This is a genomic window from Streptomyces sp. NPDC052721, from assembly GCF_040678315.1.
Classification (GTDB): Bacteria; Actinomycetota; Actinomycetes; order Streptomycetales; family Streptomycetaceae; genus Streptomyces.
Window position 1 is genome coordinate 1 of sequence record NZ_JBFATL010000003.1, and the last position, 57,671, is coordinate 57,671.

Annotated in this window: 43 protein-coding genes, 1 tRNA gene, 1 other RNA gene and 1 pseudogene (1 of these 46 running past the window's edge); 30 read left to right on the forward strand and 16 right to left on the reverse strand. The window is 72.7% G+C overall.

Features of this window, described 5'->3' with window-relative positions:
- Positions 1 to 90: 90 nt before the first annotated feature.
- The 7 genes from AB0L21_RS03785 to AB0L21_RS03815 form a co-directional block, all read right to left on the reverse strand.
- Positions 91 to 2,292 (reverse strand): CDP-glycerol glycerophosphotransferase family protein, encoded by a 2,202-nt coding sequence (locus tag AB0L21_RS03785; protein ID WP_365782042.1) that lies wholly within the window; start codon positions 2,290 to 2,292, stop codon positions 91 to 93.
- A 6-nt stretch (positions 2,293 to 2,298) separates the two neighbouring features.
- Positions 2,299 to 4,500 (reverse strand): CDP-glycerol glycerophosphotransferase family protein, encoded by a 2,202-nt coding sequence (locus AB0L21_RS03790; protein WP_365782044.1) that lies wholly within the window; start codon positions 4,498 to 4,500, stop codon positions 2,299 to 2,301.
- 125 nt (positions 4,501 to 4,625) lie between these two features.
- Positions 4,626 to 6,833: a bifunctional glycosyltransferase family 2 protein/CDP-glycerol:glycerophosphate glycerophosphotransferase gene (locus AB0L21_RS03795; protein WP_365782046.1), complete on the reverse strand. Its 2,208-nt coding sequence runs from the start codon at positions 6,831 to 6,833 to the stop codon at positions 4,626 to 4,628.
- A 153-nt stretch (positions 6,834 to 6,986) separates the two neighbouring features.
- Entirely contained in the window at positions 6,987 to 7,895 is a 909-nt protein-coding gene (locus tag AB0L21_RS03800; RefSeq protein ID WP_365703570.1) for a carbohydrate ABC transporter permease, read from the reverse strand.
- The gene (locus AB0L21_RS03805; protein ID WP_365703590.1) at positions 7,892 to 9,172 is read right to left on the reverse strand and encodes a sugar ABC transporter permease; all 1,281 of its coding nucleotides are present in this window, start codon (positions 9,170 to 9,172) and stop codon (positions 7,892 to 7,894) included. Before AB0L21_RS03805 ends, AB0L21_RS03800 begins: the two co-directional genes overlap by 4 nt.
- A 70-nt stretch (positions 9,173 to 9,242) precedes the next feature.
- On the reverse strand, positions 9,243 to 10,622 hold the full coding sequence (locus AB0L21_RS03810) for an ABC transporter substrate-binding protein (protein WP_365703568.1): 1,380 nt from the start codon (positions 10,620 to 10,622) through the stop codon (positions 9,243 to 9,245).
- A gap of 233 nt (positions 10,623 to 10,855) precedes the next feature.
- The gene (locus AB0L21_RS03815) at positions 10,856 to 14,518 is read right to left on the reverse strand and encodes an FtsK/SpoIIIE domain-containing protein (RefSeq protein WP_365782049.1); all 3,663 of its coding nucleotides are present in this window, start codon (positions 14,516 to 14,518) and stop codon (positions 10,856 to 10,858) included.
- A 398-nt stretch (positions 14,519 to 14,916) separates the two neighbouring features.
- Here AB0L21_RS03815 and AB0L21_RS03820 point away from each other — a divergent pair, with 398 nt between their 5' ends.
- The 4 genes from AB0L21_RS03820 (at position 14,917) to AB0L21_RS03835 (ending at position 20,436) form a co-directional block, all read left to right on the forward strand.
- Positions 14,917 to 16,665, forward strand: a complete 1,749-nt coding sequence (locus AB0L21_RS03820) for a serine/threonine-protein kinase (RefSeq protein WP_365782051.1) — start codon at positions 14,917 to 14,919, stop codon at positions 16,663 to 16,665.
- Between the two features lie 111 nt (positions 16,666 to 16,776).
- Positions 16,777 to 18,003 carry a serine/threonine-protein kinase gene (locus AB0L21_RS03825; protein ID WP_365703564.1) on the forward strand — a complete coding sequence of 409 codons (1,227 nt, stop codon included), beginning with the start codon at positions 16,777 to 16,779 and terminating at the stop codon, positions 18,001 to 18,003.
- 83 nt (positions 18,004 to 18,086) lie between these two features.
- Positions 18,087 to 19,193: a peptide chain release factor 2 gene (gene prfB, locus AB0L21_RS03830; RefSeq protein ID WP_365703561.1), complete on the forward strand. Its 1,107-nt coding sequence runs from the start codon at positions 18,087 to 18,089 to the stop codon at positions 19,191 to 19,193.
- Positions 19,194 to 19,488: 295 nt separating this feature from the next.
- Positions 19,489 to 20,436 carry a hypothetical protein gene (locus AB0L21_RS03835; protein WP_365782053.1) on the forward strand — a complete coding sequence of 316 codons (948 nt, stop codon included), beginning with the start codon at positions 19,489 to 19,491 and terminating at the stop codon, positions 20,434 to 20,436.
- 75 nt (positions 20,437 to 20,511) lie between these two features.
- Here the strand turns inward: AB0L21_RS03835 and AB0L21_RS03840 are convergent, their stop codons facing one another.
- Positions 20,512 to 20,712, reverse strand: a complete 201-nt coding sequence (locus AB0L21_RS03840; protein ID WP_365703557.1) for a hypothetical protein — start codon at positions 20,710 to 20,712, stop codon at positions 20,512 to 20,514.
- 262 nt (positions 20,713 to 20,974) lie between these two features.
- Here AB0L21_RS03840 and ftsE point away from each other — a divergent pair, with 262 nt between their 5' ends.
- The 5 genes from ftsE (at position 20,975) to ssrA (ending at position 24,975) form a co-directional block, all read left to right on the forward strand.
- Entirely contained in the window at positions 20,975 to 21,664 is a 690-nt protein-coding gene (ftsE, locus tag AB0L21_RS03845) for a cell division ATP-binding protein FtsE (protein WP_055707746.1), read from the forward strand.
- A gap of 42 nt (positions 21,665 to 21,706) precedes the next feature.
- Positions 21,707 to 22,624 (forward strand): permease-like cell division protein FtsX, encoded by a 918-nt coding sequence (gene ftsX, locus AB0L21_RS03850; protein WP_365703555.1) that lies wholly within the window; start codon positions 21,707 to 21,709, stop codon positions 22,622 to 22,624.
- A 68-nt stretch (positions 22,625 to 22,692) separates the two neighbouring features.
- Positions 22,693 to 23,880 (forward strand): S41 family peptidase, encoded by a 1,188-nt coding sequence (locus AB0L21_RS03855; protein WP_365703553.1) that lies wholly within the window; start codon positions 22,693 to 22,695, stop codon positions 23,878 to 23,880.
- 68 nt (positions 23,881 to 23,948) lie between these two features.
- A complete protein-coding gene (gene smpB, locus AB0L21_RS03860; RefSeq protein ID WP_356340468.1) occupies positions 23,949 to 24,491 on the forward strand; it encodes an SsrA-binding protein SmpB in 543 nt (180 codons plus the stop codon).
- 114 nt (positions 24,492 to 24,605) lie between these two features.
- Positions 24,606 to 24,975, forward strand: a transfer-messenger RNA (tmRNA) gene (ssrA, locus tag AB0L21_RS03865).
- 64 nt (positions 24,976 to 25,039) lie between these two features.
- On the opposite strand, the gene AB0L21_RS03870 is transcribed toward ssrA, so the two are convergent.
- Entirely contained in the window at positions 25,040 to 26,338 is a 1,299-nt protein-coding gene (locus tag AB0L21_RS03870) for an MFS transporter (protein ID WP_365782054.1), read from the reverse strand.
- An 84-nt stretch (positions 26,339 to 26,422) separates the two neighbouring features.
- Between AB0L21_RS03870 and AB0L21_RS03875 the strand changes: the two genes are divergently transcribed.
- The 3 genes from AB0L21_RS03875 (at position 26,423) to AB0L21_RS03885 (ending at position 31,191) form a co-directional block, all read left to right on the forward strand.
- Positions 26,423 to 27,400, forward strand: a complete 978-nt coding sequence (locus AB0L21_RS03875) for a LysR family transcriptional regulator (protein WP_365703549.1) — start codon at positions 26,423 to 26,425, stop codon at positions 27,398 to 27,400.
- Between the two features lie 733 nt (positions 27,401 to 28,133).
- Positions 28,134 to 29,018, forward strand: a complete 885-nt coding sequence (locus AB0L21_RS03880; protein ID WP_365782055.1) for a hypothetical protein — start codon at positions 28,134 to 28,136, stop codon at positions 29,016 to 29,018.
- Between the two features lie 22 nt (positions 29,019 to 29,040).
- On the forward strand, positions 29,041 to 31,191 hold the full coding sequence (locus AB0L21_RS03885) for a bifunctional polysaccharide deacetylase/glycosyltransferase family 2 protein (RefSeq protein WP_365782057.1): 2,151 nt from the start codon (positions 29,041 to 29,043) through the stop codon (positions 31,189 to 31,191).
- Positions 31,192 to 31,195: 4 nt separating this feature from the next.
- On the opposite strand, the gene AB0L21_RS03890 is transcribed toward AB0L21_RS03885, so the two are convergent.
- The 3 genes from AB0L21_RS03890 to AB0L21_RS03900 are packed head-to-tail and all read right to left on the reverse strand — an operon-like array spanning position 31,196 to position 32,631.
- Positions 31,196 to 31,531 carry a hypothetical protein gene (locus AB0L21_RS03890; RefSeq protein WP_365703543.1) on the reverse strand — a complete coding sequence of 112 codons (336 nt, stop codon included), beginning with the start codon at positions 31,529 to 31,531 and terminating at the stop codon, positions 31,196 to 31,198.
- Positions 31,532 to 31,563: 32 nt separating this feature from the next.
- Entirely contained in the window at positions 31,564 to 31,767 is a 204-nt protein-coding gene (locus AB0L21_RS03895; RefSeq protein WP_365782059.1) for a DUF397 domain-containing protein, read from the reverse strand.
- Positions 31,768 to 31,776: 9 nt separating this feature from the next.
- Positions 31,777 to 32,631, reverse strand: a complete 855-nt coding sequence (locus AB0L21_RS03900) for a helix-turn-helix transcriptional regulator (protein ID WP_365703539.1) — start codon at positions 32,629 to 32,631, stop codon at positions 31,777 to 31,779.
- Between the two features lie 224 nt (positions 32,632 to 32,855).
- On the opposite strand from AB0L21_RS03900, the gene AB0L21_RS03905 reads away from it, so the two are divergent.
- Complete coding sequence (locus AB0L21_RS03905) at positions 32,856 to 33,320, forward strand: ATP-binding protein (protein ID WP_365703537.1); 465 nt, start codon at positions 32,856 to 32,858, stop codon at positions 33,318 to 33,320.
- 17 nt (positions 33,321 to 33,337) lie between these two features.
- Here AB0L21_RS03905 and AB0L21_RS03910 read toward each other — a convergent pair whose 3' ends face one another.
- Positions 33,338 to 34,489, reverse strand: coding sequence for a uroporphyrinogen-III synthase (locus AB0L21_RS03910; RefSeq protein WP_365703535.1), 1,152 nt, complete (start codon positions 34,487 to 34,489; stop codon positions 33,338 to 33,340).
- A gap of 87 nt (positions 34,490 to 34,576) precedes the next feature.
- Positions 34,577 to 35,950: a nitrate/nitrite transporter gene (locus AB0L21_RS03915; protein WP_365703533.1), complete on the reverse strand. Its 1,374-nt coding sequence runs from the start codon at positions 35,948 to 35,950 to the stop codon at positions 34,577 to 34,579.
- A 347-nt stretch (positions 35,951 to 36,297) separates the two neighbouring features.
- On the opposite strand from AB0L21_RS03915, the gene AB0L21_RS03920 reads away from it, so the two are divergent.
- The 6 genes from AB0L21_RS03920 to AB0L21_RS03945 all read left to right on the forward strand — a co-directional run bounded on the left by AB0L21_RS03920 (position 36,298) and on the right by AB0L21_RS03945 (position 43,353).
- Positions 36,298 to 36,885 (forward strand): ABATE domain-containing protein, encoded by a 588-nt coding sequence (locus AB0L21_RS03920; protein ID WP_365782061.1) that lies wholly within the window; start codon positions 36,298 to 36,300, stop codon positions 36,883 to 36,885.
- A gap of 239 nt (positions 36,886 to 37,124) precedes the next feature.
- A complete protein-coding gene (locus AB0L21_RS03925) occupies positions 37,125 to 37,709 on the forward strand; it encodes a sigma-70 family RNA polymerase sigma factor (RefSeq protein WP_009188888.1) in 585 nt (194 codons plus the stop codon).
- A 62-nt stretch (positions 37,710 to 37,771) separates the two neighbouring features.
- The gene (locus AB0L21_RS03930; protein ID WP_365703529.1) at positions 37,772 to 38,539 is read left to right on the forward strand and encodes a zf-HC2 domain-containing protein; all 768 of its coding nucleotides are present in this window, start codon (positions 37,772 to 37,774) and stop codon (positions 38,537 to 38,539) included.
- A 69-nt stretch (positions 38,540 to 38,608) separates the two neighbouring features.
- On the forward strand, positions 38,609 to 40,954 hold the full coding sequence (locus AB0L21_RS03935) for a UvrD-helicase domain-containing protein (protein WP_365782062.1): 2,346 nt from the start codon (positions 38,609 to 38,611) through the stop codon (positions 40,952 to 40,954).
- A gap of 378 nt (positions 40,955 to 41,332) precedes the next feature.
- Positions 41,333 to 42,748 (forward strand): NAD-dependent malic enzyme, encoded by a 1,416-nt coding sequence (locus AB0L21_RS03940; protein ID WP_365703525.1) that lies wholly within the window; start codon positions 41,333 to 41,335, stop codon positions 42,746 to 42,748.
- A 323-nt stretch (positions 42,749 to 43,071) separates the two neighbouring features.
- Positions 43,072 to 43,353 carry an HU family DNA-binding protein gene (locus AB0L21_RS03945; RefSeq protein WP_014673024.1) on the forward strand — a complete coding sequence of 94 codons (282 nt, stop codon included), beginning with the start codon at positions 43,072 to 43,074 and terminating at the stop codon, positions 43,351 to 43,353.
- 101 nt (positions 43,354 to 43,454) lie between these two features.
- Here AB0L21_RS03945 and murA read toward each other — a convergent pair whose 3' ends face one another.
- Positions 43,455 to 44,795, reverse strand: a complete 1,341-nt coding sequence (murA, locus tag AB0L21_RS03950) for a UDP-N-acetylglucosamine 1-carboxyvinyltransferase (RefSeq protein ID WP_014673023.1) — start codon at positions 44,793 to 44,795, stop codon at positions 43,455 to 43,457.
- A gap of 277 nt (positions 44,796 to 45,072) precedes the next feature.
- Between murA and AB0L21_RS03955 the strand changes: the two genes are divergently transcribed.
- The 9 genes and pseudogenes from AB0L21_RS03955 (at position 45,073) to AB0L21_RS03995 (ending at position 55,061) form a co-directional block, all read left to right on the forward strand.
- Positions 45,073 to 45,645: a YqgE/AlgH family protein gene (locus AB0L21_RS03955; RefSeq protein ID WP_030651615.1), complete on the forward strand. Its 573-nt coding sequence runs from the start codon at positions 45,073 to 45,075 to the stop codon at positions 45,643 to 45,645.
- Between the two features lie 29 nt (positions 45,646 to 45,674).
- Positions 45,675 to 45,956: a DUF3039 domain-containing protein gene (locus AB0L21_RS03960; RefSeq protein ID WP_030651613.1), complete on the forward strand. Its 282-nt coding sequence runs from the start codon at positions 45,675 to 45,677 to the stop codon at positions 45,954 to 45,956.
- 206 nt (positions 45,957 to 46,162) lie between these two features.
- Positions 46,163 to 47,800 carry a beta-N-acetylhexosaminidase gene (locus AB0L21_RS03965; protein WP_365782064.1) on the forward strand — a complete coding sequence of 546 codons (1,638 nt, stop codon included), beginning with the start codon at positions 46,163 to 46,165 and terminating at the stop codon, positions 47,798 to 47,800.
- 250 nt (positions 47,801 to 48,050) lie between these two features.
- Positions 48,051 to 48,944 (forward strand): xanthine dehydrogenase family protein subunit M, encoded by an 894-nt coding sequence (locus AB0L21_RS03970; RefSeq protein WP_031024733.1) that lies wholly within the window; start codon positions 48,051 to 48,053, stop codon positions 48,942 to 48,944.
- The gene (locus AB0L21_RS03975) at positions 48,941 to 50,932 is read left to right on the forward strand and encodes a 2Fe-2S iron-sulfur cluster-binding protein (RefSeq protein ID WP_365782066.1); all 1,992 of its coding nucleotides are present in this window, start codon (positions 48,941 to 48,943) and stop codon (positions 50,930 to 50,932) included. Before AB0L21_RS03970 ends, AB0L21_RS03975 begins: the two co-directional genes overlap by 4 nt.
- Positions 50,929 to 53,238: a molybdopterin cofactor-binding domain-containing protein gene (locus AB0L21_RS03980; protein ID WP_365703514.1), complete on the forward strand. Its 2,310-nt coding sequence runs from the start codon at positions 50,929 to 50,931 to the stop codon at positions 53,236 to 53,238. The genes AB0L21_RS03975 and AB0L21_RS03980 overlap by 4 nt, the downstream gene beginning before the upstream one ends.
- Positions 53,235 to 53,363 carry a hypothetical protein gene (locus AB0L21_RS03985; protein ID WP_365703512.1) on the forward strand — a complete coding sequence of 43 codons (129 nt, stop codon included), beginning with the start codon at positions 53,235 to 53,237 and terminating at the stop codon, positions 53,361 to 53,363. The genes AB0L21_RS03980 and AB0L21_RS03985 overlap by 4 nt, the downstream gene beginning before the upstream one ends.
- Positions 53,363 to 53,789: pseudogene (locus tag AB0L21_RS03990) on the forward strand (phosphotransferase). Before AB0L21_RS03985 ends, AB0L21_RS03990 begins: the two are co-directional and overlap by 1 nt.
- Positions 53,790 to 53,903: 114 nt before the next feature.
- Positions 53,904 to 55,061 carry an SUKH-4 family immunity protein gene (locus tag AB0L21_RS03995; protein ID WP_365782068.1) on the forward strand — a complete coding sequence of 386 codons (1,158 nt, stop codon included), beginning with the start codon at positions 53,904 to 53,906 and terminating at the stop codon, positions 55,059 to 55,061.
- Positions 55,062 to 55,136: 75 nt separating this feature from the next.
- Here the strand turns inward: AB0L21_RS03995 and AB0L21_RS04000 are convergent.
- Positions 55,137 to 55,211 (reverse strand) — tRNA-Cys (locus AB0L21_RS04000).
- Between the two features lie 177 nt (positions 55,212 to 55,388).
- Between AB0L21_RS04000 and AB0L21_RS04005 the strand changes: the two genes are divergently transcribed.
- The gene (locus AB0L21_RS04005) at positions 55,389 to 56,834 is read left to right on the forward strand and encodes an MFS transporter (RefSeq protein WP_365782071.1); all 1,446 of its coding nucleotides are present in this window, start codon (positions 55,389 to 55,391) and stop codon (positions 56,832 to 56,834) included.
- 139 nt (positions 56,835 to 56,973) lie between these two features.
- A protein-coding gene (locus AB0L21_RS04010; protein WP_365782073.1) for a DEAD/DEAH box helicase crosses the window boundary here: on the forward strand, positions 56,974 to 57,671 show its 5' portion. It continues 1,102 nt past the right edge of the window; the window shows 698 of its 1,800 coding nt (coding positions 1-698); its start codon is at positions 56,974 to 56,976; its stop codon lies beyond the right edge, outside the window.

Genomic DNA, 57,671 nt, shown 5'->3' on the forward strand with positions numbered 1-57,671 from the left:
ACGAGGGCCGGGGCCCGGCACGCCGAGAGCACGCACCTGACGCCGCGCGGCCCGCCCTCCGGGCGGACGACGGGAGTTTGACGACAGGACCTAGGCCGACGTCAGCGCGTCCGGGGCCGTCGCCTGGCCCGGGATCCGGGGCTTCGGCGCGGGCATCCGCTCCCCCAGCAGCAGGGTCCTTACGACCCGTTCGGCGGCCCGCCCGTCCTCGTACGCGCAGAACCGGGCCCGGAAGTCGGCGCGCAGCCGCGCCGACTCCTCGTCCCGCCACCCGCCCGAGGCGAACAGCCAGGCCAGCTCCCGGTAGGAGTGCGCGACATGGCCGGGCGGCTCCGCGGTGATGTCCAGATACGTGCCCCGGCTCGCCGTGAACGCGGCCCAGTCGTCGGCGTGCACCACGATCGGCCGGTCCAGGTTGGCGTAGTCGAACATCACGGACGAGTAGTCGGTGACCAGCGCGTCCGCCGCGAGCAGCACGTCCGACAGCAGCGGTTCGTCGGTCGCGTCGACCACGACCCCGCGCCGGGCCAGCTCCGTGAGGCCCATGCCGCGCGCGGGGCCGTTCGCCAGCGACGGGTGCAACCGGACCACGAGGGTGTGCCCCTCGCCGAGATCGGCCGCGAACCGGGCCAGGTCGATCCGCTCCGCGTATCCGCTGCGGCGGTAGTCCCGCCGGGTCGGCGCGTACAGCACGACCGTGTGGTCCGCCGGGATGCCGTGCCGCTCCCGGAAGTCGCTGTGACCGCCGTTCACCAGCACGTCGTTGCGCGGGCTGCCGGTGCGCACCGAGGTGAAGTGGCAGGGGTACGCCCGCTCCCAGACCAGCTCCGAGTGGCGGTTGGCGACCAGGCTGTAGTCCCAGCGGTCGGCCCGGCGCAGCATCTGCGGCACGTCGAAGCCGAGCCGGGCACCCGGCTTGTCCAGCAGGTCGGCGCCCAGGTACTTCAGCGGGGTGCCCTGATGGGTGTGGATGTGCACGCTGCCGGGGCGCTTGGCCAGGGTGCCGGGCCAGTTGACGTCGTTGACGAAGAACTTCGCGCGCGCGGTCACCTCCAGATACCGCCGGGACCCGACGATCACGTGCTCGACGCCGGACGGCAGCCGCGCGGCCGTCTCCGCGTCCCGCACCACCCAGACGCCGCGCAGCTGCGGGGCGATCTCCCGGGCGGCGGCGTGGACGGCCGCCGGGTCGCCGAGCAGGCCCCGGTGCGACGACGCCGAGTAGACCACGAGGTTCTCGTCGAGCGGCCGGCGGGCGTGCAGGGCCGACCAGCCGGTGCGGGCCCGCGCGGCGGCGGCCCGGCGCGCCCGGTCCGCCCGCCGGGCCGCCTCCCGCCCGGCCCGCGCCGCCTGCCGCTTGACCCGGTACCCGGTCCAGGAACCGGTCAGCACGGAGACCTCGCCGGCCGGCAGGGCGCCCTCGGGCCGGTGCCGGCGGAACATCTCCGCCGTACGCCGGAAGAACTCGGCCTTGTCGGCGGGCGGCAGCCGGTCCGGCTTGGCCAGGATGTCCAGGCAGTGCTCACCCATCTTGCGGTGCAGATACGGCCGCCAGGCCGCCAGCTCCGGCCGCTCGGCGACGAAGGCGAAGACCCGCTCGTACTGGTCGTGGATGTCGAAGTGCTTGCGGCTGGTGGTGGACAGGATGTTGCCCTGCCGGCGCTGCCGGTAGTTCAGGCAGATCCGGTCCAGGGCCGCGATCCGGCGGGCGCTGAGCATGACCGGGAAGGTCCAGGGGGTGTCCTCGTAGTAGCCCGGCGGGAACGCGAAGCCGTTCTCCGTGACGAACTCGCGCCGGTAGACCTTGTTCCAGACCACCATCAGCAGGTCCAGGATCTGCGGATACTCCGCCACGGCGAACGTGCCGGGGGCCTTTGCCAGGACGTGGGCGAGGACGTTGCGCCGGGTCCCGCCCCACCAGTAGGTGCGCGCGTAGTCGAAGACGAGCACGTCCGGGTCCTCGGCCTCCAGGAGGCGGTCGGCGACGGCCCGCAGCGCGCCCGGGGTGAGGGTGTCGTCGCTGTCCAGGAAGAAGAGGTAGTCGCCGGTGGCGTGCGGCATGCCCGCGTTGCGGGCCCGGCCCAGGCCCACGTTCTCCGGCAGGTGCAGCACCTTCACGCGCGGGTCGCGCTCGGCGTACTCGTCCAGGATCGCACCGCAGCCGTCCGGGGAGCAGTCGTCCACGGCGATCAGCTCGAAGTCGCCGAAGGACTGCCCGAGCACCGAGTCCAGGCACTCGCGCAGAAATCCCTGCACCTTGAAACAGGGCACGATCACACTGAAGCGGGGCACGGCGGGTCAGCTCCTCACGAGGGTCGCGGCGGCGGGGGCGGGGATGCGCTCCGCGAGCGGGATCACGGCCGGGACCGCCTCCGGCGGCTCGCCGAGCAGCACCCGCCTCACGACCCGCTCGGCGGCCCGCCCGTCGTCGAACTGGCAGAACCGCTCCCGGAACGCGGCCCGCAGCGCCCTGGCCTCCTGGCCCGCGTACGAGCCGTCGCGGAAGACGGCGGCCAGCTCCTCGGGGGTCCGGGCGACCAGCCCGGGAGGCTCGGCCATCAGGTCGAAGTAGACGCCCCGGGTCTCCCGGTAGACGTCCCAGTCGTCGGCGTACACGACGATCGGCCGGTCCAGGTTGGCGTAGTCGAACATGATGGACGAGTAGTCGGTGACCAGCGCGTCCGCGGCCAGGCACACGTCCTCGGACGAGCGGTGCGCGGTGACGTCGATGATCCGGCCGGAGCCCCGGACGCCGCCCCGGTCGTAGAAGTAGTGGGCGCGCAGCAGCACGACGACGTCCTCGCCGGCCGCCGCGCAGAACGCCTCCAGGTCCAGGCCGGGCTCGAAGCCGGTGTGGTGGTCGCGGTGGGTCGGCGCGTACAGCACGGCCGTCCTGCCCTCCGGGATGCCCAACTCCCGCCGGATCCGGGCCACTTCCCCGGCGGTCGCCGTGTAGTAGACGTCGTTGCGCGGATAGCCGTACTCCAGGTGCTCGTAGGAGCCGGGGAAGGCGCGCTCCCACATTTGGGTGGAGTGGCGGTTGGACGACAGGTTGAAGTCCCAGCGGTCCACCCGGCCCAGCAGCTTGGTGAAGCTGCCGGACTGCGCGGCCACCACCGGGTACGTCGACTGGTCCACGCCCATCGTCTTCAGCGGGGTGCCGTGCTGGGTCTGCAGGTGCACACTGCCCGGCCGTTTGACGACGCCCTCGGCGAAGTTGGCGTTGTTGACGAGGTACGTGGCGCGGGCCAGCACCTCCCAGTAGCGGCGGGAGCCGATCACCGCGTACTCGACGTCCTGCGGCACGGCGTGTTCCTGGCCGGCCTCCACCAGGAACACCGAGCGGATGTGCGGGGCGAGTTCGCGGGCCTTGGCGTGGATCGCGGCCGGGTTGCAGGCGTAGCCGCGACCCCAGTAGGCGCAGTACACGGCGAGGTTCGGGTCGAGCGGGCGGCGCAGGTCGCGGGCGTAGCGCAGCCGGGTGCGCAGCATGTGCGGGCGGGGCAGCCGGCCGGTGGCGCCGCCGGCCGCCCGGTTGGCGCCGCGCAGGGCGCGGAACGCGGTGTACGCGCCCGCCGCCAGCAGCCGGTGCTGCACGCCCAGGCTGCCGCCCGGCACCCGGTGGCCGGCCGGCCGGTGCCGCCGGTAGAGGCGGGCCGCCCGGCGGAAGAACGCCCGGCGCCCGGAGAGCAGCCGCTCCGGGCGGGACGCCGTCTTCAGCACCACGGCGAACAACTGGTCGAACAGCGGCCCGGTCCGCTCGGCCGGCAGGGCACGCTCGGCCGCCCGCGTCAGCACCCGCTCCACCTGGTCCAGCAGCGTGTGCTGGTGCGGCCCGGGCAGATTGAGCCGGCTGCCCTGGCGGCGCAGCCGGTGCCGTACGACGGTCCGGCGCAGCACCGCGATCCGCTCGGCGGCGACGGTCACCAGCCCGCCCCAGCCGAGGTCGGTGAAGTGGCCTTCGGGGAAGGCGAGTTCCCGCTCGGTGACGAAGGCGCGGCGGTAGACGGCGCTCCACGCGGGCAGCTGGACGCCGGTCAGCGCGGGCCGGTCGGCGGGGGCGAAGGCGCCCTTCGGGGCTCCCGCGAGCAGCGGTGCGGCCGGGTTGGCCGGCTCGCCCTCCCACCAGGGGACGCGCTCGTGCTCGGTGTACAGCACGTCCACGCCGGCCGTCTCGGACAGCCGGGCGTCCAGCGCCGCGAGCGCGCCCGGCAGCAGCAGGTCGTCACCGTCCAGGAACAGCAGGTACGTGCCGGTCGCCGCCCGGATCCCGGCGTTGCGCGCCCCGCTCAGCCCGGCGGACGGCGGCGAGTGGACGGGGGTCACCCGGGAGTCCCGCTCGGCGTAGTCGGCGGCGACCTCGGCGGCCGGGGCGTCGGGGGCGTCGCAGACCGGGATCAGCTGCAGGTCGTCGAAGGACTGGCCGAGGACCGAGTCCAGCGCCTGGGACAACCGGCCGGTGACCCCGTGGGACGGGACGATGATGCTGAAGCGGGACATTCTGTTCTTTCTGTCGTCTTGCGGACGCGGCCGGGCCGTCCCGCCGGACGCCAGGTGGACGGCCGGCTCGGGGCGGGCCGCGTCGAGCCGAGGGGCATGGGAACTCCCGGAAGGACCAACGCTGTTCAGCGGCTGTCGGTGACGGGGAGGGGGCCGGAAGGTTGCGGCACGGTGGTCAGCGGGGAGCGTGCGCAGGACGACGGGGCCGGGGTGCGGTCCGCCAGCGGCACCGCCGCCGGCGGCTCCGTCTCGCCCAGCACCACCCGCCGTACCACCCGCTCGGCGGCGTGCCCGTCGTCCCACGGGCAGAACCGCTCCCGGAACGCCGCCCGCAGCTGCGCCGAGCGCGAGCCGCGCCAGTGCCCGGAGGCGAAGATGTCGATCAGCTCGTCCTCGCTGCGCGCCACCGCGCCCGGCGGGAACTCCCGCAGGTCGAAGTAGGCGCCGCGGCACGCCTCGTACGCCGCCCAGTCCTCGGTGTGCACCACGATCGGCCGGTCCAGGCCCGCGTAGTCGAACATGACCGGCGCGTAGTCGGTGAGCAGCGCGTCCGAGGCGAGGCACAGCTCCGCCAGGTCCGGATGGCCGCGGACGCCGATGATCCGGGTGCCCTCGACGGCGACGGGGGTGCGGGCGAGGATCACGAAGCGCGGGCCGAGGCGGCGCAGGATCCGTGCCAGGTCGAGCAGCGGGCGCTGGGTGCGCCGGTGGTCGCGGTGCGCGGGCGCGTACAGGATGGCGACCGCGCCCTCCGGGACGCCGAGCTCCCGCCGGATCCGGGACACGTCCGCCGCGGTCGCCCGCTGAAGGACGTCGTTGCGGGGCAGCCCGTACTCCAGCGTGGTGTAGCCGCCCGGCAGGACCCGCTCCCAGGTCAGGGTGGCGTGCCGGTTGCCGGACAGGACGTAGTCCCACTGGTCGACGTCCCGCAGCAGCTCCGCGAAGTCCAGGTCACGGGCCGCCGCCGGGCGCTCCAGCAGGTCCAGGCCCGCGTGTCCGAGCGGGGTGCCCTCCAGGGCCCGCACGACGACCTGCCCGGGCCGCTTGCGCAGCCGCCGTTCGAAGCGGGCGTCGCTGACCAGGTAGCGGGAGCGGGCCAGTGCCGTCCAGTAGGCGGCCGTGCCGGGCGTCAGAGGGCGCGGGCCCGGCGGCACCGCGCGCCCGGGCGGGGCGACCCACGCGGTGCGCAGCCGCGGGGCGTGCGCCCGGAACGCCTCCTCCAGCGCGCCCGGGTCGCCGCAGCCCTCCCGGGCGGCGAACACCGCCCGGTCGGACCGCAGTGGCAGCCGCAGCTGGATGCCGTAGTGCAGCCGGAGTGCGCCGGTGCGCAGGGCGCGGGCGAGCTTCAGCGCGGACCTCAGTACGCGCCGGCGGACGGCCGCGGCCAGCCGGAGCGCCCGGAACGTGCGGTGCAGCCCGAAGCGGATCAGGCCGTACCGCAGTCGCGGGCGTCCTCCGGGCACGCGGTGGCGGCGGTAGTGGGCGCGGGCCCGGCGCAGGAACTCACCGTGGCTGCCGCGCGGCAGCCGTCCCCGCCGGGTGAACACCACGGCGTGGTGGTCGACCATCCGCCGGAACAACTCCGGGCGCCAGCGGGCGAGTTCGGGCCGTTCCTCGACGTACGCGAACACCCGGTCGTACTGCTCGAACAGGTCGAAGTGCTGACGGCTGGTGGTGCCGAGGATGCTGCCCCGCCGGCGCTGCCGGTAGTGCACGCACACCCGGTCCAGGGTGGCGAGCGACTCGGCCGTCAGCAGCACCGGGAAGGTCCAGGGGGTGTCCTCGTAGTAGCCCGGCGGGAACGTGAAGCCGTGCCGGGCGACGAACTCCCGCCGGTACGCCTTGTTCCAGGCCACCATCAGCACCCGCAGCAGCCCCGGCCGGTCCTCCAGCCGGAACGGCGCCGGGCCCCGCTCGGTGAGCTGGGCGGCGAGCTGGTTGCGCACCTCGCTGCCGTCCCAGTAGGTGCGCGCGTAGTCGAAGACCAGGACCTCCGGGTCGCCGGTCTCCTTCAGCCGGTCGGCGACCGCCCGCAACGCGTCCGGGGTGAGCGTGTCGTCGCCGTCCAGGAAGATCAGGTAGTCACCGGCCGCCTCGGCGAGCCCCGCGTTCCGGGCCCGGCCCAGCCCCTGGTTCCCGGCCAGGTGGACGGGCTTCACGCGCGCGTCCCGGGCCGCGTACTCGTCGATGATCGCGCCGCAGGCGTCGGGTGAGCAGTCGTCCACGGCGATCAGCTCCAGATCGGGGTACGACTGCGAGAGCACCGAGTCCAGGCACTCGGAGAGATACGCCTGGACCTTGTACGCGGGAACAATGACACTGAACCTGGGCAAGGGGCATCCATGGGTCGGTCGGCGCGGGCGTTCTGCCCGGGAACGGCCGATGGAGTGAATGGGTTACGGCCCCTACGGCATTCGGGCTACCTCAGATGAGCGCGAAGAGGCGGGCCGCCGACGGCCCGCCCCCTGCGAGATGTCCTTCTGCGGCTACTTGACCGCGCCCGCCATCACCCCGGACACGAACTGCCGCTGGAACGCGAAGAACACGGCCAGCGGGATCACCATGGAGATGAACGCGCCGGGCGCCAGCACGTCGATGTTGTTGCCGAACTGCCGTACCTGCGTCTGCAACGCCACCGTGATCGGCTGGGTGCCCGACTTGGTGAACACCAGCGCCACCAGCATGTCGTTCCACACCCACAGGAACTGGAAGATGCCGAGGCTCGCGATGGCCGGCCCGCCGAGCGGCAGCACCACCCGTGCGAACAGCCGGAGTTCACCGGCGCCGTCCAGCCGGGCCGCCTCCAGCAGCTCGCGCGGGATCTCCGCGAAGAAGTTCCGCAGCAGGAACACCGCGAACGGCAGACCGAAGCCGGTGTGGAACAGGATCACCCCGAGGATCGTCCCGAACAGCCCGATCTTGCCGAACAGTTCGGCGATCGGGATCAGCGCCACCTGCACGGGCACCACCAGCAGGCTCACCACGCCCAGGAACCACCAGTCCCGGCCCGGGAACTCCATCCACGCGAACGCGTACCCGGCGAGCGCCCCGACCACCACGACCAGGACGGTCGCCGGGACCGTGATCAGCACCGTGTTCACCAGGGAGTCGGTGATGTCCGAGTTCTCCAGCAGCTTCTGGTAGCTGTCCACGGTGAGCTGGGACGGCTCGGTGAACACCGTCCACCAGCCGCTCGCGCTCATGTCCTGCGGGGTGCGCAGCGAGGAGATGAGCAGACCGATGGTCGGCACCAGCCAGAACAGGCCCACGACGATCAGGACCACGCGGACCAGCCCGCCGCTCAGCCGCTCCGCGATCCGGGACGCCACCGACTGCCTGGCCTTCACCGTGCCGACCGGGTCGGCCTTCCCGATGCTTCCGGCGGTCGCCGTCATCGCCGCACCTCCCGCCTGAGCCGACGAATGTTGAACAGCATCACCGGGATCACCAGCAGCAGCAGGAACACCGAGATCGCGCTCGCGATGCCCGGCTGGCCCTCCGCGAAGCCCTTGCGGTACAGCTCCAGCGCCAGCACGTTCGCGTCGTCCTGGGAGGAGCCCGGCGCGATGATGAACACCAGGTCGAACACCTTCAGCACGTTGATCATCAGCGTGACGACGACGACCGCCAGCACCGGCGCCAGCAACGGCACGGTGACCTTGCGGAACACCTGCCACTCGGTGGCGCCGTCCACCCGCGCCGCCTCCAGCAGTTCCCGGGGCACACCCGCGAGTCCGGCCGCGATCAGCACCATCGCGAAGCCCGCCCACATCCACACGTACGACGCGATGATCGACGGCGTCACGAGTGCCGGGCCGAGCCAGTCGACCCCGTTGTACGGCTCCTTGAAGTTGCTCGCCGGCAGCCGCAGCCGCGCCCCGTCGGCCGCCGCGGGGAGGGCGAAGGTGCCGTCTCCGGACGCCTTCGCCGAGGCGACCACCTTGCCGTCCTTCACCGCCTCGATCCGCATCCCGGCATAGCCCACCTCGGACGGATCGGGCGCGCCGAGCTTCCCGACGCCCTTGCCGCGGGTGAAGTCCTGCCAGGTGGTGCCGGTGACCTTCCCCGGCTCGGGCTTCGCGGCGGCGGCCTTCTTCGCGCCGTCCGGCAACTGGTCCGGGGCGACGCCGACGAGCGGCAGGGCGACCGGCTGCCCGGCGTGCACGACGGCCTTCGTGACGAAGCCCCCGCCCTGTGCCACGAGCGGCGACTCGCGGCCCGGGTGCGCCTTCGGGAACGCCGACGACTGCGCGAACGTGTCGTGCACGCCCACCCACACCGCGTTCGCGACGCCCTTGTCCGGGTCCTGGTCGTACACCAGCCGGAAGATGATCCCGGCGGCCAGCATCGAGATCGCCATCGGCATGAAGACGACCAGCTTGAACGCCGTTCCCCAGCGCACCCGTTCGGTCAGCACCGCGAAGACCAGGCCGAGCGCGGTGGAGACCGTCGGCGCGAACACCACCCACAGGACGTTGTTCTTCAGTGCGGTGCGGATGCCGTCGTCGGTGAAGAGGGTCGTGTAGTTGTCGAAGCCGGCGAAGCCGTCGCCGGAGGCGTTGGAGAAACTGCGGACGAGCGAGTACCCGATCGGGTAGACCACGAGCGCGCCCAGCAGCACCAGCGCGGGCAGCAGGAACAGCGCTGCCACGGTCCTGCGGGTGCCGGTCACGCTCTTGCGACTGCGGGGCGCGGCGGGGCCCGGTGGGGCCCCGGCCGCCGCTGCCGACGCCATGGCCGGATCAGCCCCCGTTCCCGTACGCCGCCGCCGCGTCCTTCTCCAGCTTCGCCTGGGCGCCCGCGACGTCCTGCGGGTTCTTCAGGAAGTCCTGGAGGTCCTTCCACTCGCCCTTGCCGGGCGTCCCGCCGAAGGCCTGCGGGGCCTGGTCGGACATGTCGAAGCGGAAGTCGTCGCCGGACGCGATCAGCGCCTTGGCGATCTTCTGCTGCACCGCGTTCGGGTACGCCGAGATCGGCACGTTCTTGTTCGGCGAGAGATACCCGCCGAGCTTCGCCTGGATGGTGGCCGCGTCCGGGGAGGCGAGGAAGGTGGCGAGGGCCTGCGCCGCCTTGGAGTCCTTCAGGATCACCGCCGCGTCACCGCCGGAGACCACCGGCGCCGACTGCCCGACCGCCGGGAACGGGAACACCTTCGCGTCCGTGCCCACCTTCGCCTTGGTCTCCCCGATGTTCACCTGCACGAAGTCGCCCTCGTACACCATCGCGGACTTCGGCTGGTCGCCGCCGGTGAAGGTCTGGGTGACCGACTGCGGGAACTCCGTCTGCAGCGCGCCCTTCTGGCCGCCGGCCAGGTAGTCCTTCTTGCCCCAGATCTGGGCGAGGGTGGTCAGCGCCTGCTTCACCGACGGATCGGTCCACTTGATCTTGTGCTGGGCGAGCTGGTCGTACTTCTCCGGCCCCGCCTGCGACAGATACACGTTCTCGAACCAGTCGGTCAGCGGCCAGCCGTCCGCGCCGGCCACCGAGAACGGGGTGACACCCGAGTCGTACACCGCCTGCGAGGCGGTCAGCAGGTCCTTCCAGGTCTTCGGCTCCTGGGCGCCCGCGTTCTCGAAGACCTTGGCGTTGTACCAGATCAGCGACTTGTTGGCGGCCTTGTAGTACACGCCGTACTGCTTGCCGCCGACCGTGCCGATGTCCTGCCAGCCCTGTGAGTAGTTCTTCGCCAGCTCCTGCCGGGCCTCGGCCCCGAGCGGCTTGGCCCAGCCCTTGTCGACGGCCTGCTTGATCGCGCCGGGCTGCGGCAGCAGCGCCACGTCCGGCGGCTGGCCACCCGCGATCTTCGAACCGAGGAAGTTGATGATCGGGTCCTGTGCCGGCACGAAGGTGACCTTGGCGCCGGTCCGCTTCTCGAACTCGGCGAGGACCTTCTTGAAGTTGGCCTGCTCGCCGCCGGTCCAGACGGCGGCCACCTCCAGATGGGCGCCGTTCAGCTTCGGCAGGGTGACGGTGGAGCCGGCGGCCCCGCTGCTCTTGTCCCCGTTGTCCTTCTTGTCGTCGTCACTGCCGGAGCAGGCGGAGAGCGCGAGCGCTCCCGTGAGCAGTGCGGCGAGTGCGGTGACGGCCCTGTGTGCCCGGAACGTGCTGCTCTTGCTGCGCATCACTTCCCCGTTCGTCGTTCTCCGTTGAACGCTGTTGAACGTCAGAACTCTCTCCCGTGCGGTCCGGTGTACGCCGGGCCGCGACGGGTGGGCAAGAGCGCCTGCGGTGTCCACCGGCTCATCGTGACCGGCTCGTGACCAGGGGTGCATGCCCGCGGATTTCCGATGGCGCGGGAGCGGGGCGGGTTCGCCGGGGAGAGGACGGGTTCACCTGGAGGGGGGACGGGGTTCTCTCAGAGAAGGGAGGGCACCTCCGCCGCCGCGACCTCACGGGCCGCCCGCTCCACCGCGCTCGCCAGCAGCGCCAGGTCGGTCGGGCCGTTGCCCAGCTCCCGCACGGGCCGACGGGCCGGCGGGTCGCCCATGCGCTCCCAGTCCAGCGGGACGACCGTGGGCCGCTGGGTGGCGGTACGCGGGATACGGCCCGTCACCCGGCCGCCCTGGAAACCGGTGGTCCGCCCGTCCGCGTCCGCCAGCGTGCCCCGGCCCGGCGCCGGCTGGTCCGGCCCCGGCTGCGGGGCGTCCAGCGTGACCCGCAGCGCGGCCCGGCGCGCCGGCTCGGACTCCGCCGTACGGCCGCCGGTCCCGGCCGCCGCCACCAGGTGGACGCCGAGCCGCTCGCCCTCCCGGGCCACCGCCTCCAGCGCCCGTATCACCGAGCCGGCGGCGGGCCGGCCCGGCGAGCCGAGCGCCGGGGAGACCAGCGCGTCCAGGTCGTCCACGACCACCACCAGCCGGGGCAACGGCGCCACGGCCGCGGCCCGCTGCCGGGCGGCGGCGCCCGGCCGCAGACGGAGCGTGGAGCTGGGGGGCGTCTCGATGTCACCGGAGGCGGAAGCGGGTGCGGCGGTGGAGCCGGGGGTGGGTGTGCGCTGGGCGACCAATCGGCCGGACACCTCCTGCCCGGCGTGCCACTGGGCGAAGTCGGTCCGGCCCAGCAGCTCCGCCCGGCGCTTCAGCTCCGCGGCCAGCGACTGCGCGAACTCGCGCATGCGGACGGGGTCGTTGGCGATGAGGTGCGTGGTCACATGCGGTATGTCCGTGCACACGCGCAGGCCCTCACCGCGGCCGGCGCCCGTGCCGACCCCGTCCCGGCCGTCGAGCAGGACCATGGCCAGCCGGTCCGGCCGCTCGGCGGCGGCCAGCGAGGCGACCACGGCCCGCAGCAGCTCGGTACGGCCGCTGCCGGCCGGTCCCTCGATCAGCAGATGCGGTCCGTCGGCCACCAGGTCCACGGTGACCGGTCCGCGTGGCCCGGCACCCAGCACCGCGCGCGCCCGCCCGCCCAGGGACCGCGTGTCGTCGGCCGCGTCGGCCCAGCGGGCCATCAGTGAGGCCGGGGTGGCCCGGGCCAGCCCCAGCTCGTCCAGCAGACGGGCCGACTGGGGCAGCGGCGTGGCCACGCGCGCGTGGTGCTCGCCGGCGGGGCCGTCCGGGCGCAGTGGCGCGAGTGCCCGCGCGAACCGCTCCGCCCAGGCGGCGGAGACGGCGTCGACGGTGGCGGGCGCACCGGGACCGACGGGACCGCCCGGCGCGACCCGCATCAGCCGCAGCGTGGCGGCGACGTCTCCGCTGAGCAGCGCCACGGCACCGCAGTGCCGGAACGTCGGCGTCACCGCGCAGGCGGCCTCGTACGTCTCCGTCACGGGGGAGGCGGGCGACGCGGTCGGGGTCTCGGCGAGACACACCACGTGGACCCCGGCCCGCGGCCCGGCCAGGGCCAGCCGCGCGAGCGCGTCCCGCAGCGCGGACCCGCCCGGATCCCCGTCCACGACGACGACGGTGAACGGCCCGGCGAAGCCACCAGCGGCACCGGACTCGGGGCCTTCCTCGGCCCAGGAGGGGCGGCGGGTGGCGGGTCCGGCGTGAGCGGGGGGAGTGGGAGGGGTGGGCGTGCCGGGGGTGCCGGGGTGCGCGGCATGGCCCGGGCTGCTGGGGGCGGCGTCGGGGTGCACCGGGTGCCCCGGGCCGCCGTAGGTCCCATAGGTCCCGTGGGTCCCGCGGGAGGCGTCCGGTCCGTGGTGGGCGCCGGAGGCCGCGGTCGGCGCAGCCGGCCCCTGGGCGCCCGTCGCACCCGCCGCGGGAGCCGCGCCGCGCGCGAGCGAGGGGTGGGCCGTCGTGCGGCCCGTCGCCGCGTGGTCCTCCACCCGGCGCAGCAGTTCCTCCGTGCGGGCCGCCGCCTGTTCACGGTCGTAGGCCAGCAGCAGCCGGCAGTCCTGGCCGTGGCCCGGCCGGACGTGCGGGAGCCAGCCCAGCCAGGCCCACTCGGCCGTACGGTCCGCCACCGGCCGTGAGCGGTCCGCGCTGATCAGCACGATCTCCAGCAGGTCGGGGGAGTGCAGCGCGGCGAGCTGGGCCAGCACCGCGCGGGCCAGCCCGGACAGCCGGGGGCGCGGACCGGCCAGGCCCAGCGTGCCCGCCTCCCGCAGCGCGGCCGTCACCGGCACCGCCGGCAGCAGGCCCGAGCCGTCCGGCGCGCTCCGGTCGGCCGTGCCGAGCCGTACGGTCAGCGCCTCGGGGTGTCCCGGCCCGCGCTCCCACAGCCGGGGCCCGGGGCCCAGCGCGGTGAGCAGCAGTGCGGCCGGGTCCGGCCAGGTCTCCGGCTGCCGTGGGACACCGGGTGCCGGGGTGCCGTCGGCGGGGGCGGCCGTACCGTCGTACGACTCCGCACCGGCCGGCTGCTCCCCGCGTCCGCCGGTCAGCCGACGCGCCCAGGCCCCGAGCCCGCGCCGCCGGACACCCTGCGGGATGTCGGTGCCCCTGAGGGGGGTCCCCTTGCGCCCGCGCGCCCGCGCGTCCTCGTCACCGGCCCCGGCGACACCGGATCGGCCCGCATGAGTGTCCCCACCGGTCGCCGCGCCAGGCGCACCGGCGGGGCCTTCGCTCCGGCTCTCCACGCTCGGTGCGCCGGCCTGCCCCGGCACGACGGGCGACTGCCCACGCCGGTGCTCCTGAGCTTGCGCGTCCCAGCCGACGGAGCCGTGGGGGTCGTAGGCATGCTGGGCACCGCCGGAGGACCCCCACGCACCGGAACGCCCAGTGACGGAGGGCGCCACGCCGCGCGGATGCCGCGCACCACCGGCAGCCTCTCGTGCCCCAGCGCCACCGGCACCGGTCTCACCCGCCCTGCCGGGTCCGCTCACACCGGCGGAAGGCGTCCGTGCGGGCGGCACAGCGGATCCGGCCCCCAGCGGACCCGTACCCGACGGCCCCCGCTCCCCGCCCACGGCGACCCGCACGCACCCCTCCCCGTCGGCCACCGTCCGCACCCGCATCCCGGGTCCCCCGGACGGAGTCACCCGCAGGGCGGACTCGCCGATGCGCAGCAAGCCCCCGGCGGGGACCCGTACGGGCCGCTCCGTCACCCGTACGCCGTCCAGCGACGTGCCGTTCGTGGAGCCGAGGTCGGCGACCGAGACCCGGCCGTCCGTGCCGACGGTGACCTCGCAGTGCAGACGGGAGACGTCGGGGTCGTCCAGCGGGACGTCGGCGTCGGCGGAGCGGCCGACCGTGATCCGGCCGCCGTGCAGCAGATGGACCCCGCCCGCGTCGGGGCCGGCGACCACGTGCAGCTGGGTCGGCGCGTCGTCCAGTTCGGGATGCGGCTCGGGTGCCGCCGGGGCGCCCAGGGACAGCACGGCGCCGTCGACCAGCGGCGGCTCGCCGAGCGTGCTGCGGCGCGGGTCGAGCCGCTCGGTGCCCGCGTACAGCACCACGGAGGCGCCGCCGGTCTCCCGCCCCGTGCCGCCCTCTCCGGTGACCGCCCCGGCCAGCGCCGACGCGACCGCGGCCAGCTCAGTGCCCGCAGGAGCCGTGACCAGCACGTCGCGGCTCGCGGCGCGGCCTCGCTGCGGGGACGGGCCGAGCGGGTCTACGACGGTCAGCCGGATCTGCATCGGCGTCAGCGGTCCCTTCTGCGCGGATCTGCGCGGGCGCGGACTTCCCCCCACCCCCGCACGAGCACGTCGGCCAGCAGCCACTGAAGGCATCCCAGGGTGCTGCTGCAGGCATCCTCGCACCTGCCACCGACAACGCGCCCGTGACCCGGGCAGAAGTGATCTTGATTGGTCGGCTCTGCCCCCAAAAATGCCTGACCAGTACGTCACCGGCGATCAGTTGAGATCGGTCACGTCCGGCCCCGGCAACCAGCGGACCGGGACGCGCGTCTTTCCGTCGAGCCCGCGCGCACGTGCCCGGAACGCGTACGTGGTGCCGTGGAGCACGGCACTACAGTGGGTCGGAACACCGGAACGCAGGCAAGTGAAGCAACAGCAACCAGCAGGGAGCGCGAGACGTGCGGCCAGTCGGCAGCAAGTACCTGCTTGAGGAACCGCTCGGACGCGGCGCCACAGGCACCGTCTGGCGTGCCCGCCAGCGCGAGACCGCGGGCGCCGAGGCGGCCGTGCCCGGACAGCCGGGAGAGACGGTCGCGATCAAGGTCCTGAAGGAGGAGCTGGCGAGCGACCCGGACATCGTGATGCGCTTCCTGCGCGAGCGTTCCGTGCTGCTCCGGCTCACCCACCCGAACATCGTCCGGGTCCGCGACCTGGTCGTCGAGGGCGACCTGCTGGCGCTGGTCATGGACCTCGTCGACGGCCCCGACCTGCACCGCTACCTGCGCGAGAACGGCCCCTTCACCCCGGTCGCCGCGGCCCTGGTGACCGCCCAGATCGCCGACGCCCTCGCCGCGAGCCACGCCGACGGCGTCGTCCACCGCGACCTGAAGCCCGCCAACGTGCTGCTCATGCAGCACGGCGGCCAGATGCACCCGATGCTGACCGACTTCGGCATCGCCCGCCTCGCCGACTCCCCGGGCCTGACCCGCACCCACGAGTTCGTCGGCACGCCCGCGTACGTGGCGCCGGAGTCCGCCGAGGGCCGCCCGCAGACCTCCGCCGTCGACATCTACGGCGCCGGCATCCTGCTGTACGAGCTGGTCACCGGCCGACCGCCGTTCGCCGGCGGCTCCGCCCTGGAGGTCCTGCACCAGCACCTGAGCGCCGACCCGCGCCGTCCCTCCACCGTCCCGGACCCGCTGTGGACGGTCATAGAGCGCTGCCTGCGCAAGAACCCGGACGAGCGGCCGAGCGCCGAGAACCTCGCGCGCGGGCTGCGGGTCGTCGCCGAGGGCGTCGGGGTGCACGCGAACGCCGCGCAGATCGCCGCCGCCGAGGGCGTCGGCGCGCTGCTCGTGCCCGACCCGGCCCCGGCCGCCGTCCCGGGCGTGCCCGGCGCCGCCGACCCCACCCAGGTGCTGCCGTCGAACGCGCCGCAGGGGGCGTACGGCCAGCACGATCCCAACGCGGCGACCAGCGTGCTGCCGCACACCGGCGGCCCGGCCGGCGCCGCCGATCCCACCGCCGTACTCCCGAACACGGGCGCGGCGGACCCGACGGCGGTCCTGCCGCCCGTCCCGCAGGGCCAGCAGGGTCAGTACGGCCAGGGGCAGGGCCAGCAAGGGCAGGGCCAGCAGGGCGAGCAGCCGCATCCCTGGCAGACCCAGCTGCGGGCCGCCCGCGACCGCAACGAGCAGACGCAGATCCAGTACCTGGACCCGGACGAGGACCCGCTGCGCCGCCGCCCCCAGCGGCAGGTGGCCCGGCCCCAGCAGCAGCCGCGCCCGGCCCCGCAGGGCCGCCCGCAGCAGCCGCAGCCGCGTGGCCGGCAGAACCGGCAGGGCGCCGGGTACGGCTATCCGCAGCAGCAGCCCCAGCAGTACGCCCCGCCGCAGCAACCCCAGCAGCCCCAGCAGCCGCAGCGGTACGCGCCGCCCGCCCCGCCCGCGCCGCAGCGGCCCGCGCGGGAGCCCCGGGAGCCGCGGCAGCGCAGCGCCAACCGGATGAAGATCCCCGGGCTGGGCTGTCTGAAGGGCTGCCTGTTCACGATCGTCATCCTGATCGTCGCGAGCTGGCTGATCTGGGAGCTGACCCCGCTGCAGGAGTGGATCGGCACCGGCAAGGGCTACTGGCAGCAGATGACCGACTGGATCGGCACGGTGGGCGGCTGGATCAAGGATCTGGGCGGTTCCGGCAGCGGAAACTGATCGCTGGTTCGGAGATTTGTCGACATCTGCCGGGTGATTTCCGTCTCCGCGGTGAAGGTTGGCTCGTCGGACGCGTAGTTTTGGCGACAACACGCGTCTGTAGGAGCAGTCTTGGCACGGAAGATCGGCAGCCGGTACACCGCGAACCAGATCCTGGGGCGGGGGAGCGCCGGCACGGTGTGGCTGGGCGAGGGACCGGACGGCCCCGTCGCCATCAAGCTGCTGCGTGAGGACCTCGCCTCCGACCAGGAGCTCGTCGGACGCTTCGTGCAGGAGCGCACCGCGCTGCTCGGCCTGGAGCATCCGCACATCGTGACCGTGCGCGACCTGGTGGTCGACGGCAACGACCTGGCCCTGGTCATGGACCTCGTGCGCGGCACCGACCTGCGCACCCGGCTGGAGCGGGAGCGGCGGCTGGCGCCCGAGGCGGCCGTGGCGATCGTCGCCGACGTCGCCGACGCGCTGGCGGCGGCCCACGCGGCCGGGGTCGTCCACCGGGACGTCAAGCCCGAGAACGTCCTGCTCGACATGCGGGGCCCTATCGGCCCGGGCGGCTCCCACCCCGCCCTGCTCACCGACTTCGGCGTCGCCAAGCTGATCGACTCGCCGCGGCGGACCCGCGCCACGAAGATCATCGGTACGCCGGACTACCTGGCCCCGGAGATCGTGGAGGGCCTGCCGCCCCGGGCCGCCGTGGACATCTACGCGCTCGCCACGGTCCTGTACGAGCTGCTGGCCGGCTTCACGCCCTTCGGCGGCGGCCACCCGGGCGCGGTCCTGCGGCGGCACGTCACCGAGACCGTCGTACCGCTGCCCGGCATCCCCGAGGAGCTGTGGCAGCTGCTGGTGCAGTGCCTGGCCAAGGCCCCGGCCTCCCGGCTGCGCGCCTCGGAGCTGGCGGCGCGGCTGCGCGAGCAGCTGCCCACGCTGGCCGGGATGCCGCCGCTGGACGTGGACGAGCCCGACCTCTCCGAGGAAGCCACCGAGGAGTCCGTGCCGTCGGCTCCGCAGGGTGAGCCGGTACGGCGGCGAGGCGCGGTCTCCCTGGTTCCCGGAGCCAAGCCGGACTCCAACCGCGACACGCACACCTCGATGCGGGTGCCGGCGCCGGACGAGCTGGCGGGGGGCGCGCACGGGACCGCTCGCGCTCCTCGGGCCACTGGTGCGCCCCGGCCGGGCTCGGCCCGCCACAAGGCCGCGGTACGCCGGCGCAGGGTGACGTTGGGAGTGGCCGCAGTGGTGGTGGCCGCTGTCGTGGCCGTCGGCGCCTGGTTCGCCTCCTCCGGCGGGGACGACGACCAGCCGGCCCCGGCCACCCACAGCACGTCGGCCCCCTGAGCCGGCCCCCGCCCGCCTCCCACCCGGCTCGCTCGGCCGGGATGCGGGCCAGGTCGCTTGCCACAGCCGTTACGCTGGAAGGCGTGGCAGTCGTCGATGTATCCGAAGAGCTGAAGTCCCTCTCCTCGACCATGGAGTCGATCGAGGCCGTCCTGGACCTCGACAGGTTGAGGGCAGATATCGCCGTGCTCGAGGAGCAGGCGGCGGCCCCGTCCCTGTGGGACAACCCGGACGAGGCACAGAAGATCACCAGCAAGCTGTCCCACCTCCAGGCCGAGGTCAGGAAGGCGGAGGCGCTGCGCGGCCGGATCGACGATCTCGCGGTCCTCTTCGAGATGGCCGAGGAGGAGAACGACCCGGACACCCGCGCCGAGGCCGAGTCGGAGCTGACCGCGGTGAAGAAGGCGCTGGACGAGATGGAGGTCCGCACCCTCCTGTCCGGCGAGTACGACTCCCGTGAGGCACTCGTCAACATCCGCGCCGAGGCCGGTGGCGTCGACGCCGCCGACTTCGCCGAGAAGCTCCAGCGCATGTACCTGCGCTGGGCCGAGCAGCACGGCTACAAGACCGAGCTGATCGAGACGTCGTACGCCGAAGAGGCCGGCATCAAGTCGACCACGTTCGCCGTGCACTCGCCGTACGCCTACGGCACCCTCTCCGTCGAGCAGGGCACGCACCGCCTCGTGCGCATCTCGCCCTTCGACAACCAGGGCCGCCGGCAGACCTCCTTCGCCGGTGTCGAGGTGCTGCCCGTCGTCGAGCAGTCCGACCACGTCGAGATCGACGAGTCCGAGCTGCGCATCGACGTGTACCGCTCCTCCGGCCCCGGCGGCCAGGGCGTGAACACGACCGACTCCGCGGTCCGCATCACGCACCTGCCCACCGGCATCGTGGTCTCCTGCCAGAACGAGCGGTCGCAGATCCAGAACAAGGCCACCGCGATGAACGTCCTCCAGGCCAAGCTGCTGGAGCGGCGCCGGCAGGAGGAGCAGGCCAAGATGGACGCCCTCAAGGGCGACGGCGGCAACTCCTGGGGCAACCAGATGCGTTCGTACGTGCTGCACCCGTACCAGATGGTCAAGGACCTGCGCACCGAGTACGAGGTGGGCAACCCGGAGGCCGTGTTCAACGGCGAGATCGACGGGTTCCTGGAGGCCGGGATTCGCTGGCGCAAGCAGCAGGAGAAGTGACTTTGTCGACATGACAACTGCCGCCCCAGAGGCGGCAGTTGTCATTTGTCTGGGTTTTACATCACACTCACAGGCTTCAACTCCCGGCAAACGCCACCCCATCGGACATTGCGCCCGCAACGCCCTTGACGTTGCTTTGAAAAATGGGAAGGGTGAGGCGCGGCATGCGTACTCTGGGGGCGCATGTGAACCGGGGGATCGAGTTGACGCCACTTCGTCACCAGCTGCCTCCGTCGATCACGGCACGCCCCACGCGCCGCCTCATTGACGAACAGCTACTGGGGGTAGCAACCATATGACGAAGAAGACGCGGATCCGGGTCGCGCGGATAGCCGCCGGCGCCGTGATCGCGGCCGGTGCGTCGCTGACCGCCGCCGGCGCGGCTTCCGCCCTGGACCTCGATGTCCAGGCGGGCCCGATCAGCCTCGGCGTGAGCGGTGTCGGCGCCGACGGCGGCAACACGGACGGTGGCACCGCCGACGGCGGCTCCATCGAGGGCGCCACCATCGGCGTGACCGAGGGCACGACCCTGGGCACCGACGGCGGCTCCGTCACCGGCTCGGCCGGCACCGACGGCTCGGCTGCCAGTGGCGGTGACGTCACCTCCGGTGGTGACGCCTCCATTGGGGGTGACGCCTCGATCGGCGGCGACGCTTCCATCGGCGGTGACGCCTCCATCGGCGGTGACGCCTCCATCGGCGGTAGCGCCTCCATCGGCGGTGACGACAGCACCTCCGGCGGCAACAGCGGCGGCGACGCCTCCACCGGCGGCGACAACGGCAACTCCGGTGGCAACGGCAACTCGGGTGGCAACGGCAACTCGGGTGGCAACGGCAACAGCGGTGGCAACGGCAACTCGGGTGGCAACGGCACCTCCGGTGGCGACAGCTCCGGTGGCGACAGCGGCACCAGCGGTTCCACGGGCGGCGGTTCCACCGACGGCGGTTCGGGCAGCACCGGCGGTTCCGGCACCGGCGGTTCCACCACCGGAGGTTCCGGCACCGGCGGCAACCACACCGGCCCCGACGGCGGCAACAACAACGTTCCGCAGGACGAGGGCTCCTCGGCGCTGACCGACACCGGCTCCGACACCTCGGCCCAGGGCGGCGACAAGCAGCTCGCCGAGACCGGTGCCGGTCAGACCGCGTTCCTGCTCGTCGGCGCCGCGACGATGATCGCCGGCGGCATCGGCTTCCGCGTCCTGCCGCGCCTGGTGAGCGGCCGCGGCGGCGCCGCCGCCTGACCGTAGCCACACGGGCACGCACGGCACACGCGCCAGGGCCCGGAGCCTCGGCTCCGGGCCCTTGTGACGCTTCGGTCAGGCGGTCTGGTGCGCCAGCAGCGCCACCGCGGCGATCAGCACCGCCAGCAGCGCGATCAGCGCCATCGGGTTCAACCCGCTCAGGCCTGAGAAGAAGCCCTCCTGCTGCAGTCGCTCGCGGTTGGCACGGCACACCGGGCACCGGCCCTCGCTCACGGGCGCCGCGCAGTTCGCGCACACCAACCGGTCGTACGTCATGCGCTCGCCCTCCTTGCACCGGCCATCACATGCACAACGCTCACGGGGACGAGAACGTTCCCCCGCGTTCCCGTCGTCCTTCGTCTCCCCTCCACTGTGCCAGGTTCCCGCGGCGCGTGCGCGGGGCCTCCGGGAAGGCGGTGCGGGAAGCGGGCGGTACAAAAACGTACAAGTCTTGCCCAACCTCAACCTGCGACTGCACTTGCACACCCGGTTCGCGTATGGTCACGCTCATCTACCCCCGGCGACCCGTGGTGCATCCGTGATCCGATTCGACAACGTCTCCAAGGTCTACCCCAAGCAGACCCGCCCCGCACTCAGGGATGTCTCCCTGGAGGTGGAGAAGGGCGAGTTCGTCTTCCTCGTGGGGTCCTCCGGCTCCGGAAAGTCCACCTTCCTGCGGCTCATCCTCCGCGAGGAGCGGTGCAGCCACGGCCAGGTGCACGTGCTGGGCAAGGACCTCGCGCGCCTGTCCAACTGGAAGGTGCCGCAGATGCGCCGCCAGCTGGGCACGGTCTTCCAGGACTTCCGGCTGCTGCCGAACAAGACGGTCGCGGAGAACGTGGCCTTCGCCCAGGAGGTCATCGGCAAGTCCCGCGGCGAGATCCGCAAGTCCGTGCCGCAGGTGCTCGATCTCGTCGGGCTCGGCGGCAAGGAGGACCGGATGCCCGGCGAGCTGTCCGGTGGTGAGCAGCAGCGCGTCGCCATCGCGCGCGCGTTCGTCAACCGGCCGAAGCTGCTCATCGCCGACGAGCCCACCGGCAACCTCGACCCGCAGACCTCCGTCGGCATCATGAAGCTGCTCGACCGCATCAACCGGACGGGCACGACCGTCATCATGGCGACGCACGACCAGAACATCGTGGACCAGATGCGCAAGCGCGTCATCGAGCTGGAGAAGGGCCGCCTCGTCCGCGACCAGGCCCGCGGCGTCTACGGCTACCAGCACTGACCGCACCAGCACCCAGTTCCGGAAAGGCCTGAAGAACCCGCCATGCGCGCCCAGTTCGTCCTGTCGGAGATCGGTGTCGGTCTCCGCCGCAATCTGACGATGACCTTCGCCGTCATCGTCTCCGTCGCCCTGTCCCTGGCCCTGTTCGGCGGCTCGCTGCTGATGAGCGACCAGGTGAGCACCATGAAGGGCTACTGGTACGACAAGGTCAACGTCTCGATCTTCCTGTGCAACAAGCACGACGCGGAGAACGACGTCCACTGCGCCAAGGGCGCGGTCACCGCGGACCAGAAGAAGCAGATCCTCGCGGACCTGGACAAGATGCCGGTCGTCGAGAAGGTGACCTACGAGTCGCAGGACGAGGCGTACAAGCACTACAAGGAGCAGTTCGGCAACTCCCCGCTGGCCGGCTCGCTGACGCCGGACCAGATGCAGGAGTCGTACCGGATCAAGCTCAAGGACCCGCAGAAGTACCAGGTGATCGCGTCCGCGTTCAACGGGCGGGACGGCGTGCAGTCGGTGCAGGACCAGAAGGGCATCCTGGACAACCTCTTCCAGTTGCTGAACCTGATGAACCGGGGCGCGCTCGGCGTGATGGCGATGATGCTGATCGTCGCGCTCCTGCTCATCGTCAACACCGTGCGCGTCTCGGCGTTCAGCCGACGGCGCGAAACCGGGATCATGCGCCTGGTCGGTGCCTCGGGCTTCTACATCCAGGCGCCGTTCATCGCGGAGGCCGCGGTCGCCGGACTCATCGGCGGCGGCCTCGCCTGTGTGGCGCTCGTGGTCGGCCGGTACTTCACCATCGACCACGGCATGGAGCTGTCCCACAAGCTCACGCTCATCAACTTCGTCGGCTGGGACGCGGTGTTGACCAAGCTGCCGCTGATTCTCGCCACGAGTGTCCTGATGCCGTCGCTCGCCGCGTTCTTCGCGTTGCGCAAGTATCTGAAGGTGTGACGCATGCCAAGGGGGTCGTACGGGCATCCGGCCGTACGGCCCCTTCGCGTTGCCCTAGACTCGCCGCCATGTCAGGCCGTGACCTGTTCTGTCAGCCCCGCCGCGTCCGCCGTGGGGCCACCCTGACATTGGTCTTCGCCGGTGTGCTGATCGCCGGCGCCGCCACCGGCTCCTTCCCCGAACCCGACTCCCCCGCGCGGAAGTCCGCTGCCGGTCCGGTGGGCCCGGCCGCCCGGCACGAGGCCGTCGAGAGGGCCGCCGCGGAGGCGATGGCCGACGGCAAGTCCCCCATGGAGGCGGCGGAAAGGGCCGTCAGCCGCAGCGGGGACCGCTGGGCCGCGGTCTACTCCGAGGGCGAGTACGAGGAGTTCCAGGACGCGCTCGACGGCCGGTACACCGGTGTCGGCCTGTGGGCGCGGCAGGAGGCGGACGGCGGGATCGAGGTCACCAGGGTGCAGCCGGGCTCGCCCGCCGCCGACGCCGGGATCCGGGCGGGCGACCGGTTGCGCAGCGTCGACGGCAGGAAGGTCGACGGGCGCCCGGTCACCGAGGTGGTCGCCCTGCTCCGCGGCGACGCGCTGCGCGGCGGCACCGATGACGCCGCGGCCGGTACGACGGTCACCCTCGGCCTGGTGCGCGGCACGCGCGCGTGGACCGAGACCCTGCACCGGGCCCGGCTGTCCACCGACTCCGTGAGCGTGCGCCGACTGCCCGACGGCGTCACCGTGCTCACGATCGCCGCGTTCACCAAGGGCTCCGCCGACGCGGTCCGCGAGGCCCTGCGCGACGCACCCGCCGACGGCCGGACCGTGCTGGACCTGCGGGGCAACTCCGGCGGCCTGGTCACCGAGGCCGTGGACACCGCCTCCGCCTTCCTGGACGGCGGCCTGGTCGCCACCTACGACGTCGACGGCGCCCAGCGCGCCCTGCACGCCGCCTCCGGCGGTGACACCGCCCGCCCCCTGGTCGTCCTCGTCGACGGCGGCACCATGAGCGCGGCCGAGCTGCTCACCGGCGCCCTCCAGGACCGGGGCCGCGCGGTGGTGATCGGCTCCCGCACCTTCGGCAAGGGCTCCATCCAGATGCCGACGAAGCTGCCCGACGGCTCGGTCGCCGAGCTGACCGTCGGCCACTACCGCACGCCCTCCGGCCGCGCGGTCGACGGCCGGGGCATCACCCCGGACCTGGAGGCGGGGCCGGAGCAGGCCCTGCCACGGGCGGAGACAGTCCTCACCGGGCTGGGCGCCCCGTCGTAGCCAGCCGTAATCGGCTGTACGCACACCCCCTGTGTGGTGCGAAAATGGTGGGCACTATGAGCAAGGGAATGTACGTACCGAAGGAGTCCCAGCCCAAGCAGGGCGGCGGGGCCGCCAAGGCCAGGGACGGCGAGAAGGGCGGCAAGCGCAAGATCGTCGCCCAGAACAAGAAGGCCCGGCACGACTACGCGATCATCGACACCTACGAGGCCGGGCTCGTGCTCATGGGCACAGAGGTCAAGTCGCTGCGCGAGGGACGGACCTCGCTGACCGACGGCTTCGTCCAGATCGACCGCGGTGAGGCGTGGCTGTACAACGCCCACATCCCCGAGTATCACCAGGGCAGCTGGACCAACCACTCCGCGCGCCGCAAGCGCAAGCTGCTCCTGCACCGCGAGGAGATCGACAAGCTGGAGTCGAAGTCCCAGGAGACGGGACACACGATCGTGCCCCTCGCGATCTACTTCAAGGACGGCCGGGCGAAGGCCGAGATCGCCCTGGCACGGGGCAAGAAGGAGTACGACAAGCGGCAGACGCTGCGGGAGCAGCAGGACCGGCGGGAGGCGGACCGGGCGATCGCGGCGGCGAAGCGCAGGCAGCGCGGCGTCTAGCCGGCCGGCCGACGGGAATAGGCTGGCATCGTCGGGCGTTGGTCACGTACGATGGCAGTGCACTCCACAGAGGGTGCGCGAACCCTCCTCGCGGAGGGGTTGAAAAATCAACATGGGGATGATCGGTTTCGACAGCGGCTGTCGAAGCAGGGGAAGCGTGTCGAGGAAGCGGCAATGATCTCGTAAACCATATGTCGCAAAAAATAATCGCCAACACCAAGCGCGATTCCTTCGCCCTCGCTGCCTAAGTAGCGACTTGCGAAGTGTCAGCCCGGGGCTGTTCCCGACCCGGATCCTGGCATCAGCTAGGGAACTAAACCTCTAGACCCGGTCACGGGGTGTAGAGGGAAATCAAACAGTGACTGAGCCCGTCGGAGACTTGTCCGCGTGATCTCCGGGGCCGAGAAAAGCGCAGCGGACTGCACACGGAGAAGCCCTGATTCCGCACCGTTGGACGCGGGTTCGATTCCCGCCATCTCCACGAGGCCCCTTTGGGGGTCACCCCATGTGGGCAGAGGCCCCGTCGCTTTCGAGCGGCGGGGCCTCTGTCATGGGATGGCGCCGTTGGGGGGCTGTTGTGTGCCGGGCCCGAGTGGGTGGTGAGCTGGTCGCGCAGTTCCCCGCGCCCCTGCGGTACCGGTGAGCGTCGCCACCCCGAGGGCGAGGGCAGCGGCGGCGACTGGTGTGGCGTACGCGGTGGTGGGGGAGAGGTGTTCCGCCGCCCAGCCGCCCGTCGCCGAGCCGCACGCGATACCGGTGAGCAATCCCGTCACCATCAGGCTCATCCCCTCGTTGAGCCGGTCGGCCGGGGTGCGCCGCTGTACCAGCGTCATGGCCGTCACCATGGTCGGCGCCGTCGCCATCCCCGCCACCAGCAGCGTTCCCGCCAGCGCCGGAAGGGAGCGGGTGGTGGCCGCGAGCCAGGGCAGGGTCATCAGCCCGGCCATGGCCGCCAGACACCAGGTCAAGCGCGCCCTCGCCGGCTTCCGGGCCCCGTACACCAGCCCCGCCGCGCACGAGCCCGCCGCCTGGAGCGCGAGCACGGCACCGGCCGCCGTCCGATGCCCCTGGGTATCGGCGTAGGCGATCGTGACGACCTCCATGGAGCCGAACACCGCGCCCGTCGCGGCGAAGCAGGCCAGCAGGGCCGGGACGCCCGGGCTGCGCAGCGGCGAGGGCCCCTGCGTGCGGGGCGCGGGCGGTGGCTCGGTCGCCCGCTGGGCGAGGAACAGCAGCATGCCGGCGAGCAGCAGCACCGCCCCGGTGAGCGTGCCCGCCTCCGGGAAGAACGTGCCGGTCAGGAAGGACGCGAGCACCGGCCCCAGCATGAAGCACAGCTCGTCCGCGGCCTGCTCGAACGCGTTCGCGGTGTGCAGCGCGCCGGGCTCGTCCCGCAGCAGATACGCCCAGCGGGCGCGGGACAGGCCGCCGATGTTGGGGGTGGCCGCGGTGCCGGCGTAGGCGGCGAACAGGGTCCAGTCCGGGGCGTCGTAGCGGACGCACAGCAGCAAGGCGAGGCTGCTCAGCACGGACACGACCGTGGCCGGCAGCGCGACCCGGGCCTGCCCGTGCCGGTCGACCAGCCGGGCGAGCCAGGGCCCGGCCAGCGCGGTCGCCGCGAGCCCCGTCGCGGTGACGGCACCGGCGAGGGCGTACGAGCCACGGGAACCGGCGATCATCACGACCGCGCTCACGCTGAACATGCCCATGGGCAGGCGGGCGAGGAGGTTGCCGGTGGTGAAGGCGCGGGTGCCGGGGAGACGGAACAGACGGCGATATCCGCCGGGTTGGTCTCTCTTGCCGTCTATTCGGCTGTCTTGAGCGTCCTGGGCGGTCTCTTGGGGCATGGCTCAACGGTCGCCCGGAGTGGATCACCAGGTCCAACACCTTATGGGGCCCGATTCACACGCCCACGTTGTAAATTCGCCACCATGTCCGCTCCCGCCGCCCACATAGACCCCCGCCTGCTGAGTTCCTTCGTCGCCGTCGCAGAGGAACTGCACTTCACCCGGGCGGCGGCCCGTCTGTACGTCGCCCAGCAGGCGCTCAGCCGGGACGTACGGCGGCTGGAACGGGAGCTGGGTGCCGAGCTGTTCGTCCGGACCACCCGGCAGGTCACGCTGACCCCGGACGGCGAGCGTCTGCTGCCGCACGCGCGCCGGGTCCTCGCCGCCCAGGACGACCTGCTCGCCGCGTTCGCCGCCGGCCAGGGCCGCCCGCTGCTGGTCGACCTCAACTCGCCCGGCCTGACCACCGGCCGGCGCGTCCTGCACCGGGCCCGCGAACTCGCCCCCGACTGCGAGCTGATGGCCCGCTACGAGAGCGGTCTCACCGGAGCCGCCGCCGAGTTGCTCGCCGGCCGCCTGGACGCCTCCTTCGGCCGGTTCGCCGGCCTCGACCCGGCGCTCCGCTCCGGCCTGGAGCAGCAGCCGGTGCGGTACGAGCCGATGGCCGTCGTGCTGCCCGAGGACCACCCGCTGGCCGCGTCGGCACGGGTGCCGCTGGCCGCGCTGGCCGGCGAGACGGTGTACGCCGGTGCCGGCAACCCGCGCACCCGGGAGTGGACCGACCTGGCCCAGCGCCTCTTCCAGGACCGCGCCATCCGGCTCGCCCCGCCGCTCCCGCTGGCCGTCGGCGACGAGGAGTTCGGCCGCATCATGGCGAAGACCCGCAATCCGGTACTGGCCGTCGTGGATTTCCCGCCACTGCCCGGGACGGTACGACGGCCCCTCGTCGACCCCGTCCCGCTGTCGCCCGTCTCCCTGGTCTGGCGGAAGGGGCTGGTACATCCCGGATTGACCGCGCTGCGGAAGGCGGTGGCCGAGATCGCACGGGTGGAGGGGTGGCTGCGGCGGCCCGTCGACGGATGGATTCCGGCCATGGACGAGGACGTGATGAACGGCGTGTGACGGGCCGGCGACGGCGTCCACCGATGCCGACCCGGCGCGCAGCACTCCTCCGCGTGCGTTACATTCTTGGCCCGGGCAACAGGGTGGTAGTGGGGGCGCTCGGACCGGGTGGGCCTGGTTCGGTCGGCGGGTGCCCGGGATCGCGAGCGCGCCCGGAACTGTCCCGTGGGGGGATGAAACGCGCGTGAAAAAGTGTCCTGAAGACGCCCAACCCGAGGGGCGAGAGATGGCGTCCGCAGGACGCGGTGAGCCGGTGGGCGGGGGCGACGAGCGGATGAAATCGGACGCGGGGGCTGTCGCCGACTCTGGTGCCGAAGGCGCCGTCGAGTCTGGCGAAGCCGCGGAGGCTGTTGAGACGCTGACCGAGTCGGCTGGGTCTGCCGGGCTCGGTGAGTCGGGCGACGCCACCGAACCCGGGCAGCCCGCCGGGCCTGAGACGCGCGCCGAAACCGAGGGGTCCGCCGAATCCGAGGCGTCCGCCGAATCCGAGGGGTCCGCCGAATCCGAGGGGTCCGCCGAATCCGAGGGGTCCGCCGAAACGGAAGCGTCCGCCGAATCCGAGGCGTCCGCCGAATCGGAGCGGCCCGCCGGATCGGCCGAGCCCGCGGAACCCATCGAGCCCGGCCAGTCCGCGGAATCTGCCGAAGCCGGCAAGACCGCCGAGCCCGCCGGACCCGGCATGCCCGCCGAGTCTGCCGGACCCGGCAAGCCCGCCGAGCCCGCCGGACCTGACATGTCTGCCGAGGCTGCCGAGCACGCCGAACCCGGCATGCCTGCCGAGTCTGCCGACCCCGCCGAGGCTGCCGAGCACGCCGAACCCGGCATGCCTGCCGAGTCAGCCGAGCCCGCCGAGTCTGCCGAGCGCGCCGGACCCGGCATGTCTGCCGAGTCAGCCGACGCCGTCGAGGCCGCCGCCGCGAAGGAGCCCTCCGAGACCTCCGACGGCACCGCGGATTCCCCGGAACCTCCCCCCGCCACCACTCCTGCTTCCACCCCGCACGACGAAACCATCGAGCTGGGCGACGTACAACTCGGCGCTGCGGGCGCGGGGTCGGCCGTACGGGACCCGCGTGGCTCCGACGGGCCGGTCTTCGTGGACGAGTCGGGCCGTCGTAGCCGCCGTTTCCGCCGTCTCGGCCTGGCCGTGGCGGTGGCCTGTGCCGGTTACGCCGTCGTCATCGTCGCCACCCTGCTGTCCGGCAACTCCGCCGCCCCCTGGCTGCCGGTGCCGGGCCAGCACGAGGACAAGCCGGCCGGCAAGGTGGACACCTCGCCGCTGCCCAGCGTCTCCACGACCCCCACCCCGCCGGGAGCCGGCACGGTGACCGCACCCGTCGCCGGCGCCGAGGCGGGCGGCACCGCCGTACCGGGCAGCGGGGCGCCCGCCGGCGCCGACGCCTCCGCGTCCACCGAGCCGGACGGCGGCACCGCCTCCGCGCCCGCCGCCGACGCCGGCACCACCGGCTCCCCGGCCCCGTCGGCCCCGGCCACCGACGTGTCCCCGGCACCGTCCGCCACCGGCACCGCCAGCGCTCCGGCGCCCACCCCGACCCCGTCGGGCCGTACCCACACCCCGCCCGGTCACACCCGGCGCCCGCACCCCAAGCTCTCCCTCTGACGACCGGGCGGAACACCCTCAGATGGCTTCACACCCCCGCCGCCGTACCCGGCTGCCGCTGCGCTACCTGCTCCCACTCCTGGTCCTGGTGGCGACCCTGGCGATGCTCATGCTGCGCGGCTACGTGCACAACGAGATCCTCGCCGACCACCGCATCAGGCCTTCCGCGGCGCACGACAGGGTTCCGCAGCGCATCCTGGACGGCGGTCCGGTCATCGACACGCGCAACGGCCGCAGCGACAGCCTGCGCATACCCGACCACCGCATCGTCCTCACCTTCGACGACGGCCCCGACCCGACCTGGACCCCGAAGGTGCTCGACGTGCTGAAGAAGCACCACGCGCACGCGGTCTTCTTCGTCACCGGCACCATGACCTCACGCCACCCCGAGCTGGTCCGGCGCATGGTCGCCGAGGGGCACGAGGTCGGCCTGCACACCTTCGGCCACCCCGACCTGTCGTACCACTCCACGAAGCGCATCGACTGGGAGCTGTCGCAGAACCAGCTGGCGCTCGCCGGGGCGGCCGGCATCCGCAGCTCGCTGTTCCGGCCGCCGTACTCCTCCTCCGCCAACGCGATCGACAACCGGTCGTGGCCGGTGACGCGGTACATCGGCAGCCGCGGCTATCTCACGGTCGTGGACGACGCCGACAGCGAGGACTGGCGCAAGCCGGGCGTCGAGCAGATCATCCGCAACGCCACGCCCGGCGGCGGCCGGGGCGCGGTCGTCCTCATGCACGACTCGGGCGGCGACCGGCACCAGACCGTCCAGGCGCTCGACCGGCTCCTGCCCCGGCTCCAGGACCAGGGCTACACCTTCCAGACCCTCACCGGAGCGCTGCGGGCCCCCAGCGCGGACACCCCGGTCACCGGCCTCGACCTGTGGAAGGGGAAGGCCTGGGTGTTCCTGGTGAAGGCGTCCGACGACATCACCACGGTCCTCGTCGCCGGTCTCGCCGTCGTCGGCTGCCTCGTCTTCACCCGGTTCGGCCTGATGCTGCTGCTGTCCGGCGCGCACGCCCGCCGCACCCGGCGCCCCGGTTTCCGCTGGGGCGAGGATCCGGTCACCGAGCCGGTGTCGGTGCTGGTGCCGGCGTACAACGAGGCCAAGTGCATCGAGAACACGGTCCGTTCACTGACGCGCAGCGAGCACCCCGTCGAAGTGCTGGTCATCGACGACGGCTCGGCGGACGGCACGGCCGACATCGTGGAGGCGCTGGACCTGCCGGACGTACGGGTGATCCGCCAGGCCAACGCGGGCAAGCCGGCCGCCCTCAACCGGGGCCTGGCGAACGCCCGTCACGAGCTGGTCGTGATGATGGACGGCGACACCGTCTTCGAACCGGCCACCGTCCGCGAACTCGTCCAGCCCTTCGCCGACCCACGCGTCGGCGCCGTCGCCGGCAACGCCAAGGTCGGCAACAAGAACCGGCTCATCGGCGCGTGGCAGCACATCGAGTACGTGATGGGCTTCAACCTCGACCGCCGCATGTACGACGTCCTGCGCTGCATGCCGACGATCCCGGGTGCGGTCGGGGCGTTCCGCCGCTCGGCGCTGCAACGGGTCGGCGGCATGAGCGACGACACGCTCGCCGAGGACACCGACGTCACGATGGCCCTGCACCGCGACGGCTGGCGCGTGGTGTACGCCGAGAAGGCCCGCGCCTGGACGGAGGCACCCGAGTCGGTCCAGCAGCTGTGGTCCCAGCGCTACCGCTGGTCGTACGGCACCATGCAGGCCATCTGGAAGCACCGCGGCGCGCTGTTCGAGCGGGGCCCGTCGGGCCGCTTCGGCCGCGTGGGCCTGCCCCTCGTCTCGCTGTTCATGGTCGTGGCCCCGCTCCTGGCCCCTCTGATCGACCTCTTCCTGGTCTACGGCCTGGTCTTCGGCCCGACGGCCAAGACGATCCTGGCCTGGTGCGCGGTCCTGGCCGTCCAGGCGGCCTGCGCTGCCTACGCCTTCCACCTGGACCGCGAACCCCTCACCCCGCTCCTCTCCCTGCCCCTCCAACAGCTGCTCTACCGCCAGCTCATGTACGTCGTCCTGCTCCAGTCCTGGATCACCGCCCTCACCGGCGGCCGGCTGCGCTGGCAGAAACTCCGCCGAACGGGCGGGGTGGCGGCACCGCCGGCCGAGCGGCCCCCGGTCCCGGAGGCGACGCCGGTCGGCTGACCACCTACTCCCGATGGGCCACGGCGTCCTTCTGCAACTGGACGGCCGCCAGCAGGCTCAAACCAGGCTCGGCCTGACGCAGCGCCTTCACGGCGGCGACGGAGGCGAGGTCCCCGGTGAAGCCGACGTCGGCCAGCCTGGCGCGGACCCAGTCGGCCCGCAGCCGGCTCTCACTGGCGCCGGCGGTGGCCCCGACGAGCGCGACCGCCCGCTCCAGCCCCGCCCGCTCCTCCTCCGAGGCCCCGGCCAAGGCCTCCCGCAGCGCCGCCGCGACCAGGTCGGAGTCCCGGATGACCAGCACCAGGTCCTGCTTCTTGCCGAATCCCGCGAGTCCCTTCATACGGCCAGGGTGGACGCGAGGAGCCGCCCACTTCAAACCACTTGAGCAGTTCCAGAGCCTTGGCCCGCTCGGATGTAGGGAAGGAAGTCCGCCCAGGTGGAGGGGGTGAGGGTGAGGTGGCGGTCGGTGGGGGTTTTGGAGTCGCGGATGTGGATGGTGGTGGGGGTGGTGGCTATCTCCACGCAGTTCGAGCCGTCGGGGCTGTAGGTGGACTTCCGCCAGTGGAGGGTCGGCATGGTTTCTCCTCACAGGTCCTGGATGCGGTGGTGGATGAAGTCACGCGTCGCGGTGGGATTGAGTGCGCAGGACTCCATGCGGTTCAGCACTGCCCGGTACTTGTTCAGCGGAGCCTCGGCGTCGATGAATTCGCAGGCGCCGTGATGGGAGTCCAGCTGGACGGTGTCGAGCTGTGGGACTGGGCCCTCGACATAGTCGAAGGGCTGGCCGGTGGTCGGGAACTCGTCCGCTCCGAACGGGATGACGCGAACGGTGACGTGCGGGAGTTCGCTCATGTCGAGCAGGTGCTTGAGCTGCCCCCGGCTTACGGCGGAGCCGCCGAAGTTCATGTGGAGTGCCGATTCATGGATGATCGCCGTGTACGGCGGCGGATCTGTCCTGTGCAGCACGCCCTGCCGCTTCATGCGGTGTGTGAGGCGGTGCTCGATCTCGTACTGCCGCATCGGCGGTGCTGCCGACTGCAAGATGGCGCGGGCGTGGTCGGTGGTCTGAAGAAGTGCCGGGATGTGGATCATGAGTGCCACCCGCAACGCGGAGGCATGGTGCTCCAGTTCGGCCAGGTCGACCAGCGCGGCGGGCAGGTGTTCGCGGTACTCCTCCCACCAGCCACGGGCGCGTCGTCCCGTCATCGCGGCAAGGGCGTCGATGAGCGCTTCGTCCGAGCAGTCGTAGACGTGTGCCATGGAGCGCAGCCGGTCCGCGCTGATGGGCGTGCGGCCGGTTTCGATCATGCTGACGCGCGACTGGTTGACGCCGAGCAGTTCGGCGGCACCGGTGGCGGTGAGCCCCGCCCGCTCCCGCAGTTTTCGCAGCTCTGCACCCAGCCTTCGCTGCCGCAGCGTAGGGCTGTTGGTGGGCGGCACGACGTCTCCTTCCTGGCCGCGAAGCGGCGTTGCGCTCCCTCACACGAGTGAAGTATGGACACATCCAGCCAGTTTCGTTAGATGCATCTAACCATCTGCCCTACGGTAACGGCGTACCTCTCAACTCCCCGCGCCGATAAGCCGGAAGCGCACCTCCCCAGGCAAAGCCACCGCCCGGCGCGACCAGTTGAGCGAGCCCTTCCCTTCTCTCACCGGAGGTTTCCATGGGCACCGTATCCCCGCCCGACACCTGGGTGTACGCCCTTCGGCTGCCGCATGATCCCCGCGCGGCACGCGTCGCACGTATGACCGTACGGGCCGTGCTGAACGGACACGGCAGACACGAAGTCCTGGACGCGGTCGAACTGTTGACGTCCGAGCTGGTCGGCAACGCCTACCGGCACACCACCGGCCCCGCCTCCCTGCGGCTCACCGCCCTCGCGGACGGCCGGCTGCGGGTCGGCGTCTGGGACAGTCACCCGCGCATCCCGGCGCCCTTCGGACAGCCGCCCTGGGACCGCGTACCGGTGGCCCCGGTGGACAGCGAAGAGGGGCGCGGGCTGCACCTCGTACAGGAGTACGCCGACTCCTGGGGCGGCCTGTCCCTGGCCGACAGCCCGCTGGACCGGGGTGCCGGGAAGCTGCTGTGGTTCGAGGTGGGTGGACAGGGGGCAGCCGGTGTCGGCTGAGCGGCCCCGCCCCTACCTCACGCGTCCGCGTACTTCGCGTCCGCCGCCGGGTCCAGGGCCAGGCGGTAGCCCCGCTTCACCACCGTCTGGATCAGCTTCGGCGCTCCCAGTGCCGTACGCAGGCGGGCCATGGCCGTTTCCACGGCGTGTTCGTCGCGGCCCGCGCCGGGGAGGGCGCGGAGCAGGTCGGCGCGGGGGACGACCCAGCCGGGGCGGCGGGCCAGGGCGCGCAGGAGGGACATGCCGGCCGGGGGGACCGGCTTGAGGTCGCCGTCGACGAGGACGCCGTGGCCGCGGATCTCCACCCGGTGCCCGGCGATGGGCAGGGAGCGGGCGCGGGCCGGGAGTTCCTGGCAGAGGAGCTGGACCAGCGGGCCGAGGCGGAAGCGTTCCGGCTGGACCGTGTCCACCCCGCGGGCCTGGAGGGGGATCGCGGTGACCGGGCCCACGCAGGCCGGGAGGACGTCGTGGGCCAGGGCGGACAGCAGGTCGTCCAGCAGGCCGCGGTCCTCCGCGCGGGACAGCAGGGAGGCGGCGGCGGGGGCGCTGGTGAAGGTGAGGGCGTCCACGCCGCGGGTGACGGCCGCGTCCAGGAGGCGGTCGAGGGGACTGAGGTCCTCCGGGGGCATCCAGCGGTAGACCGGAACGGGCACCACTTCCGCCCCGGCGGCCCGCAGCGACTCCACGAAGCCGGGGAGCGGCTCGCCGTGGAGCTGGACGGCGATGCGGTCGCCGTCGACGCCCTCCTCCAGGAGGCGGTCCAGCACCTCGGCCAGGGATTCCGAGGAGGGCGACCACTCCTCGGTGAGGCCCGCCGCGCGGATCGCGCCCTTCACCTTGGGGCCGCGGGCCAGCAGGCGTACTCCGCGCAGCCGGCCCAGCAGCTGTTCGCCGAGGCCCCAGCCGTCGGCGGCCTCGACCCAGCCCCGGAAACCGATCGCCGTGGTGGCGACCACGACGTCCGGCACCTGGTCGATGATCTCCTTCGTGGCGGCGAGCAGTTCGCCGTCGTCCGCGAGCGGCACGATCCGCAGGGCGGGGGCGTGCAGGACGGTGGCGCCGCGCCGCTGGAGCAGGGCGCCCAGCTCCTCGGCCCGGCGCGCGGCGGTGACGCCCACGGTGAACCCGGCGAGGGGGCCGTGCTCGGGGTGCTGCTCTTCGTCGTACATGGGGCTCTCCTAGCTGACCGGCACGCCGATCGAGCCTGTCAACGATGCGTGACAGGCTCGGTTCGGCTCGATGTCGCCGGTGTTACGTCACACCTCGGCATAGCTGAGCTGGGCCTTCGCCTCCGACGCGGCGGCCGTGGCCGGAACCCGCGCCCCCGTACGGCGAAGGTATACGGCCCAGGTGACCGCGAAGCAGACACCGTAGTAGGCGAGGAAGGCGACGAACGCGCCGGTGCCGGAGCCGTAGGAGAGGAAGGACTGGCGGAAGGCCATGTTGATGCCGACGCCGCCGAGGGCGCCGACCGCGCCGATCAGTCCCATGGAGGCGCCGGACAGCCGCCGGCCGTGGGCGACGGCCGCCTCGCCCTCCAGGCCCTTGGCGAGCGCCTTGGCCTGGAAGATGCCGGGGATCATCTTGAACGTCGAACCGTTGCCGAGCCCGCTGAGCACGAACAGGACGACGAAGACGGACACGAACAGCGGCAGTGACTTCTGCATGCTGGCGACGATGAGCACGGCGGTGGCGGCGGCCATGCCGACGTAGTTCCACAGGGTGATGCGGGCGCCGCCGTAGCGGTCGGCGAGCCAGCCTCCGAGGGGGCGGATGAGGGAGCCCAGCAGCGGGCCGATGAAGGTGAGGTACGCCGCCTGGAGGGGGGTCCGGCCGAACCCGTTCGTCAGCACCTGGCCGAAGGCGAAGCTGTAGCCGATGAAGGAGCCGAAGGTGCCGATGTAGAGGAAGGACATGATCCAGGTGTGGGCGTCCCGGGCGGCGTCCTTGGCCGCGCCGGTGTCGTTCTTCACCGAGGACAGGTTGTCCATGAACAGCGCGGCGAGTACGGCGGCCACGACGATCAGCGGGATGTAGATGCCGAGCAGCACGCGCGGGCCGCCGCTCGCGCCGATGATGGCGAGCGTGACGAGCTGGATGACGGGGACGCCGATGTTGCCGCCGCCCGCGTTGAGGCCGAGTGCCCAGCCCTTCTTCCTGAGCGGGAAGAAGGCGTTGATGTTGGTCATGGAGGAGGCGAAGTTGCCGCCGCCGATGCCGGCCAGCAGGCCCACCAGGAGGAACGTGGAGTACGACGTCCCCGGCTCCATCACCGTGAACGCGGCGACGGTCGGGATCAGCAGCAGGCTCGCCGAGATGATCGTCCAGTTACGGCCGCCGAAGACGGCCACGGCGAAGGTGTACGGCACCCGGACCACCGCGCCGACCAGCGTGACCACCGACGTCAGCAGGAACTTGTCGGCGGGGGTGAGGCCGTACTCCGGGCCCATGAACAGGACCAGGACCGACCACAGGGTCCAGACGGAGAAGCCGATGTGCTCGGAGAGGACGGAGAACCAGAGGTTCCGGCGGGCGATCCGCTCCCCGGTCGCCTTCCAGAACGCCTCGTCCTCCGGATCCCAGCGCTCGATCCAGCGGCCACTGCGACGGGTTGGGGCTGGGCCTGTCATCACGCCTCCACGGTGCTCCGGCTGCTCGGTCTGCCGACCACTGACTCAGCCCGAAGGTAGGCAGGACGCGTTTCCGGCCTGTGGCTGTGAGTGACCGGAAGGGAACGTTGCTCTCACTCGGCCCGGGAGCGCCCGGTGAGGCGCGGCCTGCGGCAGCGCGGTGCCCAGGCGGGTCCGCGGAGAGCCGCCCCCGCGGAAACAGGGGAAACAGCAGCCGGCGCGAGGGGTTCCGGCGGTCCCCTCCGGCGGGCACTGTGGAGGGGGCGCGGGGCGAACGGGTCCCCGCACCGCTCCGCGCACGCTCCCGCTCGCTTCCGCACGGTTCCTGCCCAGGCGGTGACTCGCACATGGCACTCGGTAGCGCCGACATCGCGTACCCGCTCCGGTTCGACGCCGGGCGGGTGTGCCTGGACCTGCTCGCCACCACGCATCCCGGCGAACGGCTGGACGGGGTCGGGGCGTTGTGCGCGTGGATCCGGGGGGCCGGGCTGGTGCCGGACGGGACGGTGCTCGATCACGCCGACGGGGTCTGGCTCGCCGGGTTCCGGGAACTGCGCACCCGGATCGGGGTGTTGGTGCGGGGCGGGGACACGCTGTCGCACGGGCGGGCGCTCCGGCGGGTGAACGAGGTCGCCCTGGGCGCACCCCCCGCTCCCGTCGCCGTACGCGCCGAAGACGGGCGGCTCGTGCGGGAGCTGGCCGGGCCGCCCGGCTGCGGGGCCTTGCTCGCCGTCGTCGCGCGGGACGCCGTCGAGTTGCTCACCGATCCCGTCGCGCGGACCGCCGTACGGGAGTGTGAGGGGGACAACTGTCCCCTCGTGTACCTGGACACCTCCCGGGGGCGGCGTCGGCGCTGGTGTTCGAGCGAGGTCTGCGGGAACCGGGAGCGGGTCGCCCGGCACCGGCGGCGGGCGGCCGCCCTCGCGCGGGCCTGAAGCGGCAGCGGGAGCGGGGTGATTTCTGTTACACCGGGTTCACGTGGGTCGTCCACGTGACGCGCGGACCGCCCTCGGTGATGTGTCGGAAATGTAAAGATCGCGCGGCAGGAATGTGCGCCCATGTCCCGCTCGTCACGTCACCCCCAAGAAATCTGTCACTCCGGTTTGAACACCGGGCCGCCCCCGTCCGTACGGGTGGGCGAGCGACCGACTGGGGGAACCCCCGGACACCGGAGGTGGGCGTGCGCAAGGATGCGGCCGTGGCCAATGAACGTGGAGCGAGGGCCCGACATCGCATGTCCTCACAGCCCTCGGAGCCGGATGAGGAGTTGATGCGTGCGCTGTACCGGGAGCACGCCGGACCTCTGCTCGCGTATGTCCTGCGGCTGGTCGCCGGTGACCGGCAGCGCGCCGAGGACGTCGTGCAGGAAACGCTCATCCGTGCCTGGAAGAACGCCGGTCAGCTCAATCGGGCGACCGGTTCGGTACGCCCCTGGCTGGTGACGGTCGCGCGCCGCATCGTCATCGACGGCCATCGCAGCCGGCAGGCCCGGCCGCAGGAGGTCGATCCGTCGCCGCTGGAGGTCATCCCCGCGGAGGACGAGATCGACAAGGCGCTGTGGCTGATGACGCTGTCGGACGCGCTCGACGACCTGACCCCGGCCCACCGGGAGGTGCTCGTCGAGACGTACTTCAAGGGGCGTACCGTCAATGAGGCGGCCGAAACACTGGGCATACCGAGCGGAACGGTCCGTTCCCGGGTGTTCTACGCCCTGCGGTCGATGAAGCTGGCACTGGAGGAGCGGGGGGTGACGGCGTGATGAGCAGCGGGTACGGGGGAATGCAGGGATTCGGACCGGGTGGTCCGGGTATGTCTGGGCCCATGAACCCCAGTCAGGGATCTTCGGTGCCGAGCGAGCACGAGACCGTCGGCGCCTACGCCCTCGGGATTCTCGACGACGCCGAGGCAACCGCTTTCGAGGCGCATCTCGCCGGCTGCGAGTGGTGCGCCCAGCAGCTGGACGAGCTGGCCGGGATGGAGCCGATGCTCGCCGCGCTCGCGGACCTGCCGGGCTCCGGCAGCACCCCCGCGATCGGCGAGTCGCTGTCCGCCAGGCCCAGCCCGCGGCTGGTGGAGAAGCTGGTGGACGAGGTCGCCGAGAAGCGCGCCCAGAAGCGCCGGCGCAGCTTCTACATGATCGCGGCGGCGGCCGCGCTGATCATCGCCGGGCCGCTGGCCGCGGTGGCGGTGAACGGCGGCTCGGACGGGGGCGGGCAGGTCACCGCGACGCCCGCCCAGGCGACCTTCCGGACCATGTCCGACAAGAAGTCCGCCACGGACGCGTCGACCCACGTCAGCGCGACCGTCGCCATGGCGCCGAAGGACTGGGGCACCCAGGCGGTCCTGGAGCTGAAGAACGTCAAGGGCCCGCTGAAGTGCTCCCTGGTGCTCGTCGCCAAGAACGGGCAGCGCGTGACCATGTCGTCGTGGTCCGTCCCCAACTGGGGATACGGCGTCCCGGAGGCCAAGACCGAGCAGGCCAAGCAACCGCTCTACATCGGCGGGGCCGCGGCCTTCCAGCCCAACGAGATCGACCACTTCGAGGTGGTGACGTTCGAGGGCAAGAAGCTGGTCCAGGTGGACGCGTAGCCGGCGTAGCTTCGACGGGTCCCCTTCGCGTACGGTTGACGGCTGCCCAGCACGTCAGAAGGGGGCCCGGTGGCCGCTCAGGTTCAGCAGTCCGCGGTCGGCTCGGTACACGGCGCACAGGATTCCGTCCGCGACCGAGAGATCAGCGTCGAGCAGGAACACCTGGACCGGGTGTACCAGCGCCTGGAGGAGAAGATCCACGAGGCGGAGTTCCTGATGCGCGACGCGGCCAAGCGCGGCCAGGTCGGCACCCCGGGCGCGCTCGCCGAGCGGGACGCGCAGGTCTTCCGGGCCGGTATCCACCTGAACCGGCTGAACAACGAGTTCGAGGACTTCCTCTTCGGACGGATCGACCTGCTGCTCGGCAAGGACGGCAAGAAGGGCCCCGACGGGGCCTACACGGCGGTCGAGCCGGCCGAGGGGGCCGTACGGCCGGACAACACCGCCGACATCGCCGAGACCCTGCACATCGGCCGTATCGGCGTCCTCGACCAGGACTACTCCCCGCTGGTCATCGACTGGCGCGCCCCCGCCGCCGCCCCCTTCTACCGGGCCACGCCCGTGGAGCCGGGACGGGTGGTGCGGCGCCGGGTCATCCGCTCCAAGGGCCGCCGGGTCCTCGGCGTGGAGGACGACCTGATGCGGCCCGAGCTGACGGCCTTCCTCGACGGCGACGAGCTGCCCGTCATCGGCGACGGCGCCCTGATGGCCGCGCTCGGCCAGGCCCGCGGCCACACCATGCGGGACATCGTCTCGTCCATCCAGGCCGAACAGGACATGGTCATCCGGGCCCCCGCGGCCTCCATCACCTACGTGGAGGGCGGCCCGGGCACCGGCAAGACCGCCGTCGCCCTGCACCGTGCCGCCTACCTGCTCTACCAGGACCGCAGACGCTACGCGGGCGGCATCCTCATCGTCTCCCCGACCCCGCTGCTCGTCGCCTACACCGAGGGCGTGCTGCCCTCGCTCGGCGAGGAGGGCCAGGTCGCGATCCGCGCGATCGGCTCGCTGGTCGACGGCGTGGAGGCCAGGCTGTACGACTCCCCGGCCGTGGCCCGTGCCAAGGGCTCCCACCGGATGCTGAAGGTGCTGCGGAAGGCCGCTAGGGGCGCCCTGGAGCTGGGGCCGGCCGCTCCGGCGGAAGCGTCGGGTGAGGAAACGGTCACCGGTCCGCCGGGCCGCCTGCGCGTCGTCGCCTTCGGGCGCCGCCTGGAACTGGAGGCCGACGAGCTGGAACGCGTCCGCCGTACCGCCCTCGGCGGCACCGCGCCCGTCAACCTGCTCCGCCCGCGCGCCCGCAAGCTGCTCCTGGACGCCCTGTGGGACCGCTCCGGCGCCGCCGCCCGGCACACCGACCCGGAGCTGGCCGCCGAGCTGCGCTCCTCCTTCGACGAGGACATCACGAGCGAGGACTCCTTCATCGCCTTCCTCGACGCCTGGTGGCCCGAGCTGACCCCGAAGGCCGTGCTCGCCGCCATGGCCGACGAGAAGCGGCTCGGCCGCTGGGCCCGGCGGATCCTCAACCCCGGCGAGGTCCGCAAGGTCGCCCGCTCGCTCAGGCGGGACGGCTACTCCGTGCACGACATCGCCATGCTGGACGAGCTCCAGTCGATCCTCGGCGCCCCGGCCCGGCCGCGCAGGAAGCGGGAGCTGGACCCGCTGGACCAGCTCACCGGCCTGGAGGAGCTGATGCCGGTGCGTGAGGAGTCGCAGCGGGAGCGGGCCGAACGGCTGGCGCAGGAGCGCACCGAGTACGCGCACGTCATCGTGGACGAGGCGCAGGACCTCACGCCGATGCAGTGGCGCATGGTCGGCCGCCGCGGCCGGCACGCCACCTGGACGGTCGTCGGCGACCCGGCGCAGTCGTCCTGGTCCGATCCGGACGAGGCGGCCGAGGCCCGCGACGAGGCACTCGGCACCCGGCCCCGGCGCCGCTTCCAGCTCACCGTGAACTACCGCAACCCGGCCGAGATCGCCGAGCTGGCCGCCAAGGTGCTGGCGCTCGCCATGCCGGGCTCCGAGGCGCCGTCGGCGGTGCGCTCCACCGGCGTCCAGCCGCGCTTCACCGTCGTACGGGACTCGCTGGAGAGGACCGTGCGCGCGGAGGCCGAGCGGCTGCTCGGGCTGGTGGACGGCACGGTCGGCGTGGTCGTCGCGATGAACCGGCGCGACGAGGCCCGGCGCTGGCTGGCCGGGCTCGGCGACCGGGTGGTGGCCCTCGGCAGCCTGGAGGCCAAGGGCCTGGAGTACGACGCGACGGTCGTCGTCTCGCCCGCGGAGATCGCCGACGAGTCGCCGGCCGGCCTGCGCGTGCTGTACGTGGCGCTGACGCGGGCCACCCAGCAGCTGACGGTGGTGTCGGGGGAGCGGGACGAGCCGGACGCGGCGGGGGTCCCGGACCTGCTCAGGGACTGAACCTGCCGTACGGGAATGGCCTTACGGGATCCGTTTGTTAGCCTGGGTGTGGCACCGGCCCGATCCAAGCCCCCGGGCCCAACCTTCGTCCCTTCGAGGGACCACTTGCCGCGAGGCGAGCATGGCGGGTCGGTGTCATGAACGTGTGAGAGACCCACGTCACCTCAGTGACGTGGGTCTCTTTCTTTGCCCCGCGCGCCTCTTTCCCCGACTGATCGTTTCTCGTATGGTGGAAGTGATTTTCCGAAATCGGCACCTGCCGGGGAACCCCGCGTGAACACAACGTCCGTAACCCAGGGCGACTACCACGTACTGAGCGGTAGGTGCGACGATCGGACGGCACAACTCGCGACACGGTGAAAGCAGAGGAAGTCGGCCATGGCAACGGCGCCCAGCGTCTCCTACTCGATGACGATCCGGCTGGAGGTGCCCGCGAGCGGAACCGCCGTCTCGCAGCTCACCACCGCCGTGGAGTCCTCCGGAGGCTCGGTGACCGGCCTCGACGTCACCGCGTCCGGTCACGAGAAGCTCCGCATCGACGTGACCATCGCGGCCACCTCCACGGCCCACGCCGAGGAGATCGTCGAGAAGCTGCGCGGCATCGAGGGCGTCACGCTGGGCAAGGTCTCGGACCGTACGTTCCTCATGCACCTCGGCGGCAAGATCGAGATGGCGTCGAAGCACCCCATCCGCAACCGTGACGACCTGTCCATGGTCTACACGCCCGGTGTGGCCCGGGTCTGCATGGCCATCGCCGAGAACCCCGAGGACGCCCGCCGCCTCACCATCAAGCGCAACTCCGTTGCGGTCGTGACGGACGGCTCCGCCGTGCTCGGCCTCGGCAACATCGGCCCCAAGGCCGCGCTGCCCGTCATGGAGGGCAAGGCGGCCCTCTTCAAGCGCTTCGCCGGCATCGACGCCTGGCCGATCTGCCTGGACACCCAGGACACCGACGCGATCGTGGAGATCGTCAAGGCGATCGCCCCCGGCTTCGCCGGCATCAACCTGGAGGACATCTCCGCGCCGCGCTGCTTCGAGATCGAGGCCCGGCTGCGCGAGGCCCTCGACATCCCCGTCTTCCACGACGACCAGCACGGCACCGCCATCGTCGTGCTCGCCGCGCTGACCAACGCCCTGCGGGTCACCAACAAGGCGATCCAGAACATCCGGGTCGTCATGTCCGGCGCGGGCGCGGCCGGCACGGCCATCCTCAAGCTGCTGATCGCCGCCGGCGTGAAGAACGCCGTCGTCGCCGACATCCACGGCGTGGTGCACGCCGGCCGCGAGGACCTGGTGAACGCCCCGGCCGACTCGCCGCTGCGCTGGATCGCCGACAACACCAACCCCGAGGGCCTCACCGGCACCCTGAAGGAGGCCGTGCGCGGCGCCGACGTCTTCATCGGCGTCTCCGCCCCGAACGTCCTGGACGGCGCCGACGTGGCCGCCATGGCCGAGGGCGCCATCGTGTTCGCGCTCGCGAACCCGGACCCGGAGGTCGAGCCGGCCATCGCCCGGCAGACCGCGGCCGTCGTGGCCACCGGCCGCTCCGACTTCCCGAACCAGATCAACAACGTGCTGGTCTTCCCGGGCGTCTTCCGCGGCCTGCTGGACGCCCAGTCCCGCACGGTCAACACCGAGATGATGCTCGCCGCCGCGAAGGCCCTCGCCGACGTGGTGACCGAGGACGAGCTGAACCCGAACTACATCATCCCGAGCGTCTTCAACGACAAGGTCGCGGGCGCGGTGGCCGGGGCGGTCCGCGAGGCCGCCAAGGCGGCCGGCGCGACCGTCTGATCACGGCGTGCCGTAATGTGCAGGGGGGCTGTGAACATCACCACGGCGGCCCCCCGCACCGGCGCGTCGTGGAACCCCGCGATGCCGGGCGCGCTCTAGGGTGACGGCCGAGCAGGCGCTTTTCGTGTGACTCCCCAGGGTGTTCTCACGACTCCTACGGGTGCCGGATTGGCTTTCCCGCCGCAGGTAGGGGCAGGATGCTCCCCCAGGGACTTCGTCCCAGGGGGCACCCCCAAGGGCGCGAGCGCATCGGCATCGCAGTGCCTCGGGCGGCTCCGCCGCGTGGCACACCCCAACGGCAAGAAAAATACGGGAGTAACAACATGAACCGCAGTGAGCTGGTGGCCGCGCTGGCCGACCGCGCCGAGGTGACCCGCAAGGACGCCGACGCCGTGCTGGCCGCGTTCGCCGAGACCGTCGGCGAGATCGTCGCCAAGGGCGACGAGAAGGTCACCATCCCCGGCTTCCTGACCTTCGAGCGCACCCACCGTGCCGCTCGCACCGCGCGCAACCCGCAGACCGGCGAGCCCATCAACATCCCGGCCGGCTTCAGCGTGAAGGTCACCGCGGGCTCCAAGCTCAAGGAAGCCGCCAAGGGCAAGTAACCGCTCCGCTTCGAGCGCCGGTCCACCGGACGGACCCGAGGACGCCGAAAAGGGCGGCCCCCCTCCATCGAGGGGGGCCGCCCTTTCGCCGTTCGTGACGCCTAGCCGAGCGCCTTGCCCGGCAGCTCGACCTTCGCGCCCAGTTCCACGAGCTTCTCCATGAAGTTCTCGTAGCCGCGGTTGATGAGTTCGATGCCGTGGACCCGGGACGTGCCCTCGGCCGCCAGGGCCGCGATGAGGTACGAGAAGCCGCCGCGCAGGTCGGGGATGACCAGGTCGGCGCCCTGGAGCTTGGTGGGGCCCGAGACGACCGCGGAGTGCAGGAAGTTGCGCGCGCCGAAGCGGCAGGCGGAGCCGCCCAGGCACTCGCGGTAGAGCTGGATGTGCGCGCCCATCTGGTTCAGCGCGGAGGTGAAGCCGAGGCGGGACTCGTAGACCGTCTCGTGGATGATGGACAGGCCCGTGGCCTGGGTCAGGGCCACCACCAGCGGCTGCTGCCAGTCGGTCTGGAAACCGGGGTGCACGTCCGTCTCCAGCGCGATGGACTTCAACTGGCCGCCCGGGTGCCAGAACCGGATGCCCTCGTCGTCGATCTCGAAGGCACCGCCCACCTTCCGGTAGGTGTTCAGGAACGTCATCATCGAGCGCTGCTGGGCGCCGCGGACGTAGATGTTGCCGTTGGTCGCGAGGGCCGCGGAGGCCCAGGACGCGGCCTCCAGGCGGTCCGGGAGGGCGCGGTGGGTGTAACCGCCGAGCTTTTCCACACCCGTGATGCGGATCGTGCGGTCGGTGTCCATCGCGATGATCGCGCCCATCTTCTGCAGTACGCAGATGAGGTCCTCGATCTCCGGCTCGACGGCCGCGTTGGACAACTCCGTGACGCCTTCGGCCAGTACGGCCGTCAGCAGCACCTGCTCGGTCGCGCCCACGGACGGGTACGGCAGCCGGATCTTCGTGCCGCGCAGCCGCTGCGGAGCCTCCAGGTACTGCCCGTCGGCCCGCTTCTCGATGGTCGCGCCGAACTGCCGCAGCACGTCGAAGTGGAAGTCGATGGGCCGGCCGCCGATGTCACAGCCGCCGAGGCCCGGGATGAAGGCGTGGCCGAGGCGGTGCAGCAGTGGCCCGCAGAAGAGGATCGGGATGCGGCTGGAACCCGCGTGGGCATCGATGTCAGCCACGTTGGCGCTCTCGACCCGCGTCGGGTCGAGCACCAGCTCCCCGGGCTCCTCGCCCGGACGGACCGTCACCCCGTGCAGCTGGAGCAGGCCGCGGACGACCCGCACGTCACGGATGTCCGGAACATTGCGCAGTCGGCTCGGCTCGCTGCCCAGCAGGGCGGCGACCATGGCCTTCGGCACGAGGTTCTTCGCACCGCGGACACGGATCTCGCCCTCCAGCGGGGTTCCGCCGTGGACAAGCAGGACATCGTCGTTGACGGTCATGAATCTCGCGTTCCGATGAGTTGGTCAGGGGCCGGCCGATCACTGTGCGCACGGGCCGGGAAGACAGGGTAATCGCCGATCACCCCCCGCCCGTAAGTCCAAGTACCGCCCAGCCGCGTCATAGCTGTGTCACAACACGAACCGTTCCCTGCCGGGCACGTCGGGTCACCGGTGCGGGACGTGCGCCGGGGCCGCTCCCGTACGCCCTGAGCTGCCTTCACTCCCGTGCCCCCGATTGGCTCCCCACACCGGGGGAAGATGCGGGATCATGTCTGGCATGACCGAGGTGTCCTCGCTCACAGGGCGGCTGCTCGTGGCCACCCCCGCCCTGGCGGACCCGAACTTCGACCGTGCGGTGGTGCTCCTTCTCGACCACGACGAGGAGGGCTCCCTCGGTGTCGTCCTCAACCGGCCCACCCCGGTGGTCGTCGGCGACATCCTGGAGGACTGGGCCGACCTCGCCGGCGAGCCCGGCGTCGTCTTCCAGGGCGGCCCCGTCTCGCTGGACTCGGCGCTCGGCGTCGCCGTGATCCCCGGCGGCGCGAACGGGGACGGTGCGCCGCTCGGCTGGCGGCGGGTGCACGGCGCGATCGGACTGGTCGACCTGGAGGCCCCGCCGGAACTGCTCGCCTCCGCCGTCGGCTCCCTGAGAATCTTCGCCGGGTACGCCGGCTGGGGCCCGGGCCAGCTGGAGGACGAGCTGGTGGAGGGCGCCTGGTACGTCGTCGAGTCCGAGCCGGGCGACGTGTCCTCCCCGGCCCCGGAGAGACTCTGGCGGGAGGTGCTGCGCCGCCAGCGCAACGAGCTGGCGATGGTGGCCACGTATCCGGACGACCCTTCGCTCAACTGATGCGCAGGAGCTTCAGTACCCTTGCTGATATGAGCACTCTTGAGCCCGAGCGCGGGACTGGTACGGGGACCCTCGTAGAGCCGACGCCACAGGTGTCCCACGGCGACGGCGACCACGAGCGCTTCGCCCACTACGTCCAGAAGGACAAGATCATGGCGAGCGCCCTCGACGGCACCCCCGTCGTGGCGCTGTGCGGCAAGGTCTGGGTGCCGGGCCGCGACCCGAAGAAGTACCCCGTCTGCCCCATGTGCAAGGAGATCTACGAGTCCATGGGCAGCGGCGGCGACGAGGGCAAGGGCGGCGACAAGTAGGCCGCACCCCTTCCGCCCGCGGACGGTGAGGTCCCCGGGACGCGCGTGAGGCGCGTCCCGGGGATCTTCGTGTTCTCCGGTCGCCAAGTGGTCCAGACCTCTTGTGGGGCCCTCGCGCAGTCCCTAGCCTTCGAGACGACGGTGCATGCGTTGTGCAGGGCGGCAGGAGCGTTGCGTGACACGCAACGCGGGGAGGGGCTGATGTCGTGGAACTGATTCCGGCGCCGCGCGCGATCGAGGGCCCGAAGGGGCCCGCCGCCGTACCTTTCGGCCCCGGCACCACGCTGTGGGCCGGCCCGGGCACCGAGCGCACCGAACGCTGGCTGCGCGCCACCCTCGGCGCGGCCCTGGGCCTGCCGCTGCGCCCCGGACCGCGGGACGCCCCCGACGGCGTACGGCTGCTGCTGGACGACACGCTGGAACCGGAGGCGTACCGGCTCAGCGCCGCCGACCGGGGCGTGGAGATCCGCGGCGGCGGGCCCGCCGGCGTGTTCTGGGGCGCCCAGACCCTGCGCCAGCTGCTCGGCCCCGACGCCTTCCGGCGCGCCCCCGTACGCCCGGACACCGCCCTCGGCGTCCCGCACCAGGTCATCGAGGACGCCCCCCGGTTCGGCTGGCGCGGTCTGCTCCTCGACGTCGCCCGGCACTTCATGCCCAAGGAGGGCGTGCTGCGCTATCTGGACCTGATGGCCGCGCACAAACTCAACGTCCTGCACCTGCACCTGACGGACGACCAGGGATGGCGCATCGAGATCAAGCGCTATCCGCGACTGACCGAGATCGCCTCCTGGCGCACGCGGACGAAATTCGGCCACCGGGCCTCACCGCTGTGGGAGGAGAAACCCCACGGCGGCTACTACACCCAGGACGACATCCGCGAGATCGTCGCCTACGCCGCCGAACGGCACATCGGCGTCGTCCCCGAGATCGACGTGCCCGGCCACTCGCAGGCCGCCATCGCCGCGTACCCAGAACTGGGCAACACCGACGTCATCGACACCACCGCCCTCTCCGTCTGGGACACCTGGGGCATCTCGTCCAACGTACTGGCGCCCACCGACGCCACTCTGCGGTTCTACGAGGGGGTGTTCGAGGAGGTCCTGGAGCTGTTCCCCGCGGACGCCGCCGCGTTCTCGGAGTTCGTCCACATCGGCGGCGACGAGTGCCGCAAGGAGCAGTGGACCGAGTCCGTCACCGCAAAGACCCGCATCACCGACCTAGGCCTCACCGACGAGGACGGGCTGCAGTCCTGGTTCATCGGGCACTTCGACGCCTGGCTCGCCGCGCGGGGGCGCCGCCTCATCGGATGGGACGAGATCCTGGAGGGCGGCCTCGCACCCGGCGCCGCCGTGTCCTCCTGGCGCGGCTACGAGGGCGGCGTCGCCGCCGCCCGGGCCGGCCACGACGTGGTCATGTGCCCCGAGCAGTACGTGTACCTGGACCACCGTCAGGCCCCGGGCGAGGACGAGCCCGTGCCGATCGGCTTCGTGCGCACCCTGGAGGACGTCTACCGGTTCGAGCCCGTGCCGGACGGGCTCACCGACGAGGAGGCCCGGCACGTGCTGGGCACCCAGGCCAACGTGTGGACCGAGGTGCTGGAGGACACCGCGCGCGTGGACTACCAGACCTTCCCCCGGCTCGCCGCCTTCGCCGAGGTCGCCTGGAGCCCGCTGCCCGCCCCCGCGGACCGGGACTACGCCGGCTTCGAACGCCGGATGGCCGCCCACTACCGGCGACTTGACGCCCTCGGTGTCGCCTACCGGCCGCCCACCGGGCCCCGCCCGTGGCAGAAGCGCCCCGGCGTGCTCGGCCGCCCGATCGAGGGGCCGCCCCCGAACAGGTGACAGCGCGGGGCCGGCCCGAACAGGCAACGGAAAAACCCCGGCAGCATCACCGAAGAGTGGCAATCCGTGCACACAGGCGATGCGTGCGAAAACGGACCATCTCCCTGGTGAGGTGGGCGAATGCCCCCTAGCGGACCCCCGCGTTCGAGCGTTGCGAAGATGTGCCAGAGTTGCGTCGTCCGCCCTGTCAGCACGTACCGTACGGCAACACAGGCGGGACCAGGTGGGGCAGCGGGAAGGGGCAGCCGGTTTGACCACGCACGCACCGCAGGCGGCGCAGGCCGTCACGTTGCCCACGACGCTGGACGAGGCCGTGGCGGCCCTCGCCGCCATGCCCACCGCCGTCCCCGTGGCGGGCGGCACCGACCTGATGGCCGCCGTCAACTCCGGTCAGCTCAGGCCCGCCGCGCTCGTGGGTCTCGGCCGGATCAGCGAGATCCGCGGCTGGCAGTACCAGGACGGCCACGCGCTGCTCGGCGCCGGCCTCACGCACGCGCGCATGGGCCGCCCCGACTTCGCGGCCCTGATCCCGGCGCTCGCCGCCGCCGCGCGGGCCGCGGGCCCGCCGCACATCCGCAACGCGGGCACCCTGGGCGGCAACATCGCCTCCGCCGCCCCCACCGGGGACGCGCTGCCGGTGCTGGCCGCCCTGGAAGCGACGCTGATCATCGCGGGCCCGGGCGGAGCCCGCCGGGAGATCCCGGTGTCGCACCTGCTGGCCGGCGTGGAGATGCTGCGCGGCGGCGAACTCATCGGCTACGTGCGCGTACCGCTGCTGCACGCCCCGCAGGTCTTCCTGAAGGCGACCGGACGCACCGGCCCGGGCCGCGCGCTGGCCTCCGTGGCCCTCGTGCTCGACCCGGCCCGGCGCGGCGTGCGCTGCGCCGTCGGAGCCATAGCGCCGATGCCGCTGCGGCCCCTGGAGGCCGAGCAGTGGGTCGCGCGGCTCATCGACTGGGACAACGACCGGGCGCTCGTCCCGGAGGCCCTGCACGCCTTCGGTGAGTACGTCGCCGCGGCCTGCATCCCGGACCCGGCCCCCGAGCCCGACGGCTCGGTGACCCCGCTTCCGCCCGCCGTACTGCACCTGCGGCGCACGGTCGCCGCGCTGGCCCGACGAGCACTGGGGAGGGCGCTGTCGTGACCGACGACCAGCACGGAGAGGGCACGCCCCAGGGCGGCGGACGCTGGGACCCGCTGCCGCAAGGCGACTACGACGACGGCGCCACCGCCTTCGTCAAACTCCCCGAGGGCGGCATCGACGCCCTGCTGTCCGGGGACAGCCCGCTGGCCGCGCCCGGACACGGCTATGTGCCGCCGCAGATCGCGGCCACGCACACCGACGGCACGCACACCGACGGCACCACGGGCACGTGGCCCGCGCCCGACGGCGGCGGCCAGTGGCCCGACCCGAACGCCACGCCGGCCCCGCCGCACGCCGCGGACGACCGGTTCACCTACCAGCCCGCCACCACCCAGCACTGGACCTTCGAGGAGCCCGCGGCACCGGCCGCCCCGGGACACGACGTCACCGGGCAGTGGTCCATCCCCGTCGCCGGGGGCGACCTTCCGGACGAGTCGGGCGAGTTCACCACCTCCTCGCTGGTCGAGCAGTGGGGCGCCGCACCGCCCGCCACGCTGCCCGGCGGCGCGCCGGCCCCCTGGGCGACGGACGGCACGAGCCACGCGTATCCCTCCGGGGACGAGCCGGTGGACGCGTCGGTGGGTGGTGCCCCGGCGGGCGCGCCGGACGGGTACGGCGTGGAGGACGGGTACGGGCCGGAGGAGTCGTACGGCACCGCGGAGGCGTACGGCTCGCAGGACGGGTACGGCGCCGGGGAGGCGTACGTTCCGCAGGACGGGTACGCGCGCGGTCCGGCCGGTCACGTGGAGAGCGGTCACGCCGGGACCGGTCGTCAGGACACCGGTCACGCCACCGCACCCGACGACGACACGCCCGGCGGTACGGCCGCTCCCGGTGCGCCCGCCGAACCGGCCCCGTCGGCGCACGAGTCGACCGAGCCCGGCGCGGCGCCGGAAGACGACGCGCACGGCCCTGCCGAAGCCCCTGAACGCCCCGCTGACGCCCCGGCAGACCACGAGCGGCCCGCAGACCCGGCGACCGCGTCCCAGCCCGCCACAGCGCCCGCCACGGCCGACCAGGAGGCCCCCGCCGATCCCGCGGCCTCCGCCGACGCCCCCGGCGCCACCGCGGCCCCCGAAACGCCGGGCACGCCAGGCGCGGCCGACTCCCCGGCGCCCGCCGGGACAGCCGTACCCGAGGGCGCCGCCGGGACGTCCGCGCCGGACGCCCCCGCAGAAGGCACCGAAGCCGAAACCGGAGCCGGAGAGGACGCCGAGGGGGCCGCCGTACCCCTGCCGCCGCACGACGACCACCCGCTCGCCTCCTACGTCCTGCGCGTCAACGGCGCCGACCGCCCGGTCACCGACGCCTGGATCGGCGAGTCCCTGCTGTACGTGCTGCGCGAGCGGCTCGGCCTCGCGGGCGCCAAGGACGGCTGCTCGCAGGGCGAGTGCGGCGCCTGCAACGTGCAGGTCGACGGCCGTCTGGTGGCCTCCTGCCTGGTCCCGGCGGTCACCGCGGCCGGCAGCGAGGTGCGGACGGTCGAGGGCCTGGCCGAGGACGGACAGCCCTCCGACGTACAGCGCGCGCTCGCCCGCTGCGGCGCCGTGCAGTGCGGTTTCTGCGTGCCCGGCATGGCGATGACCTTGCACGACCTGCTGGAGGGCAACCCTGCTCCGACCGAGCTGGAGACCCGGCAGGCCCTGTGCGGCAACCTGTGCCGGTGCTCGGGCTACCGGGGCGTCCTGGAGGCCGTCAAGGAGGTCGTCGCCGAGCGCGAGGCGTCCCACGCCGGCCCCGGGACGGACCCGGACGAGGCGGCCCGTATCCCGCACCAGGCGGGCCCCGGCTCCGGCGGCGTCCACCCGTCGGCGTTCGAGGCGCCCGGCGCGTTCGACACCCCGCAGCGACAGGACACGTACGAGCAGGACACGTACGACACGCAGGACACGTACGGCGGACCGGACCGGTACGACACACCGGACCCGTACGGCACGCCGCCGGGACCGCACGACCAGCACTACGGCCAGGACGGAGGCCAGGCGTGAGCAACGAAGCCGGCACCGCGACCACCGCGGCGGAACCCGCCCCCGCGGCCGAGGCGTTGCCGCACGGCATCGGCGCCTCCCTGCCGCACGCCGACGCCCGCGCCAAGACCGAGGGCACCTTCCCGTACGCGGCCGACCTGTGGGCCGAGGGCCTGCTGTGGGCGGCCGTCCTGCGCTCCCCGCACGCGCACGCGCGCATCGTCTCCATCGACACCACCCACGCGCGTGAGATGCCCGGCGTCCGCGCGGTCGTCACCCACGAGGACGTGCCCGGCACCCCCCGCCACGGCCGGGGCACGCCCGACCGGCCGGTGTTCGCCTCCGAGGTCGTACGCCACCACGGCGAGCCCATCGCGGCCGTGGCCGCCGACCACCCGGACACCGCGCGGATGGCCGCCGCCGCCGTCATCGTCGAGTACGAGGTGCTCGACCCGGTCACCGACCCGGAACAGGCCTTCGAGGCCGAGCCGCTGCACCCCGACGGCAACCTGATCCGGCACATCCCGCTGCACCACGGTGACCCGGGCGCGGTCGGCGAGGTCGTCGTCGAGGGCCAGTACCGCATCGGCCGCGCGGACCCGGCCCCCATCGGCGCCGAGGCCGGTCTCGCCGTACCGCGCCCGGACGGCGGGGTGGAGCTGTACCTGGCCTCCACCGACCCGCACACCGACCGCAACACGGCCGCCGCCTGCTACGGCCTGTCCCCCGATCGAGTGAAGATCGTCGTCACCGGGGTGCCCGGCGCCACGGCCGACCGCGAGGACCAGGGCTTCCAGCTCCCGCTCGGCCTGCTCGCCCTGAAGACCGGCTGCCCGGTGAAGCTGACGGCGACCCGCGAGGAGTCCTTCCTCGGCCACGCCCACCGGCACCCGACGTTGCTGCGCTACCGCCACCACGCCGACGCCGAGGGCAGGCTGGTGAAGGTCGAGGCGCAGATCCTGCTGGACGCGGGCGCGTACGCCGACACCTCCTCCGACGCCCTCGCCGCCGCCGTCTCCTTCGCGTGCGGCCCGTACGTCGTGCCCAACGCCTTCATCGAGGGCTGGGCCGTGCGCACCAACAACCCGCCCTCCGGCCATGTGCGCGGCGAGGGCGCCATGCAGGTGTGCGCCGCCTACGAGGCGCAGATGGACAAGCTGGCGAGGAAACTGGGCCTGGACCCGGCCGAACTGCGCCTGCGCAACGTCCTCGCCACCGGTGACGTCCTCCCGATCGGCCAGACCGTGACCTGCCCCGCCCCGGTCGCCGAACTCCTCCAGGCCGTCCGGGACTTCCCGCTCCCGGCGCTGCCCAAGGACACGCCCGAGGAGGAGTGGCTGCTGCCCGGCGGACCCGAGGGCGCGGGCGAGCCGGGCGCGGTGCGCCGGGGCGTCGGCTACGGCCTGGGCATGGTGCACATGCTCGGCGCGGAGGGCGCCGACGAGGTGTCGACCGCGACGGTCAAGGTCCACGACGGCATCGCGACCGTGCTGTGCGCGGCCGTGGAGACCGGCCAGGGCTTCACCACCCTGGCCCGGCAGATCGTCCAGGAGACCCTCGGCGTCGAGGAGGTCCACGTCGCCCCCGTCGACACCGACCAGCCGCCGGCCGGCGCGGGCTGCCGGGGCCGGCACACCTGGGTGTCGGGCGGCGCGGTGGAGCGGGCGGCCAAGATGGTCCGCGCGCAACTGCTCCAGCCCCTGGCGCACAAGTTCGGCATGTCCACCGAGCTGCTCCAGATCACGGACGGCAAGATCACGTCGTACGACGGAGTGCTGTCGACCACCGTCGCCGAGGCGATGGAGGGCAAGGAGCTGTGGGCCACCGCCCAGTGCCGCCCGCATCCGACCGAGCCCCTGAACGCCTCCGGCCAGGGCGACGCCTTCGTGGGCCTCGCCTTCTGCGCGATCCGCGCGGTGGTGGACGTCGACGTCGAGCTGGGCTCGGTCCGGGTGGTGGAGCTGGCGGTCGCCCAGGACGTCGGCCGGGTGCTCAACCCGGCGCAACTGGCGGCACGCATCGAGGCGGGCGTCACCCAGGGCGTGGGCATCGCCCTCACCGAGAACCTGCGCACGCCCCGCGGCCTCATCCGCCACCCCGACCTGACCGGCTACGCCCTGCCGACCGCCCTGGACGCCCCCGACATCCGGATCGTGAAACTGGTGGAGGAACGGGACGTGGTGGCCCCCTTCGGCGCCAAGTCCGTCAGCGCGGTCCCGGTGGTGACGGCCCCGGCGGCCATCGCCTCCGCCGTCCGCGCCGCCACCGGCCGCCCGGTCAACCGCCTCCCGATCCGCCCGCAGGCGGCGGTGGTGACGGACCGGTGAGCGCGCCGCCGCCCGAGGAACCGCGGTACGAACCCCCGCCCGGCGTCGGAAAGTTGGTCCTGTGGATCCTGCTGTTCGCGGTGGCGGCGCTGGCCGTGGTCCTGGGCGGGATCTACTTCACCTGATGGGTCGGCGGGCGGCCCAGCGCCTGGCGGAGGCACTGCCGCGCGCCGCGCCCGTCCGGGGCGACGCTTTCCGCCGGACGATCGTGTCGGGGCGGGCGGAGTACGCGCCCCGGGAGCGCGCGTCCCGAGCCGGCGGGTAGGCCGCGGCTCGACTGCGGTCGCGGTACCGGCTGTCGGCGGCGACGGCGGCCGGGTACGCGGCGGCGGGCTTCACGGCGGTGGTGCGTCGCGGCCCGCGAGGCCGGCCGCCCGAAGACCGGATACGGCGGCGGGTGGACCGTGACCGCGTCGGACGAGGAACTGCGGCTGCGCACCCCGCGCACCGGCCTGCGGCCGGACACGTCCGGCTGGACGCCGGACGAGACGGTCCAGGCGATTCCCGCGGACGCGCAACGGGCCCGGGTCGCCTGGCGTCCTTCCTCGTGAGGGCCGTTGTCAGTGGGGCGGCGTAGTGTGCCGAGCAGTGGGGGGCACCTGCCCGGAGGCCGCGTACGACGGGGTACGCGCGCCTGCCACGCACAGGGAGATCGCGGGGGAGCGATGAGCACGACGGACGCCGAAGTTCCGGCGATCACGCTGACCGAGGCGGAGCTGGACCGCTACGTCACGCACGCGCCGACCCGCGGCCTGCTCGCGGGCGCCGGTCTGCCCGCTCAGACCGACCTGCTGACCTTCTCCCCGCTGCGCACGTACGGCCTGCGTACGCTCGCCGACGCCGCCGACAGCCCCTTCCACCTGGCGGAGGAGCTGCGCGGCCGCCTGGTCATAGGCGAACTGCTCACCCCGGCCGGCATGGAGCGCCAGTCGATCCTGCTCGACGGCCGCACGGGCGAGCTGACGACGGCCTACCTCTTCGACGCGTCCGACCCGCGCCCCTTCGCGCCCTCCCTGAACACGCTGCTGCGCTTCGCCGCGGTCACCGAGGAACTGGCGGGCCTGCGCGGCCGGTTCGCCTCCCTGGCGGGCCAGTACGGCCCCAGGACCGTGACCGAGGCCTCCCGCCGCCTCCTCACCCTCTTCGAGGAGGGCACGGACGGCCAGGTCCCGCCGTACTGGAAGGCGGCGGCCCTGATCCGCCCGCTCTCCCTCATCGCCGGCCCCGGCACGGCATCGGGCCTCACCCTGGACGTCCCCGCGCGCGTCCTGGACCAGCAGTTCGGGCACGGCAGAGTGGCCCGCTTCGAGGAGGTCGACTTCCCGAAGACGCTCACCCACGAGCCGACCCGCCGCTTCCTGCGCGAGACGGGCCTGCCCGAGGAGGCGGTCTTCTTCCACGCCGACACGGACGTCCCGCTCCCCACGCTCCGCGAGTACGTCACCCAGGAACGCCCGGACTACCCCCTCGCCGAACTCCCGGCCCATTGTGACCACCTGATCCGCCTCGGCCACCTGCTGGAGGAGAACAGCCTGGTGATCGACGGCAGAACGGGCGCGGTCCTCACCTTCAACGAGCCGGAGGCGACGCTCTACCCCCTCAACACCGACGTCTCCACCCTGGCCTTCACCCTCTGGCTCATCCACCACGAGCGCACGATCGACAGCCACCTCGCCCACGAACTGTCCACCCGCGCCTACGACCACCTGGTCGCCCTGATGATCCACACCCTCCACTCGATCGACCCGACGGGCACCTCACCGGAAACGACCTGGCACTACTGGACGGACCTCTTCCGTGACGAGGCGGGCGGGGTGTTCTGAGGTGCCGCTCGGCAGCCGACAGGGGCAGACCCCCTGAAGAGGTTCTGCCCCTGTCGTTTCGCCTGGTCGAGGACCTGGAGGCCGTGGCGGGAATCGAACCCGCGTAACTCGCTTTGCAGGCGAGTCCCTGAACCACTCGGGCACACGGCCGTGTTCGTGCTGAAGAACGTACGGGGTCGGGGACGCGGCGGAAAGGGGACGGGGTGGGGTGCAACGGGACTGCCATACGCCGTTCACGCAGCGGCGCGGGATGTACGACCAAGGGCCTAGCGGGGGTCGGACTCCTGACAGGGGCCAAAGGTGGTTGTGGGCCTTACTCTGGCGAACATGAGTGCCCTTGGATCCCGTGAGCCCGCTGTCCTCGATCCGCCCGCCGAGCAGGACGGCGGTGTGCTGAGCAGGGCGTACCGGGCGCTCAGTGTCGGGATCGTGTCCGTCGTGGTGCTCATCGCGTTCGAGGCGACGGCCGTGGGGACCGCCATGCCGGTGGCCGCGCGGGAGCTGGACGGGCTGGCGTTGTACGCGTTCGCCTTCTCCGGGTACTTCACCACCAGCCTCTTCGGGATGGTGCTCGCCGGGCAGTGGTCCGACCGGCGGGGTCCGCTCGGGGCGCTGACGACCGGCATCGCGGCCTTCGCGGTGGGGCTCCTCGTCGCCGGGACCGCGCAGGTCATGTGGATGTTCATCCTCGGGCGGGCCGTGCAGGGGCTCGGGGGCGGGCTGGTCATCGTGGCGCTGTACGTCGTCGTGGGACGCGCCTACCCGGAGCGGCTGCGACCCGCGATCATGGCGTCCTTCGCCGCCGGCTGGGTCGTCCCCTCCATCGTCGGCCCCCTCGCCTCCGGCGCCGTCACCGAGCACCTCGGCTGGCGCTGGGTCTTCCTCGGCATCCCGGCCCTCGTCGTGTTCCCGCTCGCCCTCGCCCTGCCCCAGATACGGCGGCGGGCGGCCGGCCCGGTGGACGCGGAGGCCGGTGCCGGCTCCTTCGACCGGCGGCGGATCCGGCTCGCGTCCGGGATCTCCCTCGGCGCCGGGCTCCTCCAGTACGCCGCCCAGGATCTGCGGCCCCTCGCCCTGCTCCCGGGACTGGCCGGGGTGGCCCTGCTGGTGCCCGCCGTTCTCGGGCTGCTGCCCCACGGCACCTACCGGGCCGCCCGCGGCCTGCCCTCCGTCGTCCTGCTGCGCGGGCTGGCCGCGGGGTCCTTCGTCGCCGCCGAGTCCTTCGTGCCGCTGATGCTGGTCACCCAGCGCGGTCTGTCCCCGACGCTCGCCGGGTTCTCGCTGGCGGCCGGCGGCGGGACGTGGGCGCTGGGCTCGTTCGTGCAGTCCCGGCCGCGCCTGGCGCCGTACCGGGAGCGGCTGATGACCGTGGGGATGGTGCTGGTCGCCGCCGCGATCGTCACCGCGCCGAGCGTGCTGCTGCACTCCGTGCCCGTGTGGACCGTGGCCGTCGCCTGGGGCGTCGGCTGCTTCGGGATGGGCCTGGTGATCTCCTCCACCAGCGTGCTGCTGCTCCAGCTGTCCGCCCCGGAGGAGGCCGGCGCCAACTCCGCCGCGCTCCAGATCTCCGACGCCCTCTCCAACGCCGTCCTCCTGGCGGGCACCGGCGCGGCCTTCGCGGCCCTGGGCGGAGGGAGCACCGCCGCCGCCACAGGGGCCGGCGGCGGGCATCCCGCCGCCTTCGCCGCCGTCTTCCTGCCGATGGCGGTGGTGGCGGTGGTGGGGGCCTGGGTGACGACGCGGCTGCGGGAGCGGACGGCGCCGGCGCGCTGAGTGCGGTGGGGCGCTCGGGGCTGTTGTGACGTCGCTCCCACCCGCGGGCGACCCGGGGTCGTCCGCGCGTTGAGCGGAGGGCGGCGCCGGTAGGGTGGCCCGGTTGTCATACGTAGCCGCCCTACCCCGCTCGGAGACCGTGACTACCACCGCCGCCTCGTCCGCTTCTTCCCACCACCTCTCGCCCGCCTTCCCGGGCCGGGCCCCCTGGGGTACCGCCAGCAAGCTGCGCGCCTGGCAGCAGGGGGCGATGGAGAAGTACATCCAGGAGCAGCCGCGTGACTTCCTCGCCGTCGCCACGCCCGGCGCCGGCAAGACCACCTTCGCGCTGACGCTGGCCTCCTGGCTGCTGCACCACCACGTCGTCCAGCAGGTGACCGTCGTCGCGCCCACCGAGCACCTGAAGAAGCAGTGGGCGGAGGCCGCGGGCCGGATAGGGATCAAGCTCGACCCCGAGTACAGCGCGGGCCCGCTCGGCAGGGAGTACGACGGCGTGGCCGTGACGTACGCCGGTGTCGGGGTGCGTCCGATGCTGCACCGGAACCGGGTCGAGCAGCGCAAGACGCTGGTGATCCTGGACGAGATCCACCACGCCGGCGACTCCAAGTCCTGGGGCGAGGCCTGCCTGGAGGCCTTCGAGCCGGCGACGCGGCGCCTCGCGCTGACCGGTACGCCGTTCCGGTCCGACACCAACCCCATCCCCTTCGTGACGTACGAGGAGGGGGCGGACGGGATCCGGCGGTCCGCCGCCGACTACACGTACGGCTACGGGTCGGCGTTGTCGGACGGGGTCGTCCGGCCGGTGATCTTCCTCTCCTACAGCGGCAACATGCGCTG

Coding starts and splice junctions, on each gene's coding strand:
- AB0L21_RS03790 (WP_365782044.1), bottom strand. CDS start 4,500: ATGTCCCGCTTCAGCATCATCGTCCCGTCCCACGGGGTCACCGGCCGG.
- AB0L21_RS03800 (WP_365703570.1), bottom strand. CDS start 7,895: ATGACGGCGACCGCCGGAAGCATCGGGAAGGCCGACCCGGTCGGCACG.
- AB0L21_RS03810 (WP_365703568.1), bottom strand. CDS start 10,622: ATGCGCAGCAAGAGCAGCACGTTCCGGGCACACAGGGCCGTCACCGCA.
- AB0L21_RS03815 (WP_365782049.1), bottom strand. CDS start 14,518: ATGCAGATCCGGCTGACCGTCGTAGACCCGCTCGGCCCGTCCCCGCAG.
- AB0L21_RS03835 (WP_365782053.1), top strand. CDS start 19,489: ATGACGAAGAAGACGCGGATCCGGGTCGCGCGGATAGCCGCCGGCGCC.
- AB0L21_RS03840 (WP_365703557.1), bottom strand. CDS start 20,712: ATGACGTACGACCGGTTGGTGTGCGCGAACTGCGCGGCGCCCGTGAGC.
- ftsX (WP_365703555.1), top strand. CDS start 21,707: ATGCGCGCCCAGTTCGTCCTGTCGGAGATCGGTGTCGGTCTCCGCCGC.
- AB0L21_RS03855 (WP_365703553.1), top strand. CDS start 22,693: ATGTCAGGCCGTGACCTGTTCTGTCAGCCCCGCCGCGTCCGCCGTGGG.
- smpB (WP_356340468.1), top strand. CDS start 23,949: ATGTACGTACCGAAGGAGTCCCAGCCCAAGCAGGGCGGCGGGGCCGCC.
- AB0L21_RS03870 (WP_365782054.1), bottom strand. CDS start 26,338: ATGCCCCAAGAGACCGCCCAGGACGCTCAAGACAGCCGAATAGACGGC.
- AB0L21_RS03875 (WP_365703549.1), top strand. CDS start 26,423: ATGTCCGCTCCCGCCGCCCACATAGACCCCCGCCTGCTGAGTTCCTTC.
- AB0L21_RS03880 (WP_365782055.1), top strand. CDS start 28,134: ATGTCTGCCGAGGCTGCCGAGCACGCCGAACCCGGCATGCCTGCCGAG.
- AB0L21_RS03885 (WP_365782057.1), top strand. CDS start 29,041: ATGGCTTCACACCCCCGCCGCCGTACCCGGCTGCCGCTGCGCTACCTG.
- AB0L21_RS03890 (WP_365703543.1), bottom strand. CDS start 31,531: ATGAAGGGACTCGCGGGATTCGGCAAGAAGCAGGACCTGGTGCTGGTC.
- AB0L21_RS03895 (WP_365782059.1), bottom strand. CDS start 31,767: ATGCCGACCCTCCACTGGCGGAAGTCCACCTACAGCCCCGACGGCTCG.
- AB0L21_RS03905 (WP_365703537.1), top strand. CDS start 32,856: ATGGGCACCGTATCCCCGCCCGACACCTGGGTGTACGCCCTTCGGCTG.
- AB0L21_RS03910 (WP_365703535.1), bottom strand. CDS start 34,489: ATGTACGACGAAGAGCAGCACCCCGAGCACGGCCCCCTCGCCGGGTTC.
- AB0L21_RS03915 (WP_365703533.1), bottom strand. CDS start 35,950: ATGACAGGCCCAGCCCCAACCCGTCGCAGTGGCCGCTGGATCGAGCGC.
- AB0L21_RS03920 (WP_365782061.1), top strand. CDS start 36,298: ATGGCACTCGGTAGCGCCGACATCGCGTACCCGCTCCGGTTCGACGCC.
- AB0L21_RS03930 (WP_365703529.1), top strand. CDS start 37,772: ATGAACCCCAGTCAGGGATCTTCGGTGCCGAGCGAGCACGAGACCGTC.
- AB0L21_RS03940 (WP_365703525.1), top strand. CDS start 41,333: ATGGCAACGGCGCCCAGCGTCTCCTACTCGATGACGATCCGGCTGGAG.
- AB0L21_RS03945 (WP_014673024.1), top strand. CDS start 43,072: ATGAACCGCAGTGAGCTGGTGGCCGCGCTGGCCGACCGCGCCGAGGTG.
- murA (WP_014673023.1), bottom strand. CDS start 44,795: ATGACCGTCAACGACGATGTCCTGCTTGTCCACGGCGGAACCCCGCTG.
- AB0L21_RS03955 (WP_030651615.1), top strand. CDS start 45,073: ATGACCGAGGTGTCCTCGCTCACAGGGCGGCTGCTCGTGGCCACCCCC.
- AB0L21_RS03960 (WP_030651613.1), top strand. CDS start 45,675: ATGAGCACTCTTGAGCCCGAGCGCGGGACTGGTACGGGGACCCTCGTA.
- AB0L21_RS03995 (WP_365782068.1), top strand. CDS start 53,904: ATGAGCACGACGGACGCCGAAGTTCCGGCGATCACGCTGACCGAGGCG.
- AB0L21_RS04005 (WP_365782071.1), top strand. CDS start 55,389: ATGAGTGCCCTTGGATCCCGTGAGCCCGCTGTCCTCGATCCGCCCGCC.